Annotated in this window: 46 protein-coding genes (2 of these 46 only partly in view); 24 read left to right on the top strand and 22 right to left on the bottom strand. The window is 50.5% G+C overall.

The features are described from left to right. Both seqA and pgm read left to right on the top strand, forming a co-directional pair. A protein-coding gene (gene seqA / locus LVQ79_RS12245; RefSeq protein ID WP_154149798.1) for a replication initiation negative regulator SeqA crosses the window boundary here: on the top strand, positions 1–402 show its 3' portion. 147 nt of this gene lie to the left of the window's left edge; only the last 402 of its 549 coding nucleotides appear in the window; its start codon lies off the left edge, out of view; its stop codon occupies positions 400–402. A gap of 25 nt (positions 403–427) precedes the next feature. Further along, positions 428–2,071, top strand: a complete 1,644-nt coding sequence (gene pgm / locus LVQ79_RS12240; protein ID WP_232865143.1) for a phosphoglucomutase (alpha-D-glucose-1,6-bisphosphate-dependent) — start codon at positions 428–430, stop codon at positions 2,069–2,071. 60 nt (positions 2,072–2,131) lie between these two features. On the opposite strand, the gene kdpE is transcribed toward pgm, so the two are convergent. The 6 genes from kdpE to kdpF are packed head-to-tail and all read right to left on the bottom strand — an operon-like array spanning position 2,132 to position 9,954. Beyond that, entirely contained in the window at positions 2,132–2,809 is a 678-nt protein-coding gene (gene kdpE, locus LVQ79_RS12235) for a two-component system response regulator KdpE (RefSeq protein ID WP_232865142.1), read from the bottom strand. Continuing rightward, positions 2,806–5,493 (bottom strand): two-component system sensor histidine kinase KdpD, encoded by a 2,688-nt coding sequence (gene kdpD / locus LVQ79_RS12230; protein WP_232865141.1) that lies wholly within the window; start codon positions 5,491–5,493, stop codon positions 2,806–2,808. Before kdpD ends, kdpE begins: the two co-directional genes overlap by 4 nt. Before the next feature lie 36 nt (positions 5,494–5,529). Next, positions 5,530–6,105, bottom strand: coding sequence for a potassium-transporting ATPase subunit KdpC (gene kdpC, locus LVQ79_RS12225; protein WP_232865140.1), 576 nt, complete (start codon positions 6,103–6,105; stop codon positions 5,530–5,532). Between the two features lie 12 nt (positions 6,106–6,117). Then, on the bottom strand, positions 6,118–8,166 hold the full coding sequence (gene kdpB / locus LVQ79_RS12220; protein ID WP_232865139.1) for a potassium-transporting ATPase subunit KdpB: 2,049 nt from the start codon (positions 8,164–8,166) through the stop codon (positions 6,118–6,120). 13 nt (positions 8,167–8,179) lie between these two features. Then, positions 8,180–9,865, bottom strand: a complete 1,686-nt coding sequence (kdpA, locus tag LVQ79_RS12215; RefSeq protein WP_232865138.1) for a potassium-transporting ATPase subunit KdpA — start codon at positions 9,863–9,865, stop codon at positions 8,180–8,182. Further along, positions 9,865–9,954 (bottom strand): K(+)-transporting ATPase subunit F, encoded by a 90-nt coding sequence (gene kdpF, locus LVQ79_RS22580; protein ID WP_081908377.1) that lies wholly within the window; start codon positions 9,952–9,954, stop codon positions 9,865–9,867. The genes kdpA and kdpF overlap by 1 nt, the downstream gene beginning before the upstream one ends. Positions 9,955–10,350: 396 nt before the next feature. Here kdpF and LVQ79_RS12205 point away from each other — a divergent pair, with 396 nt between their 5' ends. Beyond that, a complete protein-coding gene (locus LVQ79_RS12205) occupies positions 10,351–10,557 on the top strand; it encodes a YbfA family protein (protein WP_034456665.1) in 207 nt (68 codons plus the stop codon). Between the two features lie 79 nt (positions 10,558–10,636). Here LVQ79_RS12205 and LVQ79_RS12200 read toward each other — a convergent pair whose 3' ends face one another. Beyond that, positions 10,637–12,187, bottom strand: a complete 1,551-nt coding sequence (locus LVQ79_RS12200) for a phosphoethanolamine transferase (RefSeq protein ID WP_502258313.1) — start codon at positions 12,185–12,187, stop codon at positions 10,637–10,639. Positions 12,188–12,415: 228 nt separating this feature from the next. Between LVQ79_RS12200 and LVQ79_RS12195 the strand changes: the two genes are divergently transcribed. The 11 genes from LVQ79_RS12195 (at position 12,416) to LVQ79_RS12145 (ending at position 23,143) form a co-directional block, all read left to right on the top strand. Further along, positions 12,416–12,865 carry a GNAT family N-acetyltransferase gene (locus LVQ79_RS12195; protein WP_232865136.1) on the top strand — a complete coding sequence of 150 codons (450 nt, stop codon included), beginning with the start codon at positions 12,416–12,418 and terminating at the stop codon, positions 12,863–12,865. An 81-nt stretch (positions 12,866–12,946) separates the two neighbouring features. Next, a complete protein-coding gene (elaB, locus tag LVQ79_RS12190; protein ID WP_064517114.1) occupies positions 12,947–13,246 on the top strand; it encodes a stress response protein ElaB in 300 nt (99 codons plus the stop codon). Between the two features lie 121 nt (positions 13,247–13,367). Beyond that, on the top strand, positions 13,368–14,669 hold the full coding sequence (gene menF / locus LVQ79_RS12185; protein ID WP_232865135.1) for an isochorismate synthase MenF: 1,302 nt from the start codon (positions 13,368–13,370) through the stop codon (positions 14,667–14,669). A gap of 145 nt (positions 14,670–14,814) precedes the next feature. Continuing rightward, complete coding sequence (gene menD / locus LVQ79_RS12180) at positions 14,815–16,485, top strand: 2-succinyl-5-enolpyruvyl-6-hydroxy-3-cyclohexene-1-carboxylic-acid synthase (protein WP_232865134.1); 1,671 nt, start codon at positions 14,815–14,817, stop codon at positions 16,483–16,485. Next, the gene (gene menH / locus LVQ79_RS12175) at positions 16,482–17,264 is read left to right on the top strand and encodes a 2-succinyl-6-hydroxy-2,4-cyclohexadiene-1-carboxylate synthase (protein WP_232865133.1); all 783 of its coding nucleotides are present in this window, start codon (positions 16,482–16,484) and stop codon (positions 17,262–17,264) included. Before menD ends, menH begins: the two co-directional genes overlap by 4 nt. Beyond that, positions 17,261–18,118: a 1,4-dihydroxy-2-naphthoyl-CoA synthase gene (gene menB / locus LVQ79_RS12170; RefSeq protein ID WP_034456650.1), complete on the top strand. Its 858-nt coding sequence runs from the start codon at positions 17,261–17,263 to the stop codon at positions 18,116–18,118. The genes menH and menB overlap by 4 nt, the downstream gene beginning before the upstream one ends. After that, a complete protein-coding gene (menC, locus tag LVQ79_RS12165; protein ID WP_232865132.1) occupies positions 18,118–19,083 on the top strand; it encodes an o-succinylbenzoate synthase in 966 nt (321 codons plus the stop codon). The genes menB and menC overlap by 1 nt, the downstream gene beginning before the upstream one ends. Further along, entirely contained in the window at positions 19,080–20,444 is a 1,365-nt protein-coding gene (gene menE, locus LVQ79_RS12160) for an o-succinylbenzoate--CoA ligase (protein ID WP_232865131.1), read from the top strand. The genes menC and menE overlap by 4 nt, the downstream gene beginning before the upstream one ends. Before the next feature lie 364 nt (positions 20,445–20,808). Further along, positions 20,809–20,937 carry a hypothetical protein gene (locus LVQ79_RS12155; RefSeq protein WP_226811968.1) on the top strand — a complete coding sequence of 43 codons (129 nt, stop codon included), beginning with the start codon at positions 20,809–20,811 and terminating at the stop codon, positions 20,935–20,937. Between the two features lie 273 nt (positions 20,938–21,210). Continuing rightward, positions 21,211–21,753, top strand: a complete 543-nt coding sequence (locus tag LVQ79_RS12150; RefSeq protein WP_151992851.1) for a YfaZ family outer membrane protein — start codon at positions 21,211–21,213, stop codon at positions 21,751–21,753. 193 nt (positions 21,754–21,946) lie between these two features. After that, entirely contained in the window at positions 21,947–23,143 is a 1,197-nt protein-coding gene (locus tag LVQ79_RS12145; RefSeq protein ID WP_232865130.1) for a nicotinamide mononucleotide deamidase-related protein YfaY, read from the top strand. Positions 23,144–23,146: 3 nt separating this feature from the next. On the opposite strand, the gene glpC is transcribed toward LVQ79_RS12145, so the two are convergent. The 3 genes from glpC to glpA are packed head-to-tail and all read right to left on the bottom strand — an operon-like array spanning position 23,147 to position 27,216. Next, on the bottom strand, positions 23,147–24,346 hold the full coding sequence (glpC, locus tag LVQ79_RS12140; protein ID WP_232865129.1) for an anaerobic glycerol-3-phosphate dehydrogenase subunit GlpC: 1,200 nt from the start codon (positions 24,344–24,346) through the stop codon (positions 23,147–23,149). After that, a complete protein-coding gene (glpB, locus tag LVQ79_RS12135; RefSeq protein WP_232865128.1) occupies positions 24,333–25,601 on the bottom strand; it encodes a glycerol-3-phosphate dehydrogenase subunit GlpB in 1,269 nt (422 codons plus the stop codon). The genes glpC and glpB overlap by 14 nt, the downstream gene beginning before the upstream one ends. Then, positions 25,591–27,216 carry an anaerobic glycerol-3-phosphate dehydrogenase subunit A gene (gene glpA / locus LVQ79_RS12130; protein WP_232865127.1) on the bottom strand — a complete coding sequence of 542 codons (1,626 nt, stop codon included), beginning with the start codon at positions 27,214–27,216 and terminating at the stop codon, positions 25,591–25,593. Before glpA ends, glpB begins: the two co-directional genes overlap by 11 nt. Positions 27,217–27,454: 238 nt before the next feature. Here glpA and glpT point away from each other — a divergent pair, with 238 nt between their 5' ends. Continuing rightward, a complete protein-coding gene (glpT, locus tag LVQ79_RS12125) occupies positions 27,455–28,813 on the top strand; it encodes a glycerol-3-phosphate transporter (protein WP_232865126.1) in 1,359 nt (452 codons plus the stop codon). Positions 28,814–28,843: 30 nt separating this feature from the next. Here the strand turns inward: glpT and yfaE are convergent, their stop codons facing one another. From yfaE to ubiG, 4 genes are all read right to left on the bottom strand, one after another. Further along, positions 28,844–29,098 (bottom strand): class I ribonucleotide reductase maintenance protein YfaE, encoded by a 255-nt coding sequence (gene yfaE / locus LVQ79_RS12120; RefSeq protein ID WP_232865125.1) that lies wholly within the window; start codon positions 29,096–29,098, stop codon positions 28,844–28,846. Between the two features lie 3 nt (positions 29,099–29,101). Then, positions 29,102–30,232, bottom strand: a complete 1,131-nt coding sequence (gene nrdB / locus LVQ79_RS12115) for a class Ia ribonucleoside-diphosphate reductase subunit beta (protein ID WP_064517141.1) — start codon at positions 30,230–30,232, stop codon at positions 29,102–29,104. 59 nt (positions 30,233–30,291) lie between these two features. Further along, positions 30,292–32,577, bottom strand: coding sequence for a class 1a ribonucleoside-diphosphate reductase subunit alpha (gene nrdA, locus LVQ79_RS12110; RefSeq protein ID WP_151992846.1), 2,286 nt, complete (start codon positions 32,575–32,577; stop codon positions 30,292–30,294). Positions 32,578–32,928: 351 nt separating this feature from the next. Further along, positions 32,929–33,654 carry a bifunctional 2-polyprenyl-6-hydroxyphenol methylase/3-demethylubiquinol 3-O-methyltransferase UbiG gene (gene ubiG, locus LVQ79_RS12105; RefSeq protein WP_232865124.1) on the bottom strand — a complete coding sequence of 242 codons (726 nt, stop codon included), beginning with the start codon at positions 33,652–33,654 and terminating at the stop codon, positions 32,929–32,931. 159 nt (positions 33,655–33,813) lie between these two features. Here ubiG and gyrA point away from each other — a divergent pair, with 159 nt between their 5' ends. Next, on the top strand, positions 33,814–36,462 hold the full coding sequence (gene gyrA, locus LVQ79_RS12100; protein WP_151992844.1) for a DNA topoisomerase (ATP-hydrolyzing) subunit A: 2,649 nt from the start codon (positions 33,814–33,816) through the stop codon (positions 36,460–36,462). 109 nt (positions 36,463–36,571) lie between these two features. After that, on the top strand, positions 36,572–36,958 hold the full coding sequence (locus LVQ79_RS12095; protein ID WP_064517149.1) for an ASCH domain-containing protein: 387 nt from the start codon (positions 36,572–36,574) through the stop codon (positions 36,956–36,958). 113 nt (positions 36,959–37,071) lie between these two features. On the opposite strand, the gene LVQ79_RS12090 is transcribed toward LVQ79_RS12095, so the two are convergent. From LVQ79_RS12090 to atoS, 6 genes are all read right to left on the bottom strand, one after another. After that, entirely contained in the window at positions 37,072–38,256 is a 1,185-nt protein-coding gene (locus tag LVQ79_RS12090; RefSeq protein ID WP_232865123.1) for an acetyl-CoA C-acetyltransferase, read from the bottom strand. 29 nt (positions 38,257–38,285) lie between these two features. Continuing rightward, positions 38,286–39,608, bottom strand: a complete 1,323-nt coding sequence (locus tag LVQ79_RS12085) for a TIGR00366 family protein (protein WP_232865122.1) — start codon at positions 39,606–39,608, stop codon at positions 38,286–38,288. Further along, positions 39,605–40,270: a 3-oxoacid CoA-transferase subunit B gene (locus LVQ79_RS12080; protein WP_232865121.1), complete on the bottom strand. Its 666-nt coding sequence runs from the start codon at positions 40,268–40,270 to the stop codon at positions 39,605–39,607. Before LVQ79_RS12080 ends, LVQ79_RS12085 begins: the two co-directional genes overlap by 4 nt. Positions 40,271–40,274: 4 nt before the next feature. After that, positions 40,275–40,931: an acetate CoA-transferase subunit alpha gene (atoD, locus tag LVQ79_RS12075; protein WP_232865120.1), complete on the bottom strand. Its 657-nt coding sequence runs from the start codon at positions 40,929–40,931 to the stop codon at positions 40,275–40,277. Between the two features lie 203 nt (positions 40,932–41,134). After that, entirely contained in the window at positions 41,135–42,514 is a 1,380-nt protein-coding gene (atoC, locus tag LVQ79_RS12070; protein WP_232865119.1) for an acetoacetate metabolism transcriptional regulator AtoC, read from the bottom strand. Then, positions 42,483–44,342 carry a two-component system sensor histidine kinase AtoS gene (atoS, locus tag LVQ79_RS12065; RefSeq protein WP_370639848.1) on the bottom strand — a complete coding sequence of 620 codons (1,860 nt, stop codon included), beginning with the start codon at positions 44,340–44,342 and terminating at the stop codon, positions 42,483–42,485. The genes atoC and atoS overlap by 32 nt, the downstream gene beginning before the upstream one ends. A gap of 177 nt (positions 44,343–44,519) precedes the next feature. Between atoS and rcsC the strand changes: the two genes are divergently transcribed. Continuing rightward, positions 44,520–47,366 (top strand): two-component system sensor histidine kinase RcsC, encoded by a 2,847-nt coding sequence (gene rcsC / locus LVQ79_RS12060; RefSeq protein ID WP_232865117.1) that lies wholly within the window; start codon positions 44,520–44,522, stop codon positions 47,364–47,366. A gap of 85 nt (positions 47,367–47,451) precedes the next feature. Here the strand turns inward: rcsC and rcsB are convergent, their stop codons facing one another. Continuing rightward, positions 47,452–48,102, bottom strand: coding sequence for a response regulator transcription factor RcsB (gene rcsB / locus LVQ79_RS12055; RefSeq protein ID WP_232865116.1), 651 nt, complete (start codon positions 48,100–48,102; stop codon positions 47,452–47,454). 16 nt (positions 48,103–48,118) lie between these two features. After that, the gene (gene rcsD / locus LVQ79_RS12050; protein ID WP_232865115.1) at positions 48,119–50,776 is read right to left on the bottom strand and encodes a phosphotransferase RcsD; all 2,658 of its coding nucleotides are present in this window, start codon (positions 50,774–50,776) and stop codon (positions 48,119–48,121) included. Between the two features lie 862 nt (positions 50,777–51,638). Between rcsD and LVQ79_RS12045 the strand changes: the two genes are divergently transcribed. The 6 genes from LVQ79_RS12045 to mgtE all read left to right on the top strand — a co-directional run. Then, a complete protein-coding gene (locus LVQ79_RS12045; protein ID WP_232865114.1) occupies positions 51,639–52,730 on the top strand; it encodes a porin OmpC in 1,092 nt (363 codons plus the stop codon). A 139-nt stretch (positions 52,731–52,869) separates the two neighbouring features. Further along, entirely contained in the window at positions 52,870–53,910 is a 1,041-nt protein-coding gene (apbE, locus tag LVQ79_RS12040; RefSeq protein ID WP_232865113.1) for an FAD:protein FMN transferase ApbE, read from the top strand. A gap of 82 nt (positions 53,911–53,992) precedes the next feature. After that, the gene (gene ada, locus LVQ79_RS12035) at positions 53,993–55,063 is read left to right on the top strand and encodes a bifunctional DNA-binding transcriptional regulator/O6-methylguanine-DNA methyltransferase Ada (protein ID WP_232865112.1); all 1,071 of its coding nucleotides are present in this window, start codon (positions 53,993–53,995) and stop codon (positions 55,061–55,063) included. Then, positions 55,063–55,704 (top strand): DNA oxidative demethylase AlkB, encoded by a 642-nt coding sequence (gene alkB / locus LVQ79_RS12030; protein WP_232865111.1) that lies wholly within the window; start codon positions 55,063–55,065, stop codon positions 55,702–55,704. Before ada ends, alkB begins: the two co-directional genes overlap by 1 nt. An 83-nt stretch (positions 55,705–55,787) precedes the next feature. Then, positions 55,788–57,434 (top strand): multidrug ABC transporter permease/ATP-binding protein, encoded by a 1,647-nt coding sequence (locus LVQ79_RS12025; RefSeq protein WP_151992831.1) that lies wholly within the window; start codon positions 55,788–55,790, stop codon positions 57,432–57,434. A gap of 150 nt (positions 57,435–57,584) precedes the next feature. Beyond that, positions 57,585–57,671, top strand: partial view of a magnesium transporter gene (gene mgtE, locus LVQ79_RS12020; RefSeq protein WP_232865110.1) — the start only. 1,341 nt of this gene lie beyond the right edge of the window; only the first 87 of its 1,428 coding nucleotides appear in the window; it begins with the start codon at positions 57,585–57,587; its stop codon lies beyond the right edge, outside the window.

Raw genomic sequence — 57,671 nt, 5'->3', positions numbered from 1 at the left:
ACGGCGGCAACTGCTGCACCTGCTCCGGAAGCCAAACCCGTAAATAAAGCACGCGATCGCGTTCGTGCGGTTCGTGAATTACTGCTGTCCGATGAATATGCGGAGCAAAAGAAAGCGGTTAACCGTTTCATGATGGTGCTTTCAACTCTGTATACACTTGATGCTCAAGCTTTTGGTGAAGCGACTGAATCGCTGCATGGTCGTACACGTGTCTATTTTGCAGGTAATGAACAGACGTTGCTGCAAAACGGAAACCAGACCAAACCTAAGCATGTTCCAGGAACGCCATACTGGGTTATTACTAACACCAATACTGGTCGTAAATGCAGCATGATCGAACACATCATGCAATCAATGCAGTTCCCGGCGGAATTGATTGAAAAGGTTTGCGGCACAATTTAACACCTCGCGTCAGAAGGAAAGGCCAATGGCTAACCACCCTCGTGCAGGACAACCGGCACAACAGAGCGATTTGATTAACGTAGCCCAACTGACGGCCCAGTATTATGTACTGAAGCCTGAAGTGGGGAATAGCGAACATGCGGTGAAGTTCGGGACATCCGGTCACCGTGGTAGTGCGGCACGTCAAAACTTCAACGAGCCTCACATTCTGGCGATTGCTCAGGCGATTGCAGAAGATCGTGCAAAAAATGGCATTACCGGGCCGTGCTACGTGGGTAAAGATACCCACGCGCTGTCTGAACCTGCGTTTATCTCCGTACTGGAAGTGCTGGCTGCGAACGGTGTGGATGTCATTGTGCAGCAGGCGAATGGCTACACGCCAACGCCGGCTATCTCTCACGCCATTCTGACGCATAACAAAAATGGCGGTGCACTGGCAGACGGTATCGTTATTACCCCTTCACACAACCCGCCTGATGATGGTGGTATCAAATACAATCCACCAAATGGTGGCCCGGCTGATACTAATGTCACCAAAGTTGTTGAAGATCGTGCCAATGCATTGCTGGCCGCAGGTCTGAAAGACGTGAAACGTATCTCTCTTGATCAGGCGTGGAAAAGTGGCCACGTACAAGAGCAAGATCTGGTGCAGCCGTTTATTGAAGGGCTGGTGGATATCGTTGATATGGCCGCCATCCAGAAAGCGGGCCTGAAGCTGGGTGTTGATCCACTCGGTGGTTCCGGTATCGAATACTGGCAGCGCATCGCCAAACACTACAATCTGGATCTGACGATTGTTAACGATCACGTCGATCAAACCTTCCGCTTTATGCATCTAGACAAAGATGGCGCGATCCGCATGGATTGTTCATCCGAGTGCGCAATGGAAGGTCTGCTGGCGCTGCGTGACAAGTTCGACCTGGCTTTCGCCAATGACCCGGATTACGACCGCCACGGTATCGTCACTCCTGCAGGTTTGATGAACCCAAATCACTATCTTGCTGTTGCGATTAACTATCTGTTCCAGCACCGCCCGCAGTGGGGCAAAGATGTTGCCGTCGGTAAAACTCTGGTGTCTTCCGCGATGATTGACCGCGTGGTTAACGATTTGGGCCGCAAACTGGTAGAAGTTCCGGTTGGCTTCAAATGGTTTGTTGACGGGCTGTTCGATGGAAGCTTCGGTTTTGGTGGCGAAGAGAGCGCCGGGGCATCGTTCCTGCGCTTTGACGGTACACCATGGTCGACGGATAAAGACGGCATCATTATGTGCCTGCTGGCGGCAGAAATTACTGCTGTAACCGGCAAAAACCCGCAGCAGCATTACGACGAACTGGCTGAACGCTTCGGCGCGCCTAGCTACAACCGCCTGCAGGCTTCCGCCACTTCCGCACAGAAAGCGGCACTGTCTAAACTTTCCCCAGAAATGGTGAGCGCAAGCACCCTGGCGGGTGACCCGATCACCGCACGCTTAACGGCGGCTCCGGGCAACGGCGCATCCATCGGCGGCCTGAAAGTGATGACTAAAAACGGCTGGTTTGCGGCGCGTCCTTCCGGTACGGAAGATGCGTACAAAATCTATTGTGAAAGTTTCTTAGGCGCGGAACATCGCCTGCAAATTGAGAAAGAAGCGGTAGAGATTGTCAGCGAAGTGCTGAAAAATGCGAAGTAATTCGTAAAAGTGAAAAAGCGCCGCAAGGCGCTTTTTTTGTATGTGTCGGATGACGCTTCGCTAAAGCATAAATCGATAACCAATCCCCGTTTCCGTCAACAAATGCGCCGGGCGCGCAGGATCGTTTTCCAATTTCTGCCGCAAATGCCCCATATAAATCCGCAAATAATGGCTGTGTTCCACCGCGTTCGGCCCCCAAACCTGGTTGAGCAACTGGCGCTGCGTCAGCACTTTTCCATGGTTATTGATAAGCGTGGCGAGCAGGCGAAATTCAATCGGCGTGAGGTGGATTTCTGCACCATCGCGGGTAATGCGGCGGTTCGCGAGATCAACGCTGATATTTGAAAACTGATAAACCGGGTCGGGCTGCGCAAGACTTGCATGGCGACGTAAGACTACGCGCAGTCGCGCTTGCAGCTCACCAATACCAAAGGGTTTGCTGAGATAGTCATCGGCGCCGGCATCCAGGGCATCAATCTTCACCTGTTCGTCGCTTCGAGCTGAAAGCACCACAATCGGCGTCTGGCTCCACTGGCGAAAATCGCGGATAAAATCAATGCCGTCACCATCTGGCAAACCAAGATCGAGAATGACTAAATCGGGCTTGCGCGTTGCGGCTTCCAGCAAACCACGTTGCAATGTTTCTGCTTCATGTACGCGCAGCGATTCGGCTTCCAGCGCAGTGCGCAGAAAACGACGGATCTCTTTTTCGTCTTCAACAATCAAAACTGATATCACATAACCTCGTTCATCTCAGCCAGCTCAGGTGGTGGGGGCAGAGGTAAAATAACATGAAAACTGGCTCCGCCTTCTGGTCGGTTGGCTGCAATAATTTTCCCATCGTGAACTTCGACAATCGCCCGGCAAATTGCCAGACCCAATCCGACACCAGGAATGGCTGACTCTTTGTTGCCACGGGAAAATTTATCAAAAATCTTCTGTTCTTGCCCAGTTGGAATGCCTGGGCCGCTGTCCCAGACTTCCAGATCGAGTTTATCAGCCGATGCCTGCGCGCGAATGCCAATTTCCGCTTTATACCCGGCGTATTTCACGGCGTTTTCCAGCAGATTTATTAACACGCGCTCAAACAGCGGGCCATCAACATGAATCAATAACAGCGGGTCAGGCAACGCCAAATCAATATGCCGCCCGCCGAGTCCTGGCTCCAGCATTTTTAACGCGCTGCCGACCACTTCTTCCAGCGTCAGCCACTCTTTGCGCAGATTAAATCCACCGGACTGAATCCGCGCCATATCCAGTAAGTTGTTCACCAGGCGCGTGGTGTTGAGGACGTGTTGGCGAATATCGTTGGCTTGCGGAGCGTGTTTCGAACCTTCAGAGGCCAGATCTAACGTCAGAATTTCTGCCTGACCAAAAAGCACCGTCAGTGGAGTGCGCAAGTCGTGTGAAAGTGCTGCAAGCAACGAGTTGCGCACTTGTTCTCGCTCACTGGAAAGCCGAGCTTGATCTTCGCTGGCGGTCAGTAACAATCGCTCCAGTGCAGTCGCCGCCAGTAACGTGAAAGTCTCCAGTAACCGTTGCTGCTCGGGGATCATTAACTGGCGCAAATTATTCGGTTCGACAATTAACAGGCCGAGAGTTTTTTCCGGTGTTTTTAGCGGCAGAATTTGATAAGGCACACCGGGCAGTGTATCCGTGCCGGCACCGGCTGGTTGGCCTTTATCAAAGCTCCAACGCGCTATAGCTTCGTCCCAGTTTTGAGGTTCGCCCCTGGCATTTACCCGCTCTAACTGGCCATTTTCGTTGGGCAGCAACAACTGTGTACGAGCATTGAAACTGTTATTGATAAATAGCTCGCTGGTGGCAGCAATATCTTGCGGAGTGCGTTCTGCGGCGAGGGCTTTCGACATCTCATAAAGATGACGAGTGCGCTGTTCGCGATAACGGGCAATTCGTGCCTGATAACGCACCCCCGCGGTGAGATTACCGATAACGAGGCCGACCGTTAGCATCACGGCGAACGTTAGCAGGTACTGAATATCAGAAACCGCCAGCGTGCCATGGGGGGCAATAAAAAAGAGATCAAAACTAAGAACGCTTATCACAGTTGCCAGCACCGAAGGCCAGCGCCCGTAGAATAGCGCGACAATAACGACACCCAGCAAATAGAGCATCACCAGGTTGGCGGCATCGAAGTCCATCAGCCACTGATTGGCAATAAACGTTGTGATGGCACATAAAGCAATCGCCACCCCGCAGCCGCGTAACTGCACGCGCCATTTTTCCGCAAAGCTGCGCGAGTCCGTGGCTGATGGTGACGCTGATGCGGGTTTATCGTCGAGGGCGACGATCACTAAATCGAGGTCTGGGGCACGGCGGGCTAAACGGTCGGCAAAGGATTCTCGGCTCCAGAAGCGACGAGTGGTGCGCCTGCCGATAATAATCTTGCCGAGATTGTGCTCGCGTGCGTAACGCAAAATCGCTTTATCTTCTGCCGGATCGGCAAGTGTGGTGGTCTCTGCCCCCAACTCTTGAGCGAGGCGAAGCGAAGCTAAAATAGCGCGACGTTGATGTTCAGGTAAACGGTGAAGCTGTGGCGTTTCGACATACACGGCGTGCCAGATGCTACCTAGTTTTGCTGCCAGGCGTGCGGCGGTACGAACCAGTTTCTCATTGCCAGAACTGTGGCCGATACACAACAAAATGGCATCACGCGTGTGCCAGACTTTCTCTTCGCCCTGGTTATCACGCCATGCCCGCATTTGGTCGTCAACGCGATCGGCGGTGCGGCGCAGTGCCAGTTCACGCAGCGCAATCAAATTCCCTTTCCGGAAGAAGTGCTCAATGGCGCGTTCGGCCTGGCCTGCGATATACACTTTGCCTTCGTGCAGACGCTGGCGTAAATCATCGGGCGGCAAGTCGACCAGCACGATTTCATCGGCAGCATCAAAAATAGGGTCGGGTACCGTTTCGCGTACTTGAATCCCGGTCACGCCGCCGACAATATCGTTGAGGCTTTCAAGATGCTGCACGTTGACGGTGGTAAATACATCAATCCCGGCATCCAGTAACTCGTCCACATCCTGCCAGCGCTTAGGGTGACGCGAACCGGGCGCATTGCTGTGCGCCAGTTCGTCCATCAGAATCAGCGCCGGGTTACGCGCTAGTGCAGCGTCGAGGTCGAACTCATGAACCCAGCGTCCACGATGGTGCGTGCGCCTGGCGGGCAGCAGATCCAGCCCGTCAAGCAATGCAGCAGTTTCTTTACGCCCGTGAGTTTCCACCACGCCAATCAGAATACCTAGCCCTTGTGCGCGCAGGCGCTGCGCTTCCTGGAGCATGGCGTAGGTTTTCCCCACGCCCGCACAGGCACCGAAAAATATTTTCAGCTTCCCGCGTGTTGGGCGGCTAACCTGCTCTAGCAGCTTATCCGGATCGGGGCGCTGCGGTTCCTGCGTCATAACAACTCCTTTGAGCCTGGCTTTGGTAGATGTCGCTTACGGTGCCTGCAAAGCATCCAACGCCACGTTAACCAACAACACATTCACCACCGGTTTACCGAGGAAACCGACCAAAGGCTGAGTAGAATTTTCGTCTATCAACCGTTGGATCTGTTCAACCGGAAGATTGCGTGCTTTGGCGATACGCGGGATTTGCCAGGCTGCTGTTTGCGGGGAGATCTGCCCGTCCAGACCGCTGGCTGATGCGGTCACCAGTTCAACGGGAACCGCTGGATTAGCCTGCGGATTTGCCGCGCGTTGCGCCGCAACACGTGCCGCGACCACCTTATCCAGCTCAGGGTTACTTCCCGCCAGGTTGCTGCCGCCTGAAGCCATGGGATTATAGGGCGTTTCAGCCGTAGCAGAAGGGCGGCCTTGTAAATACTTCGCCTCGGTGAAGTTTTGTCCAATCAACTTCGAGCCACGTACCGCGGTGGTATCAATAATCAATGAACCATTGGCTTGCGCCGGGAACCACCACTGGGCAAGCAGCGTTGTCAGGAGCGGGTAAAGCCCCCCGGTAATCAGGGTGAGCAAAATCAGTAACAGTATAGCGGGACGCAAGGTAGACATTTGTTTTTCCTCTTAAACCAGGCCACAGACGGTCAGCAGCAAGTCGATAGCTTTGATGCCAATAAACGGCACAACTAACCCCCCCAGACCGTAAATCCACAGGTTGCGGCGAAGCATCGCTGCGGCACTGAGCGGTTTGTAGCTCACGCCCCGTAACGCCAGTGGAATCAAAAAGATGATGATTAGCGCGTTAAAAATCACCGCGCTTAAAATCGCCGAGGCAGGGGAGTGCAGGTGCATCACGTTTAGCGCATTAAGCTGCGGATAAGTTGCAGCAAACGCGGCGGGAATAATCGCGAAATACTTTGCCACGTCGTTGGCAATACTGAAGGTGGTCAGCGAGCCACGGGTCATCAGCATCTGTTTGCCGATGTGTACCACTTCAATCAGCTTGGTGGGGTTAGAATCCAAATCTACCATGTTGCCCGCTTCTTTTGCCGCTTGCGTGCCGGAGTTCATGGCCACCGCCACATCCGCCTGCGCCAGCGCCGGGGCATCGTTGGTGCCGTCGCCGGTCATAGCCACTAAACGACCTTCCGCCTGATACTGGCGAATCAACGCCAGTTTCGCTTCCGGAGTTGCTTCCGCAAGAAAATCATCAACACCCGCTTCGGCAGCAATCGCTGCCGCCGTCAAACGGTTATCCCCGGTGATCATCACCGTTTTAATCCCCATCTGGCGCAGTTGGGCAAAGCGCTCTTTAATGCCGCCTTTGACGATATCCTTCAGGGCGATAACACCGAGCACATTGGCACCTTCTGCCACCACCAGCGGTGTTCCACCGGTGCGGGCAACACCTTCTACCAGAGTGTCGACCTGCGGCGGGAAGTGTCCGCCGTTCGCCTCAACGTGGCGACGAATAGCATCCACCGAACCTTTGCGAATCATGCGGTCTTGAATATTGATGCCGCTCATGCGGGTTTGCGCGGTAAACGGCACAAAGGTGGCATGCAGGTTTTGCACGTCGCGTTCGCGCAGGTTAAAGCGCTGTTTTGCCAGCACCACAATGCTGCGGCCTTCCGGCGTTTCATCTGCAAGCGACGAAAGCTGCGCCGCATCGGCCAGAGTTTTTTCATCAATACCGGGTGCAGGCAGGAAATCAGAAGCCTGGCGGTTACCAAGCGTAATGGTGCCTGTTTTATCCAGCAGCAATACGTCGACATCGCCCGCGGCTTCAACGGCACGCCCGCTGGTGGCAATCACGTTTGCACCCAACATGCGGCTCATCCCGGCAACACCAATCGCTGAAAGCAGCCCGCCGATGGTGGTGGGAATTAAACAAACCAGCAGGGCAATCAGCACCGTGACGCTAACTGCCACACCACCGTATTGCGAGAAGGGCCACAGCGTGGCGGTTGCCAGTAAAAAGACGATAGTCAGTGCCACCAGCAAAATCGTCAGCGCAATTTCATTCGGCGTTTTGCGGCGTTGCGCACTTTCCACCATCGCAATCATGCGGTCGAGGAAGGTTTCGCCAGGGTTCACGCTGCACTGAATCACCAGCCAGTCGGAAAGAATGCGCGTGCCGCCAGTGACGGAGGCAAAGTCGCCACCTGATTCACGAATCACTGGTGCGGATTCGCCGGTAATCGCGCTTTCATCGACTGATGCGCCGCCTTCCAGCACTTCGCCATCACAAGGGATAATGTCGCCCGCTTCAACCAGCACAATGTCGCCTTTACGCAGATCGGCGGCGGGAACATGGTCCATTTGCGCGTCATGGTGAGGGGCGCGTAATTTGCGCGCCCAACTGGTTTTCTTCACCCCTTTCAGGCTATTGGCTTGCGCCTTGCTACGGCCTTCAGCCAGCGCTTCGGCAAAGTTTGCGAACAGTACGGTAAACCACAGCCAGATGCTGATGGCTAAGGTAAACGATGCGTCGCCCTGAAGTTTTCCACTGAACATGGCAATCGCCAGGACCGTAGTCATCACGCTACCCACCCAGACGATAAACATCACCGGGTTACGCCACTGCACCTGCGGGTTAAGTTTTTTAAAGGAATCTATTAGCGCCTGACGAATCAGCGATGGTTCAAATAGCGCCTGTTGCTTGCGACTCATGGAAGCCTCTTAATCACAAATTCACGAAGGAAAGGTGTTCCGCAACCGGGCCTAATGCGAGGGCGGGAATAAAGGTCAGTGCACCGACTAACAATACGGTGCCAATCAGCAGGCCAATAAACAGAGGGCCGTGAGTCGGCAGCGTACCGACGCCTGCGGTTTGCGACTTTTTAGTGACTAGCGTTCCGGCAATCGCCAGCACCGGCACAATCACCGCAAAGCGGCCGAACCACATGCATACTGCCAGAAGCACGTTCCAGAAAGGCGTGTTGGCGCTAAGCCCTGCAAATGCGCTGCCGTTGTTATTAGCGGCAGATGAGACGGCGTAAAGCACTTCGCTAAAGCCGTGGATACCAGAGTTGAATATCCCGGCGCGACCAGCCTCAGTCATCATCGCAAGGGCGGTACCGAGCAGTACCAATGTCGGGGTGACGAGGATTGCTATCGCAGTCATTTTCATCTCTGCGACGTCGATTTTTTTACCCAGATATTCCGGTGTGCGGCCAATCATCAACCCAGCGATAAACACGGTGAGCAAGACGAACAGCAACATGCCGTACAGCCCGGAGCCGACGCCGCCAAACACCACTTCACCGATCTGCATCAGCCACATGGGAATCATGCCGCCTAATGCTGTGAAGGAGTCATGCATTGCATTAACAGCGCCACAGGATGCTGCGGTGGTAATCACGGAAAATAGGCTACTGACCAGAATGCCAAAGCGGCTCTCTTTACCTTCCATATTGATATTGCTATCAGCACCAAGCTGCATGAAATGCGGGTTACCTTGTGTTTCAGCCCACATCACCACCACAACGCAGATAACAAAAATGATGCCCATCGCCCACAAAATGGCGCGCCCCTGGCGTTTGTCGCCCACTGCTTCACCAAAGGCGAAACACAGAGCGGTTGGGATCAGGAAGATCGCCAGCATCTGCACAAAGTTGGTCAGCGCCGTTGGGTTCTCGAAAGGGTGAGAGGAGTTAGCATTAAAGAAACCACCGCCGTTGGTGCCGAGCATTTTGATCGCTTCTTGCGAAGCCACCGGCCCCATAGGCAAGACATGCTGCACACCTTCAAGCGAGGTGAACGGCTGATATGCGGCGATATTCTGCAAGGTTCCCTGGCTAACAAAGAACAGTGCAATTAACAGTGAAATCGGCAGCAGGATGTATAACGTGATGCGAGTTAAATCGACCCACGCGTTACCTAGCGTAGTGGCGCTATGACGGGAAAATGCGCGAATCAGCGCAAACACCACGGCGATGCCCGTTGCAGCGGAAAGGAAGTTTTGTACTGTCAAGCCAACCATCTGGCTGAAATAACTCAGCGTGGTTTCGCCGCTATAGGATTGCCAGTTGGTATTGGAGACAAAACTAACAGCAGTGTTTAACGCCAGATGCCAGGAAAGGCCAGGCAATTGCTGTGGATTAAGCGGCAAACTCCCTTGCGTCATTAAGATGATGAAAAGCAGTAGCAAACCTAAAACGTTGAAGACCAGGATCGCGGCAAGATAACGTTTCCAGCTCATTTCAGCCGTTTCGCTTCCCAGAACTTTCCACATCACCGACTCAACACGGCCCACGCCTGGCAGTGGTTCTCCTTCAATTAACCGCGCAAGCACGCTACCCAGCGGTTTTGCTAGTGCAAAAAGCACCAGCAGGAAGCTGGCAATTAATAAGAATGCAGAAGCGGCCATTAGAACGCCTCCGCATTAATCAGGGCATAAATTAAATATCCCAACAGCATAAAGACCAGCACAACACCGGCTATCAGACCTGCACTCACAATCCACCTCCGAATGCCCGTCATACTTCGATTTGCAGCCTTCCTGCAACTCGAATTATTTAGGGCTGATATGTAATGCAACGAGTGTGAAATTTTCAGTGCAAAGATGTCGTAAAAGTCTGGGGACGGGGTGTAAAAAAAGTATAAAAATGCCATATACACCTCGCCCTGCATCCCAAAGTGACTTTGGGATAAAGCCATTAATTAACTAATGGTTAGTATTTATTTAACTATTTTGTAACTTAATTACGCAGGGGAATGTAAATTAGTGGCAAAAAGTGTCCTTTAGTGGTCGGATGAGTAGTAAACTTTCAGCCAATGCGATAGTATTTTGTGCAGATAACAAGTTCCAACTTCCCGGTTTTTGCTACCGGTCACAATTTAAGGGAGAAGCCTATGACTCTATATAAAGACTATCCATTGCATCAGGTCATCCTGCGTCGCACTTTTGTTGTTGTAGCTGGTGTTCTGGCTTTGCCAGTGATGCTGTTCTGGAAAGATCGCGCCCGTTTCTACAGCTACCTGCACCGCGTCTGGTCTAAAACCAGCGAAAAACCAGTTTGGATGGCTCAGGCTGAAGCCGCATCCGCTGATTTTTACTGAGTTTGCTAAGCGGATATAAAACATCAAAGCCCCATCAGCTCATAACTGATGGGGCTTTTTTACGGCTCATGATCGCGGGTTAATGTGCCAACTCTTTCCAGTTATAAATGTGATTGGTGGTATCCATCACGGGTGCTTTCCCTGCCAGCCTGTTAGCGGTACGTTGCACTGTTTCTTCTGGCCTGTCTCCAGGTAGCGAAATTCCCATCCAGCGGCGCAATATTTTGTCGTTATTCACCGTTGAATAAATATCCTCTACCGTTCCGGTATCTGGGTTATTAACCTGCTGGCTGTACCAGATAAACATTGGCACTTCAAAAGCGTGCTGGCTTGGTTTTACCCCTCCGTGGTGATAAACCACGTTTTGTGTCGGTTCGCGTTCCAGCGCGTGATCGGAAAAATAAGCGACAGAAGCTCGCCTGTCTTTCAGCAGAGAGAAAATATTGCCGAGTAGTTTGTCAGTGAAGTGGATTGAGTTGTCATAACAGGCATCTATACCATCACTTTGCCTGCTGAAGGGGGCGTCAGTGGTCGGAAAACGTGTGCATTCCGGTTCATGGCTACCATAGATATGCAGCACAATGAGCTGTTTACCTTGATGATTTAAAGCCTTACGCAAATCGGGTAACAACGCATCATCAAACCCATTGTTAACCCAGTGTTTATGGGCGGCATTCATCGCGATACCGGTAATCGCATTATTGTAATCACCAAGCATCCCCTGCTTACTAAACCATGATGTATCAAAACCGGCCTGATTCGCCAGGTTAATAATGTTATCCGAGTAATGGTGGATATTATGGTTTTGCACGGTATCTGCTGTGATCGCCAGCGGTACGGCGGTAATAGTGATCGGTGCGCCGCTAATGGCATGATTCCAGAGTAGAAGGTGGCTGCGCTCGGCCTCCAGTTGTGGCGTGGTGGGTTGCGGGTAGCCATAAATACTCATGTTTTCGCTACGCGCTGACTCCCCGATAACCAACACATAAGTATCAATACCGGTTTCCTGTGTTTGCAACTGGTAATCAGGGATCTGACTTGCTATTTGCCTTATTAATCGCTGGTCACTCCATGCCTGAAGAAAATATTTAACATTGCTTATAGGTAAATAGTTAATTACACGTGCAGTAATACTTCCCTGGCTATTTTTCTTAATGTTATGGACTGTCGCTTGCACAATATTACTGAACAGTAATATGGCTAATAAATAAAACGGTGATTTTGCGAGCCATTTATCACCAGGCGTAGGAATAGTCGCAACGCTGCGTAATAACAAAATGACCAGGGCGAAAAAACCGAAGCAATATTTTTTGTAGAGCCACAACATTGCGCTGATTTCGTGACTATCGCTCTCCAGTACACTCATTGCGAAACCATAACTAAATTCTGTGCCAAAGGTGCCGTGGGCATAGAAAGTTAGCGTAACATCCCATGCCACCAACAATAGCGGCAGCAGTGCCACGACTAAGCGGAGAGGTTTGTTTTTAATTAACCCAAACGATAACATTAATAATACAAATATTATCATTCGTTGAAACATAACATGCATTGGTGAGAACAAAACATTCGCCACTGCAACAATTAACATACAAACAACCAAGGGAATAAATTGGCGCGCTTTACCTAACATATAAATAACGTCCACGAAGAGTGACCGTTTAAACGGTCTTATAAAATGTGCTATCAACGGGGAATTAATATACCGGAAGGCATGATTAAGAATAGATATATTCATTGGATGAATTGATTCTTTGACATAAATCAGTATGTCGAAGGATGAACATCAGCTACTGAACCTTTTAGTTATTGCTCTAAATGTGGGAGGATAAACCCCTCATCACAACTACTGGAGCACAGCATGTTGATTTGGCAAGATTTACACCATTCGGAATTGAGCGTAACCGATCTCTACACACTTTTGGCGCTACGCAATGAAGTGTTTGTGGTCGAGCAAAATTGTCCCTACCAGGATATTGATGGTGATGATCTGGTGGGTGATAACCGCCATATTCTTGGTTGGAAGGGTGGCAAACTTGTGGCCTATGCCCGCATCCTGAAAAGCGACAGCGAGTTTGAACCGGTAGTGATTGGCCGTGTCATTGTTGATAAAAGCGTGCGCGGTGAAAAACTGGGTTACCAGTTGATGGAACAGGCGATGGCGTCTTGCCAGCAATATTGGCCAGAAAAAACAGTCTATTTAGGCGCTCAGGCTCATCTGCAATCGTTCTATGCCCACTTCGGATTTACCCCAGTTACTGACGTGTATGACGAAGACGGTATTCCCCATATCGGTATGGCAAATCGTTAATGACAGATTAATCGCCAGGTAAAAAGCACTAGTGTTGTCTATAGTTAGCGGACGAGTATTTTTTAAACACGGAGAACAGTGATGCAACCGTATGAATCTCGTCTTGATGATGATTTAACTCTGCTTAGTGAAACGTTAGAAGAAGTGCTGCGTTCCTCAGGCGATCCTGCTGACCAAAAATACATTGAGCTGAAAGCACGTGCAGAAGCGGCGCTCAGCGAAGTCAAAGCCCGGGTCAGTAGTGCGTCGGATAATTATTACTATCGTGCAAAAAAAGCCGTTTATCGCGCCGATGATTATGTGCGTGAAAAACCATGGCAAGGAGTGGGTGTGGGGGCGGCGGCAGGTCTGGTGTTAGGACTGTTACTCGCCAGACGCTAACCCAAATCGGCACATAAATTCACCGTGTGCCGATTAAAGAAAATCTTACCCATTGGGTGGGATTTTTTTTTGCCGCCATGACCACGTATAATCAGGGGTTTTCAGGGAAGGTGAGGTAAACGTGAATTCAGTTGTCGTCGCGCTGCAACAGTTACAGCTTGCATTGAACGCAGAATTTGCGGATGCACCGGGCTTACAGCAGTTATCTTGTGCTGTTACCCTCAGTGATGCCTCAGATGCACTCGCATGGTTGACTAGCCAACGTCTTTATCCTCAGTTTTACTGGCAACAGCGCAATGGCGATGACGAAATTGCCGCCCTCGGTGCTGTTTGCCAGTTCGATACCTTAGATGCCGCCAGGGCATTTATTGATGCCTATGCGGACCAGCCAGCTGTTCGTATTACTGGCGTAAATGCATTTTCACCCACCAGCAGTTTTTTATTTCTCCCACGCCTTGAATGGCGGCGCATTGGTGGCGATGCTTTTCTCTTCCTTAATATTTACAGCGAAACTTCCCTGCAAGATGATGCACGGGTAGCCCTTCAATTCCTTGAGCAAATGCTGCCTGCAAAGCAATTGCCATTACAGCGTTTAAATTGCGTCGGTGAGCAACATATTCCAACACAACCAGAATGGAATCAGTTAGTTGACCGTGCAATATCTGCAATTGAGCAGCACGAGCTCGATAAAGTCGTCCTGGCGAGAGCCACCGATCTGCAATTTACTACCGCAGTTTCCGCAGCCGGGTTTATGGCGGCCAGTCGCCGGGTAAACCTGAATTGCTATCATTTCTTGATGGTGTTTGATGGTAGCCATGCGTTCCTTGGCTCGAGCCCGGAACGCTTGTGGCGGCGCATCGATAGCGCTTTACGCACCGAAGCGCTTGCCGGAACGGTTGCTAACCATCCCGACGACCATCGAGCCTGGTCTTTGGGGCAGTGGTTGCTCAAAGACGATAAAAACCAACGTGAAAACATGTTGGTCGTTGAAGATATTTGCCAGCGTTTGCAAAAAAAGGTGGGGGCTATTGATGTATTGCCGCCGCAGGTGGTACGTCTGAGAAAGGTACAACACTTGCGCCGTTGCATCTGGACCGATTTGGCTCAGCCTGACGATGCTGTATGCCTTGCAATGTTGCAACCTACTGCCGCTGTTGCCGGGTTGCCACGTGATGTGGCGCGCGGATTTATCGCCCATAATGAACCGTTTGAGCGTGAATGGTATGCGGGGTCGGCGGGTTATATCTCGCAGCGTCAAAGTGAGTTCTGCGTTGCGTTACGCTCGGCAAAAGTAATCAATAATATGGTGCGTTTATATGCCGGAGCTGGAATTGTCGCAGGTTCTGATGCGGCGGAAGAATGGCAGGAAATAGAAAATAAAGCCGCCGGGTTGCGAACGTTGTTAACAAAATCAACGTTCTAAATTATAGGTATGTCTGAGACAATTCGAACTTCATTGTGCTTGTTGCCAACAAAAATGCAGTTTGAAGGGTATTACCGACCCATATCAAAATAACCGTTCCAGCAATAATTATAATGAGTCAGCAAAATTGACTCAGGACTGAATCATGTCGATAAGCTCGTTTAACCGCCGTTGGGCTACGGTAATCCTTGAAGCGCTGACTCGCCACGGCGTGCGCCACGTCTGCATTGCTCCTGGCTCGCGTTCTACACCTCTGACCCTTGGGGCGGCTGAAAATCGGGCTTTTATTTGTCATACACATTTTGACGAGCGTGGTTTAGGTCACCTGGCATTAGGTCTGGCAAAAGCAAGCCAGGCTCCGGTCGCTATTATCGTGACTTCCGGTACGGCGGTGGCAAACCTCTATCCGGCGATTATCGAAGCGGGTTTGACCGGTGAAAAACTGGTGGTGCTTACCGCCGATCGTCCACCGGAACTTATTGATTGCGGCGCCAATCAGGCGATTCGCCAGCCTGGGATTTTTAGCTCCCATCCTACTCAATCGATTAATTTACCTCGTCCAACACAGGATATTCCTGCGCGCTGGTTGGTTTCGACTATCGATAACGCACTAGGCCAGCAGATGGCTGGTGCGATTCACATCAATTGTCCATTCGCCGAGCCGCTGTATGGCGAGCCTGATGAAACAGGCATGAGCTGGCAACAGGCATTGGGCGGCTGGTGGCAAGGTGATAAACCCTGGTTACGTACTGGCCTGACTCAGGAAGTGCTTAAACAGCGTGACTGGTTCTTCTGGCGTCAAAAACGCGGCGTGGTGGTTGCCGGGCGTTTGAATCCTGAAGAAGGAAAACAGGTCGCTGCATGGGCGAAAATGCTCGGTTGGCCGTTAATTGGCGATGTGCTATCGCAAACTGGGCAGCCGTTGCCGTGTGCAGATTTATGGCTGAGCAACAGCCAGGCGGTGACCGAACTTGCCGAAGCACAAATTATTATTCAGTTTGGCAGTAGCCTGACTGGAAAACGCGTTCTGCAATGGCAGGCAACCTGCGAGCCTGAAGAGTACTGGCTGGTGGATAATCTGCCAGGCCGGCTTGATCCCGCGAATCATCGTGGCCGTCGCTTGTGTTGTGATATTACACAATGGCTCGAACTTCACCCCGCTGAAAAGCGCGTGGCGTGGGATGAGAAATTAACTACGCTTGCAAAAATCGCCCAGCAGGCGGTGAAAAAGGGCACTCTCGAATTCGGCGAAGCCCAGGTTGCGGCTCGCCTGGCTGAATTGTTACCGGAAGCCGGGCAGCTGTTTGTCGGCAATAGCCTGATTGTTCGTCTGGTTGATGCTTTCGCGCAATTGCCCGCTGGTTATCCGGTATTTAGCAATCGCGGTGCAAGCGGTATTGACGGCTTACTTTCAACAGCTGCCGGCGTGCAACGAGCCACCGCACGTTCAACGCTGGCGATTATTGGCGATCTATCGGCACTTTACGACATCAACTCACTGGCATTATTACGCCAGGTTTCCGCTCCCTTCGTTTTGCTGATCGTGAATAATAATGGCGGGCAAATATTCTCGCTGTTGCCAACGCCTGCAGACGAACGCGAACGCTTCTATACCATGCCGCAAAACGTCAATTTTGCCCACGCAGCAGCGATGTTCAGCCTCTCCTATAACAATCCGGCAAGCTGGGATGAGTTGCAGGAAGCAGTGACCCATGCCTGGCGTTCTCCTCATGCAACCATCATTGAGCTCACCGTTAGTGAAACTGACGGTGCGCAAACCTTGCAGCATTTGCTCGCACAGGTTAGTCAGGCATGATTCTGCATGCTGTTTTTCATGAAGGCCGCGATACCAACTTGCCGTGCCTGGTTTGGCTGCACGGCTTTTTAGGCAACCGGAAGGAGTGGGAAACCCTCAGCGAACATTTCACCGATTGGCCGCAACTCTTCATCGACTTGCCCGGTCACGGTAAATCAGCCGATATTACGGCTGAAGGCTTTGCACAAGTCGATAAATTACTGCGAGATACGCTCCTTAGTTACAACATCCTAAAGTACTGGCTAATTGGCTACTCTCTTGGTGGACGAGTGGCGATGTATCATGCTTGTCAGCTTGAGAATTCCGCTTTGTGCGGCTTGATTGTTGAGGGGAGCCATCCTGGACTTACGGATGAGAATGCTCGCCGAGAAAGAAAAAGCAGTGACCAGCAATGGGCGCAGCGGTTACGCACACAACCGCTAAATGAGGTGCTGAACGACTGGTATCATCAGGCTGTTTTCCAGTCGCTCAATAAACAGCAACGCGCTTTGCTTATCGCACAACGCAGCCAGAATAATGCCCAAAGCCTTGCCGCAATGCTTGAAGCGACTTCTCTTGGCAACCAACCAGATTTAAAGGCTACGCTCAAGCAATTGCCGTTGCCTTTTTACTATCTTTGCGGTGAGCGGGATGAAAAATTCCGCGCCGTGGCAACCAGCCTGGAATTGTCACCGCACCTTATTACTGCCGCAGGCCATAACGCACATCGGGAAAACCCGATTGCTTTCACGGCCTGCCTGCTCAATTTATTGCGAAAACCTATCGAGGAAACACCATGATTTATCCAGATGAAGAAATGCTTTATGCGCCAGTTGAATGGCAGGATTGCTCGGAAGGTTACACCGATATTCGCTATCACAAATCAGCTGACGGTATTGCTAAAATCACCATCAACCGCCCTGAAGTGCGTAATGCATTCCGCCCGTTGACCGTAAAAGAGATGATTAATGCGCTGGCTGATGCCCGTTACGACGACAACATTGGCACCATTATCCTGACCGGCGAAGGCGAAAAAGCCTTCTGTGCAGGCGGCGATCAAAAAGTACGCGGCGATTACGGCGGCTACCAGGACGCAAGCGGCACCCATCACCTGAATGTGCTGGATTTCCAGCGCCAGATTCGCACCTGTCCAAAACCAGTTGTGGCAATGGTTGCGGGTTATTCCATCGGCGGTGGTCATGTACTGCATATGATGTGCGACCTGACAATTGCTGCTGAAAACGCGGTATTCGGCCAGACTGGCCCGAAAGTGGGCTCGTTCGACGGTGGCTGGGGTGCTTCTTATATGGCGCGTATCGTTGGCCAGAAAAAAGCGCGGGAAATCTGGTTCCTGTGTCGCCAGTACGACGCAAAAGAAGCATTGGATATGGGTCTGGTGAACACCGTTGTGCCAAATGCCGACCTTGAAAAAGAGACTGTGCGCTGGTGCCGTGAAATGCTGCAAAACAGCCCAATGGCGCTGCGTTGCCTGAAGGCTGCGCTGAATGCTGACTGTGATGGTCAGGCCGGTTTACAAGAACTGGCTGGCAACGCCACCATGCTGTTCTACATGACAGAAGAGGGTCAGGAAGGTCGCAACGCGTTCAACCAAAAACGCCAGCCGGACTTCAGCAAATTTAAACGGAACCCGTAATGCGTAGCGTCGAACTATGGCGCTTTCAGGTGCCGATGGATGCGGGTGTAGTGCTGCGTGAGCGGCGCCTGAAAACACGCGACGGACTCTTAGTGCGCCTGACCGACGGCGAAAAACAGGGCTTCGGTGAGATCTCGCCGTTGCCTGGTTTTAGCGTTGAAACTGTCGATGACGCATTGAGCGTGGCACAAAGCTGGCTGCAAGTCTGGCAAACTGGCGCGGAAATCGACCTGCCTGAAATGCCATCCGTGGCATTTGGTCTGAGTTGTGCGCTGGCGGAAATCAATGGTGAATTGCCTCAGGCGGCGGATTACCGTGCGGCGCCATTGTGCACCGGTGATCCGGACGAACTGTTTGCCATGCTGGCTGCTATTCCCGATGAGAAAATCGCCAAGGTGAAAGTGGGTTTGTATGAAGCCGTGCGCGACGGCATGGTGGTCAATCTTCTGCTGGAAGCGATGCCTGATTTGCGTCTGCGTCTTGATGCCAACCGTGGCTGGACACCGCTCAAAGCGCAGCAGTTCGCCAAATACGTCAATCCTGATTTCCGACCGCGCATTGCGTTTATCGAAGAGCCGTGCAAAACCCGTGAGCAATCCCGTGAGTTTGCCCGTGAAACGGGAATTGCGATCGCCTGGGATGAAAGCCTGCGTGAGCCTGATTTTGAGTTTGCCGCCGAGCCTGGCTTAAGTGCGGTGGTTATCAAGCCGACCTTAACCGGGAGTCTTGAGAAAGTCCGTCAACAGGTTGAGCAGGCCCATGCCCTGGGATTGACGGCGGTTATCAGTTCTTCGATTGAGTCGAGCCTCGGCTTAACACAATTGGCGCGAATTGCCGCGTGGCTGACGCCGCAAACGCTACCAGGTCTCGATACGCTGTCGTTGATGCAGGCACAGTTGGTGCGCGAATGGCCAGGCAGCCCACTGCCGTGCTGGTCACTGGAATCTCTTGAGCGAGTGTTATGAGTTTTCAAGATTTCCCCTGGCAGTATTGGTCACAAATTCGTGGTGACCAACCGGCACTTACTTTAGGTCATGAAAGCCTGAACTGGCGTGAGCTATGCCAGCGCGTTGATGCGCTGGCAGGAGGCTTTCGCCAGCAGGGTGTGCTTGAAGGGCAAGGCGTTGTGTTGCGTGCGAAAAACAGCCCGGAAATGGTTTTCGCTCTGCTTGCGTTGTTGCAATGTGGGGCGCGTGTATTGCCGCTTAATCCACAGTTGCCTGAATCTTTGCTCCAACAGTTACTCCCCACGCTGACTATCAACCATGCATTGGCTTCTGATACGCCGCTTACCGTTGCCGAGATCAACCCGTTAACTCTGCTAGAAGGCGAACGTTTCAAGGTTGAGTGGCAGCCTGCAAGGTTTGCATCGATGACGCTGACCTCCGGCTCAACGGGCTTACCCAAAGCGGCGGTTCATACCAGTGATGCTCATCTTGCCAGTGCCGCAGGTGTGCTGGCGGTGATGAGCTACGGTGCGAATGACAGTTGGTTGTTATCACTGCCTCTGTTTCATGTCTCCGGCCAGGGCATTTTGTGGCGCTGGCTGTTGGCGGGTGGTTGCATGGTAGTGCGCGATTTACATCCTTTGAGCGATGCATTGCAAGGCTGTACGCATGCGTCACTGGTGCCGACCCAGCTCTGGCGACTGCTTGATCAATCCCCTCCGGAAACCTTGCGTGAAGTGTTATTGGGTGGCGCGGCAATTCCCGTTGAGCTCACGCAAGCGGCGCAGGAAAAAGGCATCAATTGCTGGTGTGGTTATGGATTAACGGAACTGGCCTCAACGGTCTGCGCCAAACGTGCTGATGGGTTGCCGGATGTGGGCAAAGCTCTGCCAGGCCGGGAAGTGAAAATCGTTGATCAGGAAGTGTGGATTCGTGCCGATAGCCTGGCATCAGGCTACTGGAAAGCGGGTGTTGTCGTGCCGCTGGTTAATTCACAGGGCTGGTTTGCAACACGCGATCGAGGGGTTCTGAATGGGCCGCGTCTAACGCTTATTGGCCGCCTCGATAATCTGTTTTTCAGTGGTGGGGAAGGGATCCAGCCGGAAGAAGTTGAGCGCGTGATTACCACTCATCCCGCGGTGAAACAAGTTTTTGTCGTGCCAATAGATGATGCCGAATTTGGCCAACGCCCGGTTGCGGTGGTGGAGGCCGACGAGGATTTTGACCTGTCGCTATTGTCAGAGTGGTTGCCGGGAAAAGTAGCCCGTTTTCAGCAGCCGGTGCGTTGGTTGCGCCTGCCTGATGAATTCAAGCAGGGTGGGATTAAGATTTCGCGATTACAGTTAACGTTATGGGTAAAGCGGGTGGCTAAAATTTAATGCCACCCGCTCGATTTAGTGTCGGATGTCGCTAACGCTAATCCGACCTACATACCCGATTCTAAGTCTGATTTATGCCGCTCTGTTCGAGCGGCTTTTTTATTGGCAATCCATATGCTCTAGATAAAAATATTGAAAACCGCTTCGCTGGCAAGTTTATGAACCTAAAACTATACTTGGTTTGCAGTAAAATTCTGCAATCACTGAGGAATGAGTTATGAAAACACTAAACATGAACGTTTCCAAAGAGCAGCCTAAAAATCCAGATAAAGCCCCTAAGAACGATGAGAAAAAGCCAAAGCAGAATCAAAAATAAGCTTTGTTCCATTTGTAGGTTTTAACTGCTCTTGCGTTGGAGGTTCTTATGTCTAACCATCCAAACCTGGTCGACCCGGTACCTGTCGATGAACCGCTGCCCGGAGATACAATACCAGGTGTTCCAGACCCCATTGAGCCGCTTGATCCTGACTTACCCTTGGACCCGGTAAGATGAAGAGTGAAACGAAACCGCCTACGGGCGGTTTTTTGTTGCCTTAACTTCCATAAATGCTGTTTCGCCTACACCTAAACTCTCGTGTTCTCCCGCTGCTGCCACTTATGGCGGGGATTAGTGAGAGTGAAGCTGGCGGCTGTTTAACAGGGCGTTTTTTCATTTTCTTACAAACGAATGAAGAAAAGCATTTCTAACGCATTGATTACCTCACCCCTGGCTGTAAAATCGGCGTTTTTTCAGGGACATCCCTTTTTACTGCTCAGGATTGAAAGCATGAACAAATTACTTTTGGCTGGCGTTGCCGGTTTAGCACTCGTATCTGCATCTGCAAGCGCTATCAGCGTTAGCGGCCAGGCGGGCGAAAATTATACAAACATCGCAGTAGGCTTCGGCCAGGACTCTGCCGGTCTGACCATGAACGGTAACTACGCCCATAACGATGACGATGGTGATACCGCAGGTCTGGGGCTCGGTCTGAATGTGCCATTGGGTCCATTTATGGGTACAGTTGGCGGCCGTGCGGTTTATCTGAATCCGAAAGATGGTGATGAAGGTTATGCATTGGCAGTAGGTGGTGGTTTGAGCTGGCAGGTATTTGATAGCTTCTCCGTATTCGGTGATTACTACTACTCCCCAGACTCTCTTTCCAGTGGCGTGAAAGATTACCAGGAAGCCAGTGCGGGTGCTCGTTGGACTGTTATTCGCCCAATCACTGTTGAAGCCGGTTATCGCTATATCGGTGTTAACGGTAAAGATGGCAACCGTGATAACGCTATTGCAGACGGTCCATACGTCGGCGTTTCCGCAGGTTTCTAAATTCTCTTCGTCTTTCGCGTTGCAGGGGCGTTGGCTGCTGCCGCGCGCCCTGGTCGCATAGTTATCTATGCTTCCAGAGACTTACGGCTTTGCCGCCTTCCTGCAACACGAAATCCTTTGAGGATTATCTTTTTGGTAATCCTCAAATTAATTTGCGATATTGTGAACCGTTTTCTTCCCGCGGAGCACAACAATGATAAAAGTGGAAATGCTGTCTACCGGCGACGAAGTGCTGCATGGTCAAATTATTGATACCAATGCAGCCTGGCTTGCTGATTACTTTTTTAACCAGGGTTTACCGATGTCGCGCCGTAATACGGTGGGCGACAGTCTTGAAGATTTAATCGCGGTGCTTAAAGAGCGCAGCGAACATGCCGATGTTTTGATTGTGAATGGTGGCCTTGGGCCAACCAGTGATGACCTCAGTGCGCTGGCTGCCGCTACTGCCGCAGGCGTGGAGCTGGTGATGCATCAGGAATGGCTTGCGCATATGGAACGTTTCTTTGCCGAACGCGGGCGTGAAATGGCACCGAGCAACCGCAAACAAGCGCTTATTCCCGCAACCAGTGAAATGGTTGATAACCCGGTCGGTACTGCATGTGGATTTGCTCTAAAGCTCAACCGCTGTCTGATGTTTTTCACTCCCGGAGTTCCTTCCGAATTTAAGGTTATGGTCGAGCAACAAATCATGCCGCGCCTGCGTGAGCGTTTTGTGTTACCTGAGCCGCCAGTTTGCCTGCGTCTTACCACTTTCGGGCGTTCCGAAAGCGAGTTAGCCCAAAGTCTTGAGCCGATTCCTTTACCGGACGGTGCAGTGATGGGGTATCGCTCATCAATGCCGATTATCGAGTTAAAATTGACTGGCCCAGCAAGCCAGCGTCAGGCGATGGAAGCCGTATGGCCGCAAGTGCAGCGTGTCGCCGGTGAAAGTGCCATTTTTGAAGGGACCGACGGTTTGCCAGCGCAACTGGCGGAACGCCTGCGAGCGCAATCGCTCAATATTGCCGTCAGCGAACAATTCACCGCCGGGCTGCTGTGCCTGCAACTTGCCAGTGCGCAAGCGCCATTAGGTTATAGCGAAGTGCTTTCCGCACGCCCTGAAACACTGGTGCAGATAACGGAGCGTGCAAAAAACTTCGCGCTGCAAGCGGGAAGTGCTCTGGCACTGGTGGTGGGGAGCCTTGATGACGAGCATCTGCATTTTGCACTGCACACGCCAAAAGGGACTTATGGACTGCAAGTGAAATTCAACGTAACCCGCTACGCCCTGCGTACACGCCAGGAAGTCTGCGCGATGATGGCCCTCAACATGCTGCGCCGATGGCTCAACGGCTGGGATGTCGCCGCTGAGCATGGCTGGGTGAATGTTGTCGACTCACTAGAAATCTAAAAACTATGCGAGTGCCCGAGCCAAAAGCGTAATAGGGTGCTCGCATTTCTTACTGGTGGACATCTCAATCTGCCATTTGCAGGTTTCGCAATCTGTGACCACCAAATCGACGCCGCTCTCCTCAATCTGCTCGAATAACGGTGCGCCAATGCTTTGTGAAAATTGATAGTTTTCCTTTTTAAACCCGTACGTCCCCGCAATTCCGCAGCACTGGGATTCCAGCATAACCAACTCCACGCCAGGCAAACGCTGCAAAAGATCCAGCGTGTAAAGCGACCAGCCCATTTTCTCCATATGACATGGCGTGTGGTAAGCAATACGCAGCGGTAACGCTTTAAGTTTCAACTTTCTCCCGTTTTCCAGTTGCTTCCAGATAAAACGAGTCGCCAGTTCAATATGGTCACGCATCGGGCGAGTATCGACATCCAGCACGTGCGGATATTCATCGCGTAAAGTGAAGGTGCAGGTTGACGAGGTGGCGACCACCGGCAGACCTTGCTCAAGCACTGCTTTGCTCAGTGAAGCTGCGTTAATGGCGGCCTGCTTTTTGGCTTTGTCGATAAAACCGTTGGCAATCAACGGCACGCCACAGCACTTTTCCCGCTCCAACAATTGCACGCCAAATCCCATCGCGTTCAGCACGCTGACCAGATCTTTTCCCAGCTGTGGATGGTTGTAATTCACATAGCAACCGTGGAAAAACGCCACTTGCTCAGCAAAGGATTTTTGCATCGTTGCCTGTTTGCGATACCACTGCCGAAATGTTCCTGACGAGTATTTCGGTAATGTGCGGTGGCTGTCGATGCCGAGAGTTTTATCAAGCAAGTTTCGCACCGGAATAAGGGATGTCGCAGTATTTACCAGCGGTGCAAATGGCGTCGAAAGGGTGCCCATCAAATCGGTATGGCTGAGAATGGCATCTCTTAATTTAAAGGGTGTTTTGCCATAACGCGCTTTAGCACGCTGGATAATATCGCCAATTTTCACATCAGACGGGCAGGCGACTTCGCAGCGTTTACAGTTGGTGCAAAATTTAAGGGCGTCGTCATAAAGTGCTGCATCTTTCAGGCGCAGGCGCTCTCCGTCAGGACCGGACTGCTTAGGACCGGGGTAGTCCGGGTTAACCCGGCTGACCGGGCAGACAGTAGTGCAGACGGTGCATTTAATGCAGTTTTCAAAACTGGTTTCATCAAGCAGATTCATCGGCCGCCCCCTGCGATTCAAGAATGCGTTGTGCGACGTGCAGTGCGCCAGTCATTGACACACCCGCGCCACAACCTTGTTGCAGCGGGTCGAACCCGGTCAGTACCGAACCGATGGTGTAAAGGTTTTCAATGCGTTGCCCGCCGATAGTAGGCTGAAAATGTTCATCAACGATGACGCCAGCCTGTAAATACGGTTGAGGGCTGAAAAAGTCCTCTTTGCACCACGCTTCACGCTCGGCTGGGGCGCAGATATCGAGGCCGAAAACGGGCTCTCGTATGCCGCTGAATTTTGCTTCCAGCCCGTTACTGAAAAAGCTGCCGCTGGCGAGGACATAATGGTTTGCCCGCAGCGGGACTTCTGCGTGGTTGCGGGTGAAAATGGCGCTGACATTTTCCTGCTGTGTTTCCGTCCTCACCACGGCATCGCCGGGCATCATTATCCCGTTGAGTTGCTGAAAACGGCGGCGCAACTGGTGATACAACCGCATACCGAGCACCGAAGGGGGAAGTGTAGGTAACAGGCGAAGCGGGCAGGGTAATTCACGGCTTATCGCCTGCCAGGCTTTATCATCTTCACTCCCGAGGCATGCCGGAAGGAACAGGGCATCAGTGTCATGCGCCAGGGTTTTAAGCTCATCAATAAGCAGGAGTTGTTGCTCAGGCTTATCCAGTACGCGGGCGATATTGGCGGCGCGGAACTCGCTGGGGTTATTGCGTAACGTGTCCAGTGCGGGAAGTGTCAGTTCCGCGGTTTTCACATTGATGTTGTTCTCTGCCAGTGAACCTGCGACCAGTTCAGGCTGAAAATCGAGAAATCCTGCAATTCCCACTACGGTTATGCGCTGCCAGGGAAGGGGAGCTACGGGAATTTCCACAGGACTTAACCACGTTGCGCGTTGTGTACCCAGCGGGGTAATACGCAGATGATTTTGCTGATAACTCCCTGTGAGCATGATATTGCAGCGGGCCAGCAGCGCTTCACTCTCCATCGCGAAACGCTGTACGTTTTGCGCCCCCATCAGACTGTATGGGTGTTCCGGTGCTTGTTGATTTAAGGCATCCAGCGCCTTCAAAGGAAAGTCGACCGGAGTGCCATCGGGCAACTCGGCCAGTAAATCCAGCGATCCGGACGAAAAATGCAGTGCGCTTTGACCCCGGCTGATAATGGCACAACGAAGGCCAGCTTCCGCAAGACGGATACCACACACCAGTCCTGCTAACCCGCCGCCAATGATCAGGTTATCAAATCTCATTGTGGTGTTCCTTTTTTAGCCCGCACAATCCCTGGTAGACCCAGGCGGTGAATTCACTTTCTCGCAGCGCATCGCCCCAGGCGATGGGGCGAATGCCTTTCCAGCGCTCATTAAGAAAAAGTGACAGCTGATCGAGCGATTGCGCAGGTGTTGATGTGCCAAAGCGCTGTAAAAGCCCGGCCGCACGGCAGGCGCACAATTCCCCCTGGCAGGTGCCCATACCAACACGCGTACGGCGACGTAAATCACCAAGATTGCGAACGGCAAGTTTGTTGACCGCGTAGCGAACTTCACCGGCCGTTACCGCTTCACATTCACATACCAGGCTATTGCTCAGACGATCGCCCGCAAGAAGTTGCTCGGCGCGATCGCCATGACGCCAGACTGCCGAACGGCGGATCGTGGGCGGCAATGATATGACTTTACTGAGCGTCTCTTCTTGTGAGCTTCCCGAGCCTGGAAGTGGAGTTGTCGCGGTAGTACAAGGCTGGGTATTACCGAGTTTTTCACACACAGCGTTAGTCGCCCACTCGGCCATCAAGCGATAGGTCATCAGTTTGCCGCCAGTGATGGTGATGAAGCCGTCCATTCCGTCACGCTTTGCGTGATCCATTAATACGATCCCCCGGCTGGCGTTGCGCCCGGTCGGATCGTTGTCGCTGGCAACCAGCGGGCGAACGCCGGCATAGGCACGCAGGATGCGGGTGGCGGCGAGTTTAGGGGCAAGCTTCGAACCTTCACGAATCAGAATATCGACCTCTTGCGGCGTGACGCGCATATTGTCGATTTGGTCGTATTCGATGGGGGTTGAGGTTGTGCCAATAAGAGAAATGGTATCTCCTGGCACCAGAATATCGGCATCAGCAGGTTTGCGGCAGCGGTTGATCACCATGTTGTTGATGCGGTGACCCAGGATCAGCAGCGAACCTTTTGCAGGCAACATGCGCACACTCAAATCAGCATATTCTGCAATGTGCTGCCCCCAGATCCCCGCAGCATTAACAACAACATGCGCATACAAATCGTGATTCTGGTGTGTCTGGTGGTTGTATACGCGAACCCCGCAAACCCGGTCTGCCTGGCGAATCAGACCGGTGACTTCCTGGCCGGTGAGGATTTCAGCGCCGTGTTCGCGGGCATCGAGCATATTGGCGGCGGTCAGACGGAAGGGGTCAACGGTACCATCCGGCACGCGAACAGCACCGATAAGCGCAGGATTGGCCGCTGGTTCTATCCGTAATGCTTCTTTAGGGTCGAGTTGTTGAGCATTGATTCCGGCGTCCTGGCACGCCGCAATAAACATGCTCTGCAAGGCTAAGTCATCTTCAGGAAGGGTGATAAACAGGCCGTCTGTTCGTTCTATGCAATGGCGAGCAATATGCTTAAGGATATGATTTTCTTCAATACACTCTTTGGCTGATTCACTGTCAGTCATGGCGTACCGCGCGCCGCTATGGAGTAATCCATGATTTCGGCCTGTCGCACCGGTGGCGATATCATGCCTTTCCAGTAGTAGCGTGCGTAAACCGCGTCGCGCACAGTCGCGGGCAATCCCTGCCCCCGTTGCACCTCCACCAATAATAATGACATCCCTTTCTTTGCTATCCGCGTTCATGCGCTTCTCCTGGAAAGAACCTCTTGAACGCTATTCAGCCACAGAAAAGACTATCAATGTTTGATATCGAGCAAATTCGAGCATAAAACGAAAGTAAAATGTGATGTTATGCACTATTTCGATAGTTTGTAATAAAAATGTAATATGTTGTGGGGTGTTTCACACTAACTCAGCGGGATAATCCTTAACATGCGCTCGCAAATGAACATTGCTTATAAACCCTGCCACGGAGGCATTTATGCTAAGCATTTTCAAACCAAGCGCGCACCAACCCCGGCGTGAGAGCGAGCACATTGACCCAACTTATAAACGCCTGCGCTGGCAAATCTTTATGGGGATCTTCTTCGGTTACGCGGCCTACTATCTGGTGCGTAAAAACTTCACCCTGGCAATGCCGTACTTGATTGAGCAAGGTTTCTCGCGAGGGGATTTAGGATTCGCGCTTTCCGGTATTTCTATCGCCTACGGCTTTTCAAAATTCATCATGGGATCGGTTTCTGACCGCTCTAATCCGCGTGTTTTCTTACCTGCCGGTTTAATTCTGGCGTCGCTAGTCATGCTATTCATGGGATTTGTACCATGGGCGACATCCAGCATCGCGGTGATGTTTGTGCTGCTGTTCTTATGTGGCTGGTTCCAGGGCATGGGCTGGCCGCCGTGTGGGCGCACCATGGTTCACTGGTGGTCCAAGAAAGAGCGTGGCGGAATTGTTTCTATCTGGAACTGCGCGCATAACGTAGGCGGTGGCTTGCCGCCACTGCTGTTCTTACTCGGGATGGCGTGGTTTAACGACTGGCATGCGGCTCTTTATATGCCAGCCTTTGCGGCGATTCTGGTGGCGCTCATTGCTTTTGCATTGATGCGCGATACACCGCAATCCTGCGGGTTGCCGCCAATCGAAGAGTACAAAAATGATTACCCGGACGACTACAACGAAAAAACGGAAGAGGAACTGACAGCTAAGCAGATTTTTATGCAGTATGTGTTCCCGAACCGCCTGCTTTGGTATATCGCCATTGCTAACGTTTTTGTCTACTTGCTGCGCTATGGGATTCTTGACTGGTCACCTACTTATCTCAAAGAGGTGAAGCACTTCGCGCTAGATAAATCCTCCTGGGCTTACTTCCTTTACGAATACGCCGGGATCCCGGGCACGCTGCTGTGCGGCTGGATGTCGGATAAAGTTTTCCGTGGCAATCGTGGTGCAACCGGCGTGTTCTTTATGATTCTGGTGACGATTGCGACCATTGTGTACTGGCTAAACCCACCGGGAAATCCGGGTGTGGATATGGCGTGTATGATTGTGATTGGCTTCCTGATCTACGGACCGGTGATGCTGATTGGCCTGCACGCGCTGGAACTGGCACCGAAAAAAGCCGCGGGAACGGCAGCGGGCTTCACTGGCCTGTTTGGCTATCTTGGTGGTTCGGTTGCGGCGAGTGCGATTGTCGGTTATACCGTTGATTTCTTTGGCTGGGACGGCGGTTTTATGGTGATGATTGGCGGCAGTATTATGGCCGTGATTCTGCTGCTGGTGGTAATGGTGGGTGAGAATAAACATCATCAGGAAATGAAAGCGCGGGAAAGTCGAAGCTAGAAAATATTAAACCTCCCGCGGGAGGTTTTATTACATCTCGATCTCAATATCGCCCTGTGCCTGGCAGCAGCAGGGCAGTATTTCACCAGGCTGGATAAACGCCAGCGGTTCGGTAAGCCACTTAACCTCACCCGCAATCAAACGGGTACGGCAAGAACCGCAATAACCTTCGCGACACTGATATTCCACGGCGACCTGGTGAGATTCCAGCGTCGCCAGCAGGGAAGGATGTTCTTCTTCACACAGGAGCTGCGCTCCAGTGATTCGTAGCGTGATGCGGCTCATAAATTACAGCTGGAAATCACTTAAATCATCGGTGTTAACGTTCGAATCAATCTGACCTACCAGATAAGAGCTCACTTCCACTTCTTGCGGTGCAACCTGCACGTTGTCAGACACAAGCCAGGCGTTAATCCATGGGATTGGGTTAGAGCGCGTTTTAAATGGCAAGTCCAGACCGACAGCCTGCATACGGATATTGGTAATGTAATCAACATACTGGCAGAGAATATCTTTGTTCAGACCGATCATCGAACCGTCGCGGAACAGATAGCTTGCCCATTCTTTTTCTTGCTCGGCAGCCAGTACGAACAGGTCGTAGCATTCCTGGCGGCATTCCTGGGCGATTTCCGCCATTTCAGGATCGTCTTCACCGGAGCGCATCAGGTTCAGCATGTGCTGAGTGCCGGTCAGGTGCAGGGCTTCGTCACGGGCAATCAGCTTGATGATTTTAGCGTTGCCTTCCATCAATTCGCGCTCGGCGAATGCGAAGGAACAAGCGAAGCTGACGTAGAAGCGAATTGCTTCCAGTGCGTTAACGCTCATCAGGCATAAATAGAGTTGGCGCTTGAGTGCACGCAGGTTCACGGTCACGGTTTTGCCGTTCACGTTATGCGTACCTTCACCCAGCAGATGCCAGTAGCTGGTCATCTCAATCAGTCGATCGTAGTAACCGGAGATATCTTTTGCGCGCTTTAAGATCTCCTGGTTAGTAACGATATCGTCAAACACAATTGCCGGATCGTTAACGATATTACGGATGATATGGGTGTAAGAGCGTGAGTGGATGGTTTCGGAAAACGCCCACGTTTCAACCCAGGTTTCCAGTTCAGGAATGGAAATCAGCGGCAGCAGAGCCACGTTTGGGCTGCGGCCCTGAATGGAGTCCAGCAGCGTCTGGTATTTCAGGTTGCTGATGAAGATGTGTTTTTCGTGATCGGGCAGCGCCTGATAGTCGATACGGTCACGGGAAACGTCCACCTCTTCCGGACGCCAGAAGAAGGAGAGTTGCTTTTCAATCAGCTTTTCGAAGATGTCATATTTTTGCTGATCGTAGCGAGCCACGTTAACCGACTGGCCAAAGAACATCGGTTCTGCAAGCTGATCGTTTTTCGTCTGTGAAAAAGTGGTGTAAGCCATGAGGTTAAATCCTGTAATGCGTCGAAAAAATCCCCTCAGCAAGGTGAGGGGATTTTAAGTTAGATTTTACATGCGCCGCTTTCGCAGCCATCGTCCTGGATTGAAGGCGCCAGGTCGTCTTGCGCATCTTCCGCGCCGTCGCGGGTGTTCTGATAATAAAGCGTTTTAACACCGAATTTATAGGCGGTGAGCAAATCTTTGAGCAACTGCTGCATCGGCACTTTACCAGACGCAAAGCGCGTTGGGTCGTAGTTAGTGTTTGCAGAGATCGACTGATCGATAAACTTCTGCATCAGACCGACTAATTGCAGGTAACCATCATTATTCGGCAGGTCCCACAGCAGCTCATATTTGTCTTTCAGCGTTTCGTAATCTGGCACAACCTGGCGCAGGATACCGTCTTTTGACGCTTTAATGCTGATATGGCCGCGCGGTGGTTCGATACCATTGGTGGCGTTAGAAATCTGCGAAGAGGTTTCAGACGGCATCAAAGCAGAAAGCGTGGAGTTACGCAGGCCGTGAGTTTTAATCGACTCACGAAGCGCTTCCCAGTCCAGATGCAGCGGCTCATTGCTGATCACATCCAAATCTTTCTTGTAGGTGTCGATTGGCAAAATGCCTTTTGCGTAAGTGGTTTCGTTGAACCACAGGCAAGGGCCTTGCTCTTTCGCCAACTCGTTCGATGCTTTCAACAAATAGTACTGAATCGCTTCGAAGGTTTTGTGCGTCAGGTTGTTGGCGCTGCCGTCGGAGTAACGAACGCCATTCTTCGCCAGATAGTAAGCGAAGTTAATTACACCAACACCCAGAGTACGACGGCCCATAGCACCGCGTTTCGCGGCAATGATTGGGTAGTCCTGGTAATCGAGGAGCGCATCCAGGGCGCGTACCGCCAGAATCGCTAATTCTTCCAACTCATCAAGGCTTTCGATAGCACCCAGGTTGAATGCAGACAGCGTACACAGCGCAATTTCACCGTCTTCGTCGTTGATGTCATTCAGTGGTTTGGTCGGCAGCGCGATTTCCAGGCACAGGTTAGACTGGCGAACTGGCGCGATAGCCGGGTCAAACGGGCTATGGGTGTTGCAATGGTCAACGTTCTGAATATAGATACGGCCAGTTGAAGCACGTTCTTGCATCATCAGTGAGAACAGCTCAACCGCTTTCACACGTTGCTTACGGATGCTGTCGTCTTTTTCGTATTTGGTATACAGCTGCTCGAATTTTTCCTGGTCGGCAAAGAATGCGTCATACAGACCTGGAACGTCAGACGGGCTGAACAGCGTAATGTCTTCGCCTTTCAACAAACGGGTGTACATCAGTTTGTTGATTTGCACGCCGTAATCCATGTGACGTACGCGGTTGCCTTCAACACCACGGTTGTTTTTCAGTACCAGCAGGCTTTCAACTTCCAGGTGCCACATTGGGTAGAACAGTGTCGCAGCACCGCCACGCACGCCGCCCTGAGAGCAGGATTTCACTGCTGTCTGGAAGTGTTTGTAGAACGGGATACAGCCAGTGTGGAACGCTTCACCGCCGCGAATTGGGCTACCCAGCGCACGGATACGACCGGCGTTGATGCCGATGCCTGCACGTTGGGAAACATACTTCACAATTGCGCTGGAAGTGGCGTTGATGGAATCCAGGCTGTCGCCACACTCGATCAGTACACAAGAGCTGAACTGGCGAGTTGGGGTACGCACGCCAGACATAATCGGCGTAGGCAGAGAAATTTTGAAGGTAGAAACCGCATCGTAAAAACGCTTCACATAGCTCAGACGGGTTTCACGCGGGTAGCCGGAGAACAGGCACGCGGCAACCAGAATATAAAGGAACTGTGCGCTTTCGTAGATTTCGCCGGTGACACGGTTCTGAACCAGATACTTACCTTCGAGCTGTTTTACAGCCGCGTAGGAGAAGCTCATGTCGCGCTCGTGGTCGATGTAATCGTCCATCTGCTTGAACTCTTCTTCCGTGTAGTCTTCCAGCAGATGTTGATCGTATTTGCCCATCTCAACCATTTTCACTACATGGTTATAGAGTTTAGGCGGCTCGAACTCACCGTAAGCTTTTTTGCGCAGATGGAACACAGCCAGACGCGCAGCCAGATACTGGTAATCAGGCGCTTCGCGAGAGATTAAATCGGCTGCTGCTTTGATGATGGTTTCATGAATGTCAGAGGTTTTGATGCCGTCATAAAACTGGATGTGCGAGCGCAGTTCAACCTGTGATACGGATACGTTATTTAAGCCTTCGGCGGCCCAATCCAGAACTCGATGGATTTTATCCAGATCGATACGCTCAGTGCGACCGTCACGTTTTGTAACCAGCAGACTCTGATTCATGTGCGTTTGTACCTGTCCGTGAAATGAAAAATGCCCCGTTTATCCACAGTTGGCCTCTAGTGGCTAACCTTGTGGATAAATACTATATGTAGGGGGTTGTGGATTACTTGATCACTATATGGTGAGTATTCTAGTAACTAATCGGCTGAGAACAAGTATTGATTTCGAGACGGATTTCAGGTTGTGACAAGCGGAATTTCGCTAAGTCCACGTCACATAAGGCCTGTGACAATTGTCAATGGGATGCAAAAAAAATGATATTTTTGATCGAGTGCTGATTTCTTAAACTTCATTGATAAGTGCGCGGTTTGATACCGCGCAATTTTCATCAAACTAGCTTATGGATAAAAATCAATTTTCAGCTTTTGTGTGCAGCATGTAATTAACATCAACACCTGGTGCGAGTTTGAACGTATTGGTCAGCGGGTTGAAATGTAACCCGGTGATGTGGCGCTCGCGCAGTGGGGTGTCGTCAACCCAGGAGAGTAATTCCGCAGGCTTGATGAATTTCTTAATATCGTGCGTGCCTTTTGGCACCATGCGCAGGATGTATTCAGCACCCACCACCGCCATCAACCAGGATTTGCCATTACGGTTAAGAGTGGAGAAAAAGACGTGTCCACCCGGTTTTACCAGTTTCGCACACGCAGTGACGACAGATTTCGGATCCGGTACATGCTCGAGCATTTCCATACAGGTCACCACGTCATACTTCCCGGCAAATTTTTCCGCGTGCTGCTCAACGGTTTCCTGAACGTAGTCAACTTTAATACCGCTTTCCAGCGCATGGAGCTTAGCAACCTGTAATGGCTCGAAACCCATATCCAGCCCGGTCACATTAGCGCCTTCGCGCGCCATGCTCTCTGCCAGAATCCCACCGCCACAGCCGACATCAAGCACCGTTTTACCAAATAACCCATCAGCGCGTTGGCTGATATATCCCAAACGCAGCGGGTTGATGCGGTGCAGAGGCTTAAATTCGCCTTCAAGATCCCACCAGCGTGAGGCTACGGCTTCGAATTTGGCGATTTCATCATGGTCGACGTTCTGGATAACCGGCTGGTTTTCGGCATTCATGGGGCTACTCACTCCTTGTTCGTTTCGTGGCGGGAGTATATCAGTCAATGTCTGTGAATAAACCATTCGGCAACCATGTTGTGGTTTCCCCAAAGTAGGGCGATTGTGTTATAATTTGCGACCTTTGAATCCGGGACACAGTAGAGGGATAGCGGATACATGAGCGACCTTGCCAGAGAAATTACACCGGTCAACATTGAGGAAGAGCTAAAGAGCTCATATCTGGATTACGCGATGTCGGTTATTGTCGGCCGCGCACTGCCAGATGTCCGCGATGGACTCAAGCCGGTACACCGTCGCGTACTTTACGCCATGAACGTATTGGGCAATGACTGGAATAAAGCGTACAAAAAATCCGCCCGTGTTGTTGGTGACGTAATCGGTAAATATCACCCTCATGGTGATACCGCTGTCTATGACACTATCGTGCGTATGGCGCAGCCATTCTCATTGCGTTACATGTTGGTAGATGGCCAGGGTAACTTTGGTTCTGTGGACGGTGACTCCGCCGCGGCGATGCGTTATACGGAAATCCGTATGTCGAAAATCGCTCACGAACTGATGGCCGATCTCGAAAAAGACACGGTAGATTTCGTCGATAACTACGACGGAACCGAGCGCATTCCTGATGTTATGCCGACCAAAATTCCTAACTTGCTGGTTAACGGTTCATCCGGTATCGCAGTAGGCATGGCAACTAACATCCCGCCTCATAACATCACTGAAGTTATCAACGGCTGTCTGGCGTTTATTGAAGACGAAGACATCACCGTTGAAGGGTTAATGGAACACATCCCAGGCCCAGACTTCCCAACTGCCGCTATCATCAATGGCCGTCGTGGCATCGAAGAAGCGTATCGCACTGGTCGTGGCAAGATTTACATTCGCGCCCGTGCAGAAGTTGAAGCAGATGCGAAAACAGGTCGTGAGACCATCATCGTTCATGAAATTCCGTACCAGGTGAACAAAGCTCGCCTGATTGAGAAAATCGCTGAACTGGTGAAAGACAAACGCGTTGAGGGCATTAGCGCTCTGCGTGACGAGTCTGATAAAGACGGCATGCGCATTGTTATCGAAATCAAACGCGATGCAGTGGGCGAAGTGGTTCTGAATAATCTTTATTCTCAGACTCAACTGCAAACTTCCTTCGGTATCAACATGGTTGCGCTGCACCAGGGCCAACCTAAGATCATGAACCTGAAAGACATTCTTTCTGCGTTTGTGCGTCACCGTCGTGAAGTTGTGACTCGTCGTACTATTTTTGAACTGCGTAAAGCACGCGACCGTGCACACATCCTCGAAGGTCTGGCGATTGCGCTTGCGAACATCGACCCGATTATCGAGCTGATTCGTCATTCTCCAAATGCCGCAGAAGCGAAAGCTGGCCTGATTGCCCGTTCATGGGCTCTGGGCAACGTTTCTGCCATGCTGGAACGTGCGGGTGATGATGCTGCGCGTCCGGAGTGGCTGGAACCAGAATTCGGTATTCGTGATGGTCAATATTTCCTGACCGAGCAACAAGCACAGGCAATTCTTGATCTGCGTTTGCAGAAACTGACCGGCCTTGAGCACGAAAAACTGCTCGACGAATACAAAGAGCTGCTGGAGCAGATTGCTGAGTTGCTGCACATTCTGGGCAGCGCTGAACGTCTGATGGAAGTGATCACTGAAGAGCTGGTTGCGATGCGCGATCAGTTCGGCGACAAACGTCGTACTGAGATCACTGCAAATACCTCTGATATCAACATTGAAGATCTGATCAACCGCGAAGATGTGGTTGTGACTCTGTCCCACCAGGGCTATGTGAAATATCAACCGCTGACCGACTACGAAGCACAACGTCGTGGTGGTAAAGGTAAGTCCGCAGCACGTATTAAAGAAGAAGATTTCATCGACCGTCTGTTGGTTGCCAATACCCATGACACCATTCTGCTGTTCTCCAGCCGTGGCCGTCTGTATTGGATGAAGGTTTATCAGTTGCCGGAAGCGAGCCGTGGTGCGCGTGGCCGTCCAATTGTGAACCTGCTGCCACTGGAAGCGAACGAACGTATTACCGCGATCCTGCCGGTACGTGAGTATGCCGAAGGCGTTAACGTATTCATGGCGACCGCAAGCGGTACCGTGAAGAAAACTGCGTTGACCGACTTCAGCCGCCCACGTTCAGCGGGCATCATCGCCGTCAACCTCAACGAAGGTGACGAGCTGATTGGGGTTGATTTGACGGACGGTAGCAACGAAGCCATGTTGTTCTCGGCTGCGGGTAAAGTGGTGCGCTTCAAAGAAGACGCCGTTCGTACCATGGGCCGTACTGCAACAGGTGTTCGTGGTATTAAGCTTGCAGGTGAAGACAAAGTCGTTTCCCTGATCATTCCACGCGGCGAAGGTTCGATCCTGACCGTGACGCAGAATGGTTATGGTAAACGTACCGCGGCTGATGAGTATCCGACTAAGTCACGTGCAACTCAGGGCGTTATCTCCATCAAAGTGACCGAGCGTAACGGTAGCGTCGTTGGCGCGGTTCAAGTTGAAGACACCGACCAGATTATGATGATTACCGATGCTGGTACTCTGGTTCGTACTCGCGTTTCTGAAGTGAGTGTCGTTGGCCGTAACACCCAGGGCGTTATTCTTATCCGTACTGCGGATGATGAAAACGTGGTGGGCCTGCAACGTGTTGCAGAACCGGTTGATGAAGAAGAACTGGATGCTATCGACGGTACCGTTGCGGAAGGTGATGACGAAATCGCACCTGAAGCAGACGTAGATGACAACGCTTCTGATGAAGCAGACGACGAAGCAGACGAATAATCTGAATTTTGTTGTTTGATATGACTCATAACGCCCGATGCATTTATTGCATCGGGCGTTTTTTATTTTAATATCAAGTTAGGCTTGGTTTAACTCATAAGGTAACTCAATGGCTATTCCTGAGAAGTATGAAGATGTAGAGCGCTGGGCGTTTGGTGATACAGAAAAACAGGCGGACGAACTGGTTAAATTAGTGCTTGATGGTGTGAAAACCGCCACCTGCGCTAACCTGGATGGCGAGGGCATTGCCCAGCCAGGCGATATCTTTGTGGTGGTAGATGGCAAGAATAAGCCGGTTTGCGCGATTGAACTGACCACCACGGAAATGACGACTTTTGAACAGGTGGGCGAAGCCCATGCTCTGGCTGAAGGTGAAGGTGACCGCACGCTGGCCTACTGGCGCAACGAGCATAAACGCTTTTTCGAAGAGTACGATCTGTTCTCTCCGGATATGACTTTAGTATTGATGCACTTCAAAGTTATCGAAAAGTTCTGAAAATTGGTCTGAGCTCGGTTAAGTACCGAACCCAGACACTTTTGGTGGTCTGATTTTCACTGTCCAAATTTAATGAAGGCAGTTTAATTTCAGGCCATTTTTACATCGTTGGTTTAGTTCAGCCTTTCAACAATCATCGCGGTCCCTTGCCCACCCCCAATGCACAATGTTGCAAGCCCCAGCGTTTTATCGCGGGCTGCCAGTGCATGGAGAAGCGTCACCAAAATACGTGCACCGCTGGCACCAATAGGGTGTCCAAGTGCGATAGCTCCACCATTCACGTTGATTTTCCCCGCATCAAACCCTAGCTCCTGACCAACAGCCAAATACTGGGCGGCAAAGGCTTCATTGGCTTCGATTAGGTCAATATCACTCAGTGAAAGCCCGGCTCGCTTAAGCACATTTCTGGTCGCAGGTACGGGGCCCATACCCATAATAGAAGGGTCGACGCCCCCATTTGCATAAGCACGAATACGGGCGAGTGGCACAAGGTTTAGCTCATGAGCGCGTTGTTCACTCATGACCAGCAACGCGGCAGCGCCGTCATTTATACCGGAGGAGTTCCCCGCAGTGATGCTTCCTGATGGATCAAATGCCGGGCGTAGACGGGCTAACCCTTCCGCAGTGCAGTCGATTTTAGGAAACTCATCCTGAGAAAACAGTGTTTCACCTTTGCGTTGCTTTACCGTTACAGGAACAATTTCTTTGCTAAAGACGTTCTGCTCTATCGCGTTGACAGCTTTACGCTGTGATTCCAGCGCCAGAGCATCCTGCATTTCGCGACTAATACCGTATTGGCGGGCGACATTTTCAGCGGTGATCCCCATATGGTAGCCATAGGTTGCACACAGTAAACCATCGCGCAATATGGTATCGGTTAGCGTACCGTCTCCCAGTCGATAGCCCCAACGCGCTTTGGTATCAAGCAAGTAGGGTGCCTGGCTCATGTTTTCCATGCCACCGGCCACTATGGCCGTCGCGTTACCTGCCTGAATCGCTTGTGCAGCAAGGGCCACGCTTTTCAATCCGGAGCCACAGACTTTGTTAATGGTAAATCCGCAAACGGTTTGGTCGAGGCCTGCTTTTAGTAATGCCTGGCGGGCCGGGTTTTGCCCGAGCCCTGCTTGCAGCACATTACCCATGATGACTTCATCTATGTCGTTTCCTGTATAGCGGGCACGTTCCAGCACTTCTTTGATAACAATCGCACCCAGATCGGTGGCATTAATACTGGATAATGCCCCATTGAAGTTTCCTATAGCGGTTCGGGCAGCACTGACAATAACAACGTTATTCATAGTCACATTCCTTCCTTAGTCGAGGGATATCAAAATAGCGTCAGGCCAATAACGAATATCACGCCTGAGAACAGTAGTGCGGTAACGCAATAACCCATGATGTCGCGTACGCCCAATCCTGCTATAGCCAGTGCAGGCAATGCCCAGAAGGGTTGCGCCATATTCATCCACTGTTCGCCATACGCAATTGCCATCACTGATTTACCCAAATCGGCGCCCAGAGCTTGTGCGGCAGGAATAACGAACGGCCCCTGAATTACCCAATGCCCACCTCCTGATGGCACGGCGAAGTTGATCAGTGCGGAGCTGAAGAATGTCATAAGGGGGAAGGTTTCTTTATTGGCAACATTGATGAAAAACTCGGTAATCATGCCACCGAGGCCTGAGTGTTCCATCATTAATTGAATGCCTGCGTAAAAGGGAAATTGCACCAGAATCCCTGCGGTACTACGGGCAGCAGCGCTAATCGCACGCATGTATGCCATTGGTGTCTTGTGAAGCAGAAGACCGGTAACCATAAACATCATGTTCACGGTGTTGATGGTGATGTTGAAACCTTTTTCATAAAACTGGAAACCCAGGTAGGCAATGCCCAATGCACTGACAATAAGCGCCAACAGGCGGCTTTCTTCCAGGCGCTCAGAAGGTGGAGCATCCTTTGCCAGGGTTTTCTGGAAATCGGCCTCTTCTTGCAATAAAACAGGGTCAATCGTAATCACATCACCTGGTTTCGGCATCATCATGCGTGTGACGAAAGGCATCATCACGATAAGCCCAAGGGTGATGAAAAGATTGAAGCCACGGAACAAGGTATCTGATACCGGAATAAGCCCCGCAATATGTTCAACCGGGTTGCCTGGAGTTGCTGCAAGCAGCGGCATTGAGCCAGAAAAACCACCGCCCCATGTAAGAAAACCGATGTAAGCGCAGGCGATCAGCAGTGGATAATCGGAACCCTTCACCCGGCGAGCCACCTCACGGGCAAACATGGCGCCTACCACCAGCCCAAAACCCCAGTTAATCACGCAGGCAACTGAACCAAAGAAGGTCACCAGCATGACGCCCTGAGTCGGCGTTTTTGCTGCAGAAGCGGTAAATTGCAGGATACGTTTAACGGGAGTGGAGCTGGCAAGTGCATGCCCGGTAACAATAATGAGTGCCATCTGCATGCCAAATGCGAGCAGATTCCAGAAACCATCGCCCCACATTTTTACGATGCTTACCGGCGAATGAGGCGTTAACCCCAACGCAATGATAAATGTCAGTAGCGTCAGTAACATGGCAAAGATGAGCGGGTCCGGGAGATAACGACTCACGAAACGTGTCATCAGGCGGGAGATTTTACCGATCATGCTAAACCTCTCTCAGCGCCTAATGGCATGAGGTGCAATTCAGGATCCACGGTAAATTCGGCTGCAGTTTTTTGCACTATCTCCTCAATGCTGACTCCTTCGGCATGTTCGGTTAGCCACATTTTTCCCTCTTTGAAACGGAACACGGCTAACTCGGTCACCAGCATATGAACGGCGTTAAGCGCGGTCAGAGGGAGCGTGCAGTTAGGCAGGATTTTGGACGAACCATCTTTTGCACAGTGCTCCATAGCAATGATGACGTGACGAGCTCCTGTCACCAGGTCCATTGCGCCACCCATGCCTGGTACCATCTTCCCAGGGATCACCCAGTTAGCCAGATTAGCGTGTTGATCAACTTGCAGCCCGCCAAGTACGCAGGCATCAACATGACCACCGCGAATCAGTGCGAACGACATGCCGCTGTCAAACATTGCTGCACCCGGTAAGATTCCGCAAAGTTGCCCTCCGGCGTTAACCAGATCCGGATGGGGATCATTGATGGGACCAAGGCCGAGAAAACCATTTTCTGATTGGAGAGTGATGTGAATTCCTTCTGGCAGGTAATCAGCCACTTTGGTCGGTAACCCAATCCCCAGGTTGACTATTGCGCCGTCGTGTAATTCTAAGGCGACGCGTCGGGCAATTTTTTCTTTAGCATTCATGGCATTACTCCTGGGGATTAACAATGAAATCAATGACGGCGGCGGGGGTGATGACGTTGTCTGGTGCAATATCACCGACGGGCAGAAGTTCATCTGGCTCAGCAAGAGTTATGTCAGCGGCTAGCGCAATTAATGGATTGAAATTGCGGGCGCTAAGTTGGTAGGTCAAATTTCCAGAGGTATCAGCCTGATGTGCGCGAACCAATGCAATATCAGCTCGTAGAGGGCGCTCCAGCAACCAGGTTTTTCCTTCAAGTACAATCTTCTGTTTACCTTCCTCCACTACGGTGCCAACGCCTGTAGCAGTTAATATTCCGCCAAGCCCAGCACCGCCACAGCGGATTTGTTCAATCAGTGTTCCTTGTGGAACAAGTTCAACTTCAAGTTCACCATCAATCATTTGCCGCCCAGTTTCTGGGTTGGTGCCAATGTGCGAAGCAATGACTTTCTTAACACGTCGGTTACCAATTAACGGGCCGATACCTGTATCAACGAAGGCGGTATCGTTGGCAATTATCGTAAGGTTTTTAACACCCGAAGCCAGTAACGCTTCAATTAGGCGGGGTGGGGTTCCTACGCCCATAAAGCCACCGACCATAATGGTCATGCCATCGCGGAAGTGCTCAGCGGCATTACCAATAGTGATTATTTTGTTTTTCATGCTATTTCCCTTAGTCACTCTCCTTATGGAGATGTCCATGACATAGCAAGGGGAATGCCAGTTCGTGGGAAACACAAAAAAATGAATTCAACTAATTGAATTTAATGAAATATTTTTCATTTTTGAACGAATGGTACTGGAGGGTATAGATGGAGTGAACCTGACAAGAATTGCACAGTTGCGCAATTCTTGTCAGGGAAAGATTAGCCTTCGGAGATTTGCTCAATATTGTATTCTTGTAATTTATACATTAATGCCCGACGGCTGATCCCTAACAGCATTGCTGCCCGAGTTCGATTGCCATAGCTATCGTTAAGCGCAGTGACGATCAGCGTTTTTTCATAGCGCTTAACGTTTTCTTTCAGAGAGCCCGTCGTACCAGGCTCTTTGTCGTTTATGGGTTTAGAGGCTTGTAAGAGGGGAGGTAAATCTTCCGGGAAAATCACCATACCAGTGCTCATGATGACGGCACGCTCGATAATATTGGAAAGCTCACGAATGTTGCCAGGCCAGGTGTGAGACTCCAATAACGCCATGGCGGAGGTGTCGATTTCAATAATTTCTCTTTGATTTTCCAGGTTAAACTTTTGCAAAAAGTGGTTTGCCAGCAGTGAAATATCCTCCAGACGCTCTCGTAGCGGTGGAAGTGTTAAATGGATAACGTTCAGGCGATACCAAAGGTCATTACGGAATGTACCAGCTTCAACCATGGCGGGAATATCCCGGTTAGTTGCAGCGATAATTCGAATATCAACACGTACAGTCTGGCTACCGCCAATGCGTTCAAATTCTCTTTCCTGGAGAACGCGCAAAAGCTTTACTTGCAGGTTTAGCGGCATTTCACCGACTTCATCCAGCAGCAATGTGCCTCCGTGGGCTCGTTCAAACAAACCACGTCGTTGCAATTGTGCGCCGGTGAAAGCTCCTTTTTCATGACCAAAAAGCTCACTTTCCAGAAGTGATTCCGGCAATGCCGCACAATTGATTTTGATAAACGGCCCATGGCTACGGCCACTATTATAATGAATGGCTCGCGCGATTAGTTCCTTACCCGTGCCGCTTTCTCCTGATATCAATACGCTGGCGTGGCTAAGCGCAATTTTGGCGGTATCGCGACATATTTCCATCATGGATGGGCTTTGGGTGAGGATATGACCCCATTGATAGCTTTTCGACAATTGCTGATGCAGTTGGTTAATTTGTTGCTTCATGTCCTGCATTTGCATAGCACGCAGGATGACGAGCTTAACCTCACTTAAATCGAAAGGTTTAATAACGTAATCAAAGGCACCAAAACGAAGCGCTTCTACAGCGGTTTCCACGGCGGCATAAGCTGTCATCAGAATGACTGGCGTTGCCGGGCGAACAGCACGCATTTTTTCCAGTGCTTCAATACCATTAAGCACAGGCATGCGTATATCCATTAACACCACATCGGGTTGATGTGAATGGAACAACTTGAGCGCCTCGCAGCCGTTTGCCGCGCAAAGTGGACGATGCCCATCAAGCGTGAAAGCGGTGGTGAGCATCCGACGAACGTTTGCTTCATCATCAACAATCAGTATTTGCCAGCTTTGTTTCATGATCGCTTCCTTGAGTTTGATTCACGGGTAATAACAGCGTGAAAGTGGTTCCCTTATTTGGATGGCTGGAGAAGCGGATATCACCCTGATGAGAATTGATAATGCGCTGACTGATTGCCAGACCAAGCCCTGTTCCTGATGATTTTGTAGTGTAAAAAGGATCGAATATTTTGCTTTTTATCTGTTCGCTAATACCGCAACCATTGTCTTTAATACGCAGTATTTGATGGGTATCGCCCAGTCGTCGGGTGCGGATGAAGATTTTTCCTCTGGCGGGAATCGCTTGTACGGCATTGATCAGAATATTAAGAATGACCTGTTTTAGCATTTCTCCATCGGCCTCAATATCTGTGAGCGATTGATCGACTCGGGTAAGAAAATCAATTCGCGCCTCAACACCTTTGGTTTTAATTAACACCAGGCAATCATTGAGGATTTGATTGAGATTTACGGCCTGCCATTTTCCCGTTTGAGGACGGGCAAAATCCAGTAACTGTTGAATGACAGCATTAATAGACTGGATCTCTTTAAGGATAATGCGCAGGTACTCCTGACGTTGCGGATCTGTCTCCAGCTCTCTGAGAATTTGGGCATATCCTTTAATTGCGGTGAGAGGGTTTCGGACTTCATGCGCAACACCAGCCATGAGTTCGCCGAGGGCGGCTAATCGCTCTGCCTGTGCCATTCTGCGTTGTATTTCTTTGCGGGCGGTGAGATCAGACAAAATCACCAGTGCGCCAATTAGTTCGTTGTTAGCATTGAAAATCTGGCTGGTGGTGACACTCAGTTCAATGGTGCGATGCCGTGCTGGGAAGGTGATTTCCCTGGCAACAAAACTGATGCCTTTTTCCAGAGTTTCCAGAATGGGGCTATGGAAGAGCGAGGTAGAAAACATTGTAGAGTAGGGTTTGCCGAGGAGTTCGTCCTGGCGGTATCCCGTCGTCGTTTCGGCAGTAGGGTTCATCAGGGTAACAAGCCCTTGAGTATCGACAGCAATCACACCATCTGCTGCGTTTTCAATAATCAGGTCATTAAGTGTTCTGGTTTCACGCAATGCTCGCGCCAGAGCATTGACACTGGAAGTTATATCACCCATTTCGCCCGTTAACGTTGGCAGTTGGGTGTCCAGGTTTTGCGGCAATGCCGCAAGCCCATGTTTAATGACTTCAATATCTGAACTCAGACGGCGTGAGAACACAATGATCAGGCAAATGCTGATAAGCAAACCGACAGCGAGTACGATAATGACTCGCAAATCCATCGCCAGCGCTTGCTGGCTAATATCTTCGGACAATTCATTAGCCCAGATATAGCCAATTATTTCCCCGTTGCGTCTGATTGGCAGCATCACATTCATAATGTTGCCGCGTACTTGCTTACCCCATACGACTTGGTTTTGTCGGCTGGTCATGACATGTCGACCAGGGTGATCTACGGAAATGCTCAGACCCACATTACTTTGATAATCATTTTTGGGGGCGTAGGTAATAATGGCATCAAGTTGGCGGTGATAGTAACCCGCCCCCACGCCAGGGAAGGAAGTTGCTATCTGCTCGGTTCGTGATGAAAGGTGCTGATTCAAGGCTTGAATTCTTGCCGCCCGGGGTAGGTTTGCGTACAGAGCAAAGTCATCGCCAAGTTGCTTATCTAACAGATGCGTTACCGCGAATAACTTATTTTGTTTTTCCTGAAGTAATGCCGCTCTGCCTTCGCTTTCAACAAAGTAGCCAATTGTCAGGATGGGAATAGTTACCATCAATACTACTATGAGAATGAGCTTACTGCGTAGTCGTCGTGGGGTGCATTGTTGGTAAAGGGACCGTAACATTAACATTAGCCTTCCGATGGCGAGTTGTTGATGAATTATGAAGTGATGTTATGAGTAAGTCCGGATCGGCTGTCAAACTATCACACAGTGATCGTTCCCTTTGCCGTTGCGGGCTGCCATTTTTGCGGCTACCTTAACGGCATCTAAAGTTTTGCTATTTCCACGACCAGGCTCAATTTGAAATATCTTGTCTCCTTTCGCACCACACTAAAAGTCTCCCGCTACCTGTTTCGGGCACTGGCTTTATTGCTTTGGCTGCTGATTGCGCTCTTTTCGGTGTTCTACATCATGAATGCCCTACACGAAAAAGAGTCAGAAATTCGCCAGGAATTTAATATCAGCTTTGACCAGGCGCAGCGTTATATCCAGCGTACGTCTGATGTGGTGAAAGAGCTCAAGTACATTGCGGAAAATCGCCTGACCGCCGCTAATGGCGTGTTGCCGTCCGTGGAAAATGATGACAACAGAGTCGACCCACCGAGTTTCATGCCGTTGTTCCCGGACTCTGACTGTTCAGCTGTCAGCTCAACCTGGCGTTCATCTTTGCAATCCCTGGCGTGGTTCTTACGCTATTGGCGAGACAATTTCTCGGCGGCCTACGATCTCAATCGCGTCTTTTTAATTGGCGGTGACAATCTGTGCATGGCGGATTTCGGCCTGCGGGAAATGCCCCTTGAGCGTGAAAAAGCGTTAAAAACGCTGCATGAACGCATCATGAAATACCGCAATGCACCACAAGATGAGCGCAGTAATAGTATTTACTGGATTGGTCAGGGGTCACGTCCAGGAGTCGGGTATTTCTATACTCTTACGCCGGTGTATCTGGCTAACCGCTTGCAGGCTCTGTTAGGTGTTGAGCAAACCATTCGTATGGAGAACTTCCTTTCACCAGGTTCAATGCCAGTTGGCGTGACGATTCTCGATGAAAATAGCCGTCCGTTGATTTCACTGACTGGCCCGGGAGCAAATTTTCAGCCTGATGAAAAATGGCTTCAGGAGCGTTCGTGGTTTGGCTATACCTCCGGATTTAAGCAATTTATTCTCAAGAAAAACCTGCCGCCATCATCGATGAGCGTGGTGTACTCCGTACCTGTGGATATGGTGCTGGAACGCATTCGCATGCTGATTCTCAATGCGGTTCTGCTGAATATCCTGGTTGGGGTCGTGCTGTTTACTCTGGCACGGATGTATGAAAAACGGATCTTTATTCCAGCAGAAAATGATGCCCTGCGCCTCGAAGAGCACGAGCAGTTCAACCGTAAAATTGTCGCCTCAGCGCCGGTCGGTATCTGTATTTTGCGCACTCAGGATGGCACCAATATTCTGAGTAACGAGTTGGCGCACAATTATCTCAACATGCTCACCCATGAAGACCGACAGCGGTTAACGCAAATTATCTGTGGCCAGCAGGTTAACTTTGTCGATGTGCTGACCAGTAGCCATACCAACTTGCAGATTAGCTTTGTCCATTCGCGTTACCGAAATGAAAACGTGGCGATTTGTGTGCTGGTGGATGTCAGCGCGCGCGTCAAGATGGAAGAGTCGCTCCAGGAAATGGCACAAGCCTCAGAGCAGGCGAGCCAGTCAAAATCTATGTTCTTAGCCACCGTGAGCCATGAACTGCGCACACCGCTATATGGCATCATTGGTAACCTGGATTTATTGCAGACTAAAGAACTACCGAAAGGGGTAGATCGCCTGGTGACGGCGATGAACAACTCATCGAGCCTGTTGCTGAAAATCATCAGCGATATTCTCGACTTCTCAAAAATTGAATCCGAGCAGTTAAAAATAGAGCCGCATGAGTTCTCACCACGCGAAGTGATGAGCCATATCACCGCAAACTACCTGCCGCTGGTGGTGCGTAAACAACTCGGACTGTACTGTTTTATCGAACCGGATGTGCCGCTGACGTTGCAAGGTGACCCGATGCGTTTGCAGCAGGTCATTTCTAACTTGCTCAGTAACGCCATCAAATTTACCGATATTGGCTGCATTGTTTTGCATGTCAGTGTCGAAGGGGACTACCTCTCCTGGCGTGTGCGTGATACCGGCGTGGGCATCCCGGCTAAAGAAGTTACGCGCTTATTTGACCCATTCTTCCAGGTGGGCACAGGCGTACAGCACAACTTCCAGGGTACAGGGCTCGGGCTGGCTATCTGCGAGAAGCTCATTAGCATGATGGATGGCGATATTGCCGTAGATACCGAAGTGGGGATGGGCAGCCAGTTTACGATCCGTATTCCTTTATATGCTGCAAAATACGCCGAGCAATCCCATGTTGAAGGGTTGGTTAATAAACGCTGCTGGCTGGCGGTGCGTAATGCTTCGCTGAGTAAATATCTCGAGTCCGTGCTTGCTCGTAACCAAATCGAAGTTCGGCAGTATCAGGGCCAACGGCCTGATAACGACGATATATTGATAACTGATGATGAACTGGAAAAAGACTGGGAAGGACGTGCAGCGATTATTTTCTGCCGTCGTCATATCGGTATTCCAATCGAAACATCACCTGGTTGCTGGTTACATAGCCTTGCGGCACCTCATGATCTCATGCTGCTGCTGGGCCGTATTTACAGCGTTACGGTGAATGTGCCGGGGGCTGATTCTGCATCGCCTGCACCTTCCGACAACAACGAACGAAACGATGACATGATGATCCTCGTCGTTGACGATCACCCTATCAACCGACGTTTGCTGGCAGATCAGTTGGGATCGTTGGGCTATCAATGTAAAACGGCGAACGACGGTGTCGATGCACTGAATGTGTTGAGTAAAAATCACATTGATATTGTGCTGAGCGACGTGAACATGCCGAATATGGATGGTTATCGCCTGACACAACGGATTCGTCAGCTCGGTTTGACTTTGCCTGTGGTGGGGGTGACGGCAAATGCGCTGGCAGAAGAGAAACAACGGTGTATTGAGTCGGGAATGGATAGCTGCCTGTCTAAGCCAGTAACGCTGGATATCCTGAAAACGACGGTCGATCTTTATGCCGCAAGGGTGCGTAGCGGCAGATAAAAAAATGGTGGATGTCGCTTACGCTAATCCACCCTACGATTGCTTTCTTGTAGGTCGGATAAGCGCAGCGTCATCCGACATTGATTTATTCTTTGTCGGCCGGGGACAGACTTACCGACGAAAGATAGTTCAACAACGCAATGTCATTTTCCACACCCAGTTTCATCATTGCTGATTTCTTCTGGCTACTGATGGTTTTGATGCTGCGGTTCAGTTTGCGGGCAATCTCAGTCACCAGGAAACCTTCGGCGAACAGACGTAAAACTTCGCTCTCTTTTGGAGACAAACGCTTGTCACCGTAACCACCCGCGCTGATTTTTTCCAGCAGACGAGATACGCTTTCCGGTGTGAATTTTTTGCCTTTCTGCAGTGCTGCCAGCGCTTTTGGTAAATCAGTTGGCGCGCCTTGCTTGAGCACAATTCCTTCGATATCCAGTTCTAACACCGCGCTCAAAATAGCTGGGTTGTTATTCATCGTCAGAACGATGATAGAAATGCTAGGGAAGTGACGCTTGATGTATTTGATAAGCGTAATGCCGTCGCCATATTTGTCGCCAGGCATTGAGAGATCGGTTATCAAAACATGAGCATCTAGTTTTGGCAGGTTATTGATAAGCGCTGTGGAATCTTCAAATTCACCGACAACATTCACCCACTCGATCTGCTCGAGTGATTTACGAATGCCGAACAGGACAATCGGATGGTCGTCGGCAATAATTACGTTCATAGTGTTCATGTAATAGGCTACCTTGCTACAGCAAACTCTTGACGTAAGCGTCAATATCGCTGGTATATTTTTGTATGTTGGTAGCATCACTTTCACGAATGTGATGCTCTAACGTTTCACATAACTGCTTGCCGGGTACCAGATTGAGCATTGCAAACACTCCCTTCAAACGGTGAGCTGTTTGCGCTAATGCTGCGAAATCGTGCGCCGCTGATTCAGTATACAATCTCCTAACATCTTCCGGTACTGTGTCGACAAACAGCGCGTAATAGCCGCTGGCATGAAGTTGTGCATTTTCATCGCCACCCAATGGTGATTCCGAAATACCTTCTTGCGCCAGTTGCTCTTCTATCAGCTGCAGCACCGCATCCTGCATGGCATTACTGATATTAAAGTTAACTCGGAACTGGCCTGGGCCTAGCTTCCGCATTCCGTTCTCATCATCGCTTAAAAGCAAACCCGAAGATGTAAGATTAGACGGATTATCTGTCAGGAAGATATCAAACTCTTGACTTGCCAGTCTTTCATCCGGAGTGATGCACTGCGCGCCCCAGTTTTCCAGCAGGCGGGTGACAATATTTCGGACTTCATTGGAGGTGATATCAATCATCGCCACCACATCATCGAGCAGTTTCTCTTCCTGCACTTCCTGCTGCGGTTCGGCTGTCATTCTGATATGCAAATTGTAACGTGTACCAATTTCCTCACGGGTCTTGATATTCAGATGCCCGCCGAGTTTGCGTGAAAGCTGATCGCATAAATAGAATGTTAATCCATTAGCACGCCCGTAACGATCTTCACTGGTTTCGTTGAGGAAAGGGAAGTGGAGATTATCGACTTCACCACTACTGATGCCTTCACCAGTATCCAAAATACGGAATAGTAGACGGTCCGGCCCGGACTCTTCTTCAGTAATATCCAGGGTGATTTTGCCAATTTGGGTAGTCGTTACTGAATAATGCAGCAATAACTGGAGCACTTTGCGAAGCGCTTCCCGGTCGCCATGACGCTCTTCATCTGCCGCCAGATGGTTGTTGATTAGCAGTTGCAAGCCTTTACGTTTGATGATCGGCAACATCTCAAGTGCAACTTCATCAATCAATGGCTGGATTGCGAACAGCGTTGCATTCGTTTTCCATGTATCGGTTTCCAGCATGTTCAGCAACTGAATCTCATCCACCAGGCGCACAATGCTTTGGGCTTCATTGGCAACTGCATGCGCCTCTGGAGTATCTAGTGCGCTGGCGTGTTCGGCGATATTTTTCACCGGTTGCTGTAGCGCTTCCCCAATGTGCTGCATGAACGTAATTCGTCCCTGCTGGTTTTTTTCGTATAAACGCTGAGCTTGCTTGAGCTTTTTGTTAACCAGAATTTCGCGGTCCTGATCGCGAATCACAAATATCTGCGTGCGTGGTGCAATCTGGCTGCGAAACTGGCGAATCTCATACAATTCATTATTGATAGTTGCCTGAATAACACCTTGATGCTGATCGGCCATCGCAATGATGTTTTGCAGATTAAGGTGTGGCAACAAATGATCGGCAATTTTATTGCTGATGACTGTGCGATTTGAATCCAGGTCATGTACCAACAGGCCCAGCGGCAATTGCGAGACAATCTCTTCGTTAAGTGCACGTAAAATTTGCAATTCGCCGTTGCCGTTTTGTACCTCTGCAGGACGTGCTGCCTGTTGGCGGAAAGTGGTGAAGCCGAAGAGCGCCAGTGCCAGCAGGCCAATATTGAGTAGCAGAGGTAAGATAATATTCTGCAAGGTGTCCATCAGCAGAGTGCCGAGCGGAACCTGCCAGACCAGCCGCATATGGGTTGTAGCAAGCGGGGACGCTATTTCAATTTTCGCGCCATTAAAATTAATGGAGATGCTATCCGGATCTTCTTTTTCTATGCCGTTAGCCGCCATTGGAGCGTCGTTATTTTCCAGACGGAAGTTGTCAAGTGACATCCCCGGTGGGATCAAATCGTTGATGGGTAAATCAAACGCTACGACCGTTGCCAGGTGGCCTGGCTGGTTAAAGGTTGTTCGCAGGGTAAAGTAATAACCGTTTTGCCATGCCAGGTGGCGTAGTTGAGAGAAGCTTTCACGCTCATCAAGTGCGTTTGCTTGCTGAAGCATTTCAGCTCGGCGTGAATCGACTATTGAACTGACGCCGCTTTCTTTAAGACCGGAAGAAAGATCTTTAAGTGGAAGGGTGGAAACCAGGATCATGCTGTTATCCTGGCCATTTAAATAGTACATCGACCATGGGTTGTTTTCAGCACCCCACAACGTATCAAGATAAGTAGAGATACGTTGTGTCATATCCAGTGTTGAGCTGTCGTGTGAGCCAAAAATCAGGGCTTCGGTTTTACGACGTGGCTTTTCTAAATAATACACATCCTGGCGTAGACGCGTTTCTTGCAGGCCGTCGCTTGCTGGCGCCGTTGAGACGGCGATGTTGTCATATATCTGCCAGGTTGCGTAACGATAGGTCTCAACCCTTTTGTGAAGTGCATGGGTGATGTCGACAATCTGATAGCTTTTATCCTTGAGCCAGGTGTTGACGGCACTTTGCACCATGACACCCATGGCAACCAGTAGCACGACTATCAATAGCAGGAAGAAGCGAGTGATATTACCGGGAATAAGCGAAAATTTATTAGGGATCATACGGTCTGACTGACTCATTGTTAGCGCGCAACCCGGCGAGCATTCGCCACTTAAAAAAATCCACTGCTCTGCAAGGCAAGCCAGCAGGCGTTATAGCTGTTAGTAAGTAAACCAACATATCCAGATCAAGAATACCTGCAACAGGCGTTGGCGTCATCGTCTGTGTCTTAAAACTCAACGAGTATAATTCGAAATCGTGACATTTCCAGGCTGTTGATAATTAGCTGAAATAACGTCATTGAGCGGAGTGTATTTTAATCAACTTTTCGCGGTATTTTTGTACAAAATAGTTTCACTTGTACAATTATTTAATATGAAATGATTGTCTATTTAGGTTTTCTTTTTTTAGAAAGTTCCCGCATGAGAGGTGAGATTTATCTGTAAGCGAAGCGGTAATTTGTTAATAGACGTTATTTTTTGAAGGGGATAGCACAAAATGATTAAAGTTACGTAAAGAAACGTAAAAAAAACCGGATGCAAGCATCCGGTCCAAATTGGGGTAAACAGACATTCAAAGCTGAATGACGGTAATAAATAAAGTTAATGATGATAGCGGGAGTTATTTTATATATAAATAATGAGCGTGTTTTATCATTCAGTGCTACAGAGGGTGATATAATTTTAACTATTGATTTTAATGGTTATTTTATTTTTTTTGACGATTAGTGCTTATATTATTATCTTTTTGTGCGGAAAAAAGTTCCATTGAATTTACATTTTGAAACACGTATGTGGATAAATGAAACATCTCTATGGTTTTAGTATCATATTCGGATTGGATTAATCTGTATTTGTTTTGGACAATGGGTTAGCCGACTGATTAGAGAATTAATCAGTAAGCAGTGGCATATAAAAAGGCATATAACAGAGGGTTAATAACATGAAAGTTAAAGTACTGTCCCTCCTGGTTCCAGCATTGCTGGTAGCAGGCACCGCTCATGCGGCCGAAATTTATAACAAAGACGGCAACAAATTAGATCTGTACGGTAAAGTAGATGGTTTACATTACTTCTCCGACGACAAAGGCGTTGACGGTGACCAGACTTACTTCCGTCTTGGCATTAAAGGCGAAACTCAGATTAACGACCAACTGACCGGTTATGGCCAGTGGGAATACAACGTTCAGGCTAACAACGTTGAAGGCAGCAGCGATCAGGCGTGGACTCGTCTGGCATTCGCAGGTTTGCGTTTTGCTGACTACGGTTCATTCGACTACGGTCGTAACTACGGCGTTGTCTACGACGTAACTTCATGGACCGACGTTCTGCCAGAATTTGGCGGCGACACTTACGGTTCTGATAACTTCCTGCAATCACGTGCAAACGGTGTTGCAACTTACCGTAACACCGACTTCTTCGGTCTGGTTGACGGCCTGAACTTTGCTCTGCAATACCAGGGTAAAAACGGCAGCGTTTCTGGCGAAGGTTCTACTCAGAACGGTCGTGGCGCTCTGAAACAGAACGGTGACGGCTTCGGCGGTTCCTTAACTTACGATCTGGGTGAAGGTTTCAGCCTGGGTTCAGCTATCTCTAGCTCCAAGCGTACTACTGACCAGAACAACATGGCTGTAGGTGAAGGCGATCGCGCTGAAACTTACACCGGCGGTCTGAAATATGACGCTAACAACATCTATCTGGCAACTCAGTACACCCAGACTTACAACGCAACTCGCGCGGGTGACCTGGGCTTTGCTAACAAAGCACAGAACTTCGAAGTTGTCGCTCAGTACCAGTTCGACTTCGGTCTGCGTCCTTCCGTTGCTTACCTGCAGTCCAAAGGTAAAGACATCGAAGGTTACGGCGACCAGGATCTGGTTAAATATGTTGATGTTGGCGCGACTTACTACTTCAACAAAAACATGTCCACCTACGTTGATTACAAAATCAACCTGCTGGACGAAAACGAATTCACTCGTAACGCTGGCGTCGGTACCGATGACATCGTAGGTGTTGGTCTGGTTTACCAGTTCTAATTCCTGCTTTTGCAGTGTTCGTTGTAAAAGGCGCCTTAGGGCGCCTTTTTTACGTCTGGACTCTCAACAATCCTTCACTTTTAATCCAATTCTTTGCCAGTTGGTGTACCCTTTTGCGCTCAAACAGGAGAGAGAAACAATGGACTTACGATTATTACGCTATGGCCTGTTTGCCATAGTTTTGGGTGCTTTGGCAGGCTGTGATAACCCAGCAGCAAAAAGTAATACTGGCATGGTGCTGGAAGGCAAAACCATGGGGACATACTGGCGTGCAAGTCTCGCGGGTGTGGACAATGCAAGACAGACTGAGCTGCGGGAAAAAATTCAGGCGCAGCTAGATGGTGACGACCGCCTGTTGTCGACCTACAAAAAAGATTCTGCCTTATCGCGCTTTAATCAGTCCTCTACGACGGAACCTTATCCCGTCGCTGAAGCAATGAGCGATATTGTGACTATGGCTTTGCGCATTGGCGCGAAGACCGATGGCGCGATGGATATTACCGTCGGGCCGCTGGTGAATCTGTGGGGATTTGGCCCAGATAAACAACCGATAAAAACGCCTGATCAGGCACAAATTGATGCTGCGAAAGCGCTGACCGGGTTGCATCATCTCACGGTGATAAACCAGGCCGGGAAACAGTGGTTACAGAAAGATCTTGTGGGTTTGTATGTTGATCTCTCCACGATGGGTGAGGGTTATGCTGCCGATCATCTGGCGCGTTTAATGGAACAAAATGGCATCAGCCGCTATTTGGTTTCCGTGGGTGGCGCAGTGGTAACGCGAGGGACTAATCCTGATGGTAAAGCCTGGCGAGTGGCGATTCAGAAACCTACCGATCGTGAAAATGCTGTACAGGCGGTGGTTGATCTCAATGGGCACGGGATAAGCACCTCCGGCAGCTATCGCAATTATTACGAACTGGATGGCAAGCGTTTGTCTCATGTGATTGACCCACAAACAGGCCAACCGATTCAGCATAAATTAGTTTCCGCGACAGTGATTTCACCAACGGCAATGGAAGCCGATGGCTGGGATACCGGTTTGATGGTGCTTGGAACTGAAAAAGCCAAACAGGTGGCAGAAAAAGAGGGGCTGGCGGTTTATTTAATCACTAAAGAGGGCGATAGTTTTACCACCTGGATGTCGCCTCAGTTTAAAACCTTCTTACTTAGCGAGTAAAATTAGAAAGCAAGATTGCGGGTTTCCCAGCGTCCTAAAACTGTCAAAGTCATATCATGACAGCAAAATACAGGAGCCAGTCATGAATCATTTTTTTGATAAAGCCAACGATGAAAGCCGCTGGCAGGCTGTGGAAACCCGTGATAGTCGCGCTGATGGGCAGTTTGTCTTTGCGGTGAAAACTACCGGGATCTGCTGCCGTCCTTCTTGCAGCGCGCGCCATCCGTTACGCAAAAATGTGCTGTTCTTTGAAAACGTTGACGCCGCCGTTGATGCTGGTTTTCGCCCGTGCAAACGTTGCCAGCCAGACAAACAAGCGCCTGAGCAACAACGTATTGACCGCATCACGCAGGCCTGCCGAATTCTTGAAGCCAGCAACGAGTCAATCGTTCTTGCCGACCTGGCTTCGCAAGTGGCAATGAGCCCGTTCCATTTTCATCGTCTGTTTAAACAAGTCACTGGGCTAACGCCTCACGCGTGGCAAAAGGCGTTGCGGGCGAAACGGTTACGTGCGCAGTTGGCTCAGGGTGAGCCTGTCACACGGGCTGTTTTCGACGCCGGTTTTCAGTCAGGAAGCAACTACTACCAGCAGGCGGATAAAGTCTTAGGGATGACGGCGAAGCAATACAGGCAGGGAGGGGAACGCACCGTGATTCAATTTGTGGTGGGGTCCTGTCGTTTGGGGATGTTTCTGGCAGCGCAGAGTGAACGAGGTATTTGCGCCATACTGTTAGGTAACGATGCCAAAACGCTGATTGCCGAATTGGAAACGCTGTTCCCGCACTCTGCATTAATGGCCGGTGACGAACTCTTTGTGCAAAATGTCGCCCAGGTGGTGAGTTTACTGGAGAGACCGGGCAAGCAGTTTGATTTGCCGTTGGATATTCAGGGCACCGCATTTCAGCAGCAAGTCTGGCAGGCATTGCGTGAGATTCCTACCGGGCAGACTGCAAGCTATCGTGACATTGCTGAACGTATCGGCAAGCCGCAGGCAGTACGTGCAGTGGCCGGAGCATGCGCCGCAAATAAACTGGCGGTCATTATTCCATGCCACCGTGTTGTGCGTAATGACGGTGCGCTTTCTGGCTACCGTTGGGGTGTTAAGCGTAAGCGCCTACTTCTTAAGATTGAAGCCCAACAGCAGGGGGAGTGATGCTCGATTTATTTGCCGATGAAGCACCGTGGCTAGAGCCGTTGGCTGATGGCGCAGTTATTTTGCGTCGCTTTGCCTGTGCTGATGCACGGCTGCTTATCGCGCAAATTGAGGAGGTTGCCGCACTTTCCCCATTTCGCCAGATGGTCACGCCAGGCGGTTACACGATGTCGGTGGCGATGACCAACTGCGGCGAAGTCGGCTGGACCACTAACGCTCACGGCTACCTCTATTCCCCGATTGACCCGCTGACCTCACAACACTGGCCCGCGATACCGACTGTTTTTCGCCAGTTATCCGATGCCGCCTCAAAGGCTGCGGGGTATCCTGATTTTAATCCTGATGCCTGTCTGATTAACCGCTATGCACCGGGCGCTAAGCTTTCACTCCATCAGGATAAAGATGAGCTAAATCTACAACAGCCAATTGTTTCGGTGTCGCTTGGGTTACCCGCCGTGTTTCAGTTTGGTGGGCTTAAGCGCAATGACCCGCTGAAAAGAGTGATGCTTGAACATGGTGATATCGTGGTTTGGGGCGGGCCGTCAAGGCTGTTTTATCATGGTATTTTACCGCTTAAACCGGGCCATCATCCTGCTACTGACGAGTTTCGCTACAATCTCACTTTCCGGCACACCCGTTAACACGAATATAAATAAGAATTATTCTTGCTGTACAGTAATTGCCGTTTAAACTGCTCGCTGTTTTCGATTTTGGGTAGTGAGTGATGGAACTTTTACGTGTGGTTTACCGGCAGTATCGCTGGCCTTTCTTGACAGTAATGGCATTAAGCCTGCTCAGTGCGGCGTTAGGTATCGGCTTAATTGCCTTTATTAATTTGCGGCTGATTGAAACGCCCGATCTCTCCCTATCGGTGCTACCAGAATTTCTTGGCTTATTACTGCTATTAATGGCAGTGACATTAGGTTCACAGCTGGCGTTGACCACACTTGGCCACCACTTTGTATTCCGTCTGCGCAGTGAATTTATTAAACGCCTGATGGATACGCACGTTGAACGGGTTGAACAACTGGGCAATGCGGCACTGCTGGCGGGTTTAACCAGTGACGTGCGCAACATTACCATTGCCTTTGTGCGCCTGCCGGAATTGGTGCAGGGCATTATTCTGACCTTTGGTTCAGCGGCATATCTGGCGTGGTTGTCGCCAAAAATGCTCGGTGTGACGGCGATTTGGGTCGCGATAACCATCTATGGCGGCTACGTGCTGGTGGCGCGAGTTTACAAGCATCTGGCGCAGTTGCGTGAAATTGAAGACCAGCTTTACAACGATTACCAGACCGTGATTGAAGGGCGCAAAGAACTGGCGTTAAACCGCGAACGTGCTGAACGCGTCTATGAAGACACCTATATTCCTCATGCTAACGATTATCGCAGCCATATTATTCGCGCGGATACCTACCATCTGAGTGCGGTGAACTGGTCGAATATTATGATGCTCGGCGTGATTGGCCTGGTGTTCTGGATGGCGAATAGCCTCGGTTGGTCTGATACCAACGTTGCCGCCACGTTTTCTCTGACATTATTGTTCTTACGCACGCCGATGTTGTCGGCGATTGGCGCATTACCGACGTTGCTTACCGCTCAGGTGGCATTCAACAAGCTGAACAAATTCCATCTTGCACCGTACGATGCCGAATTCCCGCGAAGCCTTGAACCTGCCCACTGGCAAACCCTCGAAATGCGCGATGTGGTGTTCCAGTACGGTGACAACAGCTTCTCCGTTGGGCCGCTGAATCTCAAAATTGAACGTGGCGAATTGCTGTTCCTTATTGGCGGCAACGGTAGCGGAAAATCCACCATGGCGATGCTGCTGACCGGGCTTTACCAGCCGGTATCTGGCGCAATTTATCTGGATGGTAAAAAGATTGATGCCAGTAATCAGGACGATTATCGCAAGCTGTTTTCTGCGGTGTTTACCGATGTCTGGTTGTTTGACCGCCTGCTCGGGCCGCAGGGTGAACAGGCTAACCCAGAGTTGGTTGCTCAATGGCTTGAACGCCTGAAAATGAGCGACAAGCTGGAGTTGGAAAACGGCACTATTCTCAATCTGAAACTGTCGAAAGGGCAGAAAAAACGCGTCGCTTTACTACTGGCATTAGCGGAAGAGCGCGACATTATCTTGTTAGATGAATGGGCCGCCGACCAGGACCCGCATTTCCGCCGCGAGTTCTACCAGACCCTGTTGCCGCTAATGCAGCAAATGGGCAAAACCATTTTTGCCATCAGTCATGACGATCACTACTTTATTCATGCCGACCGGTTATTGGAAATGCGCCACGGGCAACTCAGTGAGTTAACCGGCCATGAGCGCGAGCATGCCTCAAGAGATGCCGTCGCGAGAACCGGAAGCTAATCTTCTTCGTAGGTCGGGCAAGCGCAGCGCCCCCGACATTACCGACCACAATGGTGGATGAGGCTAGCCGCTTATCCACCCTACAAAATCTGGTTATCTTCGGCCCGACAGGCTATAACTTAGCTCGTCGTTCTCAGGGAAAACTGCCAGATGTCTGTCACTCCAAAGTACAGCACTAAACAACGTGCGCAAGACCGAGCCCGCATCCTACAAATTCTATTAACCAATAAAGCTGTT

Source organism: Buttiauxella cochleicola, assembly GCF_021282405.1.
GTDB lineage: Bacteria > Pseudomonadota > Gammaproteobacteria > Enterobacterales > Enterobacteriaceae > Buttiauxella > Buttiauxella massiliensis.
Note: the sequence above shows the minus strand (reverse complement) of the source record. Positions and strands in the feature narration are given on the sequence as shown.

Bases quoted from the DNA above. Each gene is read 5' to 3' on its own strand.
- pgm (WP_232865143.1), top strand. From the start codon at position 428: ATGGCTAACCACCCTCGTGCAGGACAACCGGCACAACAGAGCGATTTG.
- kdpD (WP_232865141.1), bottom strand. From the start codon at position 5,493: ATGACGCAGGAACCGCAGCGCCCCGATCCGGATAAGCTGCTAGAGCAG.
- kdpC (WP_232865140.1), bottom strand. From the start codon at position 6,105: ATGTCTACCTTGCGTCCCGCTATACTGTTACTGATTTTGCTCACCCTG.
- kdpB (WP_232865139.1), bottom strand. From the start codon at position 8,166: ATGAGTCGCAAGCAACAGGCGCTATTTGAACCATCGCTGATTCGTCAG.
- kdpA (WP_232865138.1), bottom strand. From the start codon at position 9,865: ATGGCCGCTTCTGCATTCTTATTAATTGCCAGCTTCCTGCTGGTGCTT.
- LVQ79_RS12205 (WP_034456665.1), top strand. From the start codon at position 10,351: ATGACTCTATATAAAGACTATCCATTGCATCAGGTCATCCTGCGTCGC.
- LVQ79_RS12200 (WP_502258313.1), bottom strand. From the start codon at position 12,187: ATGTTAGGTAAAGCGCGCCAATTTATTCCCTTGGTTGTTTGTATGTTA.
- LVQ79_RS12195 (WP_232865136.1), top strand. From the start codon at position 12,416: ATGTTGATTTGGCAAGATTTACACCATTCGGAATTGAGCGTAACCGAT.
- elaB (WP_064517114.1), top strand. From the start codon at position 12,947: ATGCAACCGTATGAATCTCGTCTTGATGATGATTTAACTCTGCTTAGT.
- menD (WP_232865134.1), top strand. From the start codon at position 14,815: ATGTCGATAAGCTCGTTTAACCGCCGTTGGGCTACGGTAATCCTTGAA.
- menH (WP_232865133.1), top strand. From the start codon at position 16,482: ATGATTCTGCATGCTGTTTTTCATGAAGGCCGCGATACCAACTTGCCG.
- menB (WP_034456650.1), top strand. From the start codon at position 17,261: ATGATTTATCCAGATGAAGAAATGCTTTATGCGCCAGTTGAATGGCAG.
- menC (WP_232865132.1), top strand. From the start codon at position 18,118: ATGCGTAGCGTCGAACTATGGCGCTTTCAGGTGCCGATGGATGCGGGT.
- menE (WP_232865131.1), top strand. From the start codon at position 19,080: ATGAGTTTTCAAGATTTCCCCTGGCAGTATTGGTCACAAATTCGTGGT.
- LVQ79_RS12155 (WP_226811968.1), top strand. From the start codon at position 20,809: ATGTCTAACCATCCAAACCTGGTCGACCCGGTACCTGTCGATGAACCG.
- LVQ79_RS12150 (WP_151992851.1), top strand. From the start codon at position 21,211: ATGAACAAATTACTTTTGGCTGGCGTTGCCGGTTTAGCACTCGTATCT.
- LVQ79_RS12145 (WP_232865130.1), top strand. From the start codon at position 21,947: ATGATAAAAGTGGAAATGCTGTCTACCGGCGACGAAGTGCTGCATGGT.
- glpC (WP_232865129.1), bottom strand. From the start codon at position 24,346: ATGAATCTGCTTGATGAAACCAGTTTTGAAAACTGCATTAAATGCACC.
- glpB (WP_232865128.1), bottom strand. From the start codon at position 25,601: ATGAGATTTGATAACCTGATCATTGGCGGCGGGTTAGCAGGACTGGTG.
- glpA (WP_232865127.1), bottom strand. From the start codon at position 27,216: ATGAACGCGGATAGCAAAGAAAGGGATGTCATTATTATTGGTGGAGGT.
- glpT (WP_232865126.1), top strand. From the start codon at position 27,455: ATGCTAAGCATTTTCAAACCAAGCGCGCACCAACCCCGGCGTGAGAGC.
- yfaE (WP_232865125.1), bottom strand. From the start codon at position 29,098: ATGAGCCGCATCACGCTACGAATCACTGGAGCGCAGCTCCTGTGTGAA.
- nrdB (WP_064517141.1), bottom strand. From the start codon at position 30,232: ATGGCTTACACCACTTTTTCACAGACGAAAAACGATCAGCTTGCAGAA.
- nrdA (WP_151992846.1), bottom strand. From the start codon at position 32,577: ATGAATCAGAGTCTGCTGGTTACAAAACGTGACGGTCGCACTGAGCGT.
- ubiG (WP_232865124.1), bottom strand. From the start codon at position 33,654: ATGAATGCCGAAAACCAGCCGGTTATCCAGAACGTCGACCATGATGAA.
- gyrA (WP_151992844.1), top strand. From the start codon at position 33,814: ATGAGCGACCTTGCCAGAGAAATTACACCGGTCAACATTGAGGAAGAG.
- LVQ79_RS12095 (WP_064517149.1), top strand. From the start codon at position 36,572: ATGGCTATTCCTGAGAAGTATGAAGATGTAGAGCGCTGGGCGTTTGGT.
- LVQ79_RS12090 (WP_232865123.1), bottom strand. From the start codon at position 38,256: ATGAATAACGTTGTTATTGTCAGTGCTGCCCGAACCGCTATAGGAAAC.
- LVQ79_RS12085 (WP_232865122.1), bottom strand. From the start codon at position 39,608: ATGATCGGTAAAATCTCCCGCCTGATGACACGTTTCGTGAGTCGTTAT.
- LVQ79_RS12080 (WP_232865121.1), bottom strand. From the start codon at position 40,270: ATGAATGCTAAAGAAAAAATTGCCCGACGCGTCGCCTTAGAATTACAC.
- atoD (WP_232865120.1), bottom strand. From the start codon at position 40,931: ATGAAAAACAAAATAATCACTATTGGTAATGCCGCTGAGCACTTCCGC.
- atoC (WP_232865119.1), bottom strand. From the start codon at position 42,514: ATGAAACAAAGCTGGCAAATACTGATTGTTGATGATGAAGCAAACGTT.
- atoS (WP_370639848.1), bottom strand. From the start codon at position 44,342: ATGTTACGGTCCCTTTACCAACAATGCACCCCACGACGACTACGCAGT.
- rcsB (WP_232865116.1), bottom strand. From the start codon at position 48,102: ATGAACACTATGAACGTAATTATTGCCGACGACCATCCGATTGTCCTG.
- rcsD (WP_232865115.1), bottom strand. From the start codon at position 50,776: ATGAGTCAGTCAGACCGTATGATCCCTAATAAATTTTCGCTTATTCCC.
- LVQ79_RS12045 (WP_232865114.1), top strand. From the start codon at position 51,639: ATGAAAGTTAAAGTACTGTCCCTCCTGGTTCCAGCATTGCTGGTAGCA.
- apbE (WP_232865113.1), top strand. From the start codon at position 52,870: ATGGACTTACGATTATTACGCTATGGCCTGTTTGCCATAGTTTTGGGT.
- ada (WP_232865112.1), top strand. From the start codon at position 53,993: ATGAATCATTTTTTTGATAAAGCCAACGATGAAAGCCGCTGGCAGGCT.
- alkB (WP_232865111.1), top strand. From the start codon at position 55,063: ATGCTCGATTTATTTGCCGATGAAGCACCGTGGCTAGAGCCGTTGGCT.
- LVQ79_RS12025 (WP_151992831.1), top strand. From the start codon at position 55,788: ATGGAACTTTTACGTGTGGTTTACCGGCAGTATCGCTGGCCTTTCTTG.